Origin of the sequence: Bacillus infantis (assembly GCF_050107595.1) — a bacterium.
Classification (GTDB): Bacteria; Bacillota; Bacilli; order Bacillales; family Cytobacillaceae; genus Bacillus_AB; species Bacillus_AB infantis_C.
In genome coordinates this window covers 340494-398164 of the sequence record NZ_JBNILH010000004.1, presented here as the reverse complement: position 1 = coordinate 398164, position 57671 = coordinate 340494, and the positions used below count along the sequence as shown (strand labels likewise).

43 protein-coding genes and 2 riboswitches (2 of these 45 cut by a window edge) are annotated in these 57671 nt (G+C 45.9%); of the genes, 34 read left to right on the top strand and 9 right to left on the bottom strand.

Features of this window, described 5'->3' with window-relative positions; all coding sequences use genetic code 11:
- The 10 genes from ACQCVH_RS11150 to tagH form a co-directional block, all read left to right on the top strand.
- Positions 1-1045: the 3' portion of an S-layer homology domain-containing protein gene (locus ACQCVH_RS11150; protein ID WP_426835730.1), read on the top strand. The gene continues 374 nt to the left of window position 1, outside the view; 1045 of the gene's 1419 nt are visible here — the last part of the coding sequence; its start codon lies off the left edge, out of view; it ends in the stop codon at positions 1043-1045.
- 585 nt (positions 1046-1630) lie between these two features.
- Positions 1631-2896, top strand: coding sequence for a glycosyltransferase family 4 protein (locus ACQCVH_RS11145; protein WP_426835729.1), 1266 nt, complete (start codon positions 1631-1633; stop codon positions 2894-2896).
- 14 nt (positions 2897-2910) lie between these two features.
- The gene (locus ACQCVH_RS11140; protein WP_426835837.1) at positions 2911-4221 is read left to right on the top strand and encodes a glycosyltransferase family 4 protein; all 1311 of its coding nucleotides are present in this window, start codon (positions 2911-2913) and stop codon (positions 4219-4221) included.
- Positions 4197-6221 carry a methyltransferase domain-containing protein gene (locus ACQCVH_RS11135; protein ID WP_426835728.1) on the top strand — a complete coding sequence of 675 codons (2025 nt, stop codon included), beginning with the start codon at positions 4197-4199 and terminating at the stop codon, positions 6219-6221. Before ACQCVH_RS11140 ends, ACQCVH_RS11135 begins: the two co-directional genes overlap by 25 nt.
- Before the next feature lie 14 nt (positions 6222-6235).
- On the top strand, positions 6236-9232 hold the full coding sequence (locus ACQCVH_RS11130; protein WP_426835727.1) for a CgeB family protein: 2997 nt from the start codon (positions 6236-6238) through the stop codon (positions 9230-9232).
- A gap of 6 nt (positions 9233-9238) precedes the next feature.
- A complete protein-coding gene (locus tag ACQCVH_RS11125; RefSeq protein ID WP_426835726.1) occupies positions 9239-11119 on the top strand; it encodes an alginate lyase family protein in 1881 nt (626 codons plus the stop codon).
- On the top strand, positions 11116-12108 hold the full coding sequence (locus ACQCVH_RS11120) for a hypothetical protein (protein ID WP_426835725.1): 993 nt from the start codon (positions 11116-11118) through the stop codon (positions 12106-12108). The genes ACQCVH_RS11125 and ACQCVH_RS11120 overlap by 4 nt, the downstream gene beginning before the upstream one ends.
- Positions 12105-13379, top strand: coding sequence for a nucleotide sugar dehydrogenase (locus ACQCVH_RS11115; protein ID WP_426835724.1), 1275 nt, complete (start codon positions 12105-12107; stop codon positions 13377-13379). Before ACQCVH_RS11120 ends, ACQCVH_RS11115 begins: the two co-directional genes overlap by 4 nt.
- An 85-nt stretch (positions 13380-13464) precedes the next feature.
- Entirely contained in the window at positions 13465-14268 is an 804-nt protein-coding gene (locus ACQCVH_RS11110; RefSeq protein ID WP_426835723.1) for an ABC transporter permease, read from the top strand.
- Between the two features lie 14 nt (positions 14269-14282).
- On the top strand, positions 14283-15083 hold the full coding sequence (gene tagH, locus ACQCVH_RS11105; RefSeq protein ID WP_426835722.1) for a teichoic acids export ABC transporter ATP-binding subunit TagH: 801 nt from the start codon (positions 14283-14285) through the stop codon (positions 15081-15083).
- Positions 15084-15113: 30 nt separating this feature from the next.
- Here the strand turns inward: tagH and ACQCVH_RS11100 are convergent, their stop codons facing one another.
- Positions 15114-16385: a right-handed parallel beta-helix repeat-containing protein gene (locus ACQCVH_RS11100; protein WP_426835721.1), complete on the bottom strand. Its 1272-nt coding sequence runs from the start codon at positions 16383-16385 to the stop codon at positions 15114-15116.
- A 93-nt stretch (positions 16386-16478) separates the two neighbouring features.
- Positions 16479-17738, bottom strand: a complete 1260-nt coding sequence (locus tag ACQCVH_RS11095; RefSeq protein ID WP_426835720.1) for a hypothetical protein — start codon at positions 17736-17738, stop codon at positions 16479-16481.
- A 762-nt stretch (positions 17739-18500) separates the two neighbouring features.
- Between ACQCVH_RS11095 and ACQCVH_RS11090 the strand changes: the two genes are divergently transcribed.
- From ACQCVH_RS11090 to ACQCVH_RS11070, 5 genes are all read left to right on the top strand, one after another.
- Positions 18501-19130: an SGNH/GDSL hydrolase family protein gene (locus ACQCVH_RS11090; RefSeq protein WP_426835719.1), complete on the top strand. Its 630-nt coding sequence runs from the start codon at positions 18501-18503 to the stop codon at positions 19128-19130.
- Positions 19131-19737: 607 nt separating this feature from the next.
- Positions 19738-21000: a cytosine permease gene (codB, locus tag ACQCVH_RS11085; protein WP_426835718.1), complete on the top strand. Its 1263-nt coding sequence runs from the start codon at positions 19738-19740 to the stop codon at positions 20998-21000.
- 3 nt (positions 21001-21003) lie between these two features.
- Positions 21004-22272, top strand: a complete 1269-nt coding sequence (locus ACQCVH_RS11080; protein ID WP_426835836.1) for a cytosine deaminase — start codon at positions 21004-21006, stop codon at positions 22270-22272.
- 325 nt (positions 22273-22597) lie between these two features.
- Positions 22598-23299: a phosphoribosyltransferase gene (locus ACQCVH_RS11075; protein ID WP_426835717.1), complete on the top strand. Its 702-nt coding sequence runs from the start codon at positions 22598-22600 to the stop codon at positions 23297-23299.
- Between the two features lie 297 nt (positions 23300-23596).
- Entirely contained in the window at positions 23597-23863 is a 267-nt protein-coding gene (locus ACQCVH_RS11070; RefSeq protein WP_426835716.1) for a LysM peptidoglycan-binding domain-containing protein, read from the top strand.
- Positions 23864-23914: 51 nt separating this feature from the next.
- On the opposite strand, the gene ACQCVH_RS11065 is transcribed toward ACQCVH_RS11070, so the two are convergent.
- Positions 23915-25126 (bottom strand): M14 family zinc carboxypeptidase, encoded by a 1212-nt coding sequence (locus tag ACQCVH_RS11065; RefSeq protein ID WP_426835715.1) that lies wholly within the window; start codon positions 25124-25126, stop codon positions 23915-23917.
- 323 nt (positions 25127-25449) lie between these two features.
- On the opposite strand from ACQCVH_RS11065, the gene ACQCVH_RS11060 reads away from it, so the two are divergent.
- From ACQCVH_RS11060 to ACQCVH_RS11050, 3 genes are all read left to right on the top strand, one after another.
- A complete protein-coding gene (locus ACQCVH_RS11060; protein WP_148974158.1) occupies positions 25450-25650 on the top strand; it encodes a helix-turn-helix transcriptional regulator in 201 nt (66 codons plus the stop codon).
- A gap of 1 nt (position 25651) precedes the next feature.
- The gene (locus ACQCVH_RS11055; RefSeq protein WP_426835714.1) at positions 25652-25951 is read left to right on the top strand and encodes a hypothetical protein; all 300 of its coding nucleotides are present in this window, start codon (positions 25652-25654) and stop codon (positions 25949-25951) included.
- A gap of 389 nt (positions 25952-26340) precedes the next feature.
- Positions 26341-31908, top strand: a complete 5568-nt coding sequence (locus tag ACQCVH_RS11050) for a pullulanase (protein ID WP_426835713.1) — start codon at positions 26341-26343, stop codon at positions 31906-31908.
- An 88-nt stretch (positions 31909-31996) separates the two neighbouring features.
- On the opposite strand, the gene ACQCVH_RS11045 is transcribed toward ACQCVH_RS11050, so the two are convergent.
- Positions 31997-32143, bottom strand: coding sequence for a hypothetical protein (locus ACQCVH_RS11045; RefSeq protein ID WP_426835712.1), 147 nt, complete (start codon positions 32141-32143; stop codon positions 31997-31999).
- Positions 32144-32396: 253 nt separating this feature from the next.
- On the opposite strand from ACQCVH_RS11045, the gene ACQCVH_RS11040 reads away from it, so the two are divergent.
- The 3 genes from ACQCVH_RS11040 to ACQCVH_RS11030 all read left to right on the top strand — a co-directional run bounded on the left by ACQCVH_RS11040 (position 32397) and on the right by ACQCVH_RS11030 (position 33939).
- Entirely contained in the window at positions 32397-32639 is a 243-nt protein-coding gene (locus tag ACQCVH_RS11040) for a polysaccharide deacetylase family protein (RefSeq protein ID WP_426835711.1), read from the top strand.
- Positions 32640-32934: 295 nt separating this feature from the next.
- A complete protein-coding gene (locus tag ACQCVH_RS11035; protein WP_426835710.1) occupies positions 32935-33174 on the top strand; it encodes a hypothetical protein in 240 nt (79 codons plus the stop codon).
- Positions 33175-33366: 192 nt separating this feature from the next.
- Complete coding sequence (locus ACQCVH_RS11030; RefSeq protein WP_426835709.1) at positions 33367-33939, top strand: 3D domain-containing protein; 573 nt, start codon at positions 33367-33369, stop codon at positions 33937-33939.
- 57 nt (positions 33940-33996) lie between these two features.
- Here the strand turns inward: ACQCVH_RS11030 and ACQCVH_RS11025 are convergent, their stop codons facing one another.
- A complete protein-coding gene (locus ACQCVH_RS11025) occupies positions 33997-34629 on the bottom strand; it encodes a hypothetical protein (RefSeq protein WP_426835707.1) in 633 nt (210 codons plus the stop codon).
- A 566-nt stretch (positions 34630-35195) separates the two neighbouring features.
- Between ACQCVH_RS11025 and ACQCVH_RS11020 the strand changes: the two genes are divergently transcribed.
- Positions 35196-36845: a M4 family metallopeptidase gene (locus tag ACQCVH_RS11020; RefSeq protein WP_426835705.1), complete on the top strand. Its 1650-nt coding sequence runs from the start codon at positions 35196-35198 to the stop codon at positions 36843-36845.
- Positions 36846-36964: 119 nt separating this feature from the next.
- Here the strand turns inward: ACQCVH_RS11020 and ACQCVH_RS11015 are convergent, their stop codons facing one another.
- Positions 36965-37117 (bottom strand): hypothetical protein, encoded by a 153-nt coding sequence (locus ACQCVH_RS11015; protein ID WP_426835704.1) that lies wholly within the window; start codon positions 37115-37117, stop codon positions 36965-36967.
- The gene (locus ACQCVH_RS11010; protein WP_426835702.1) at positions 37114-38352 is read right to left on the bottom strand and encodes a helix-turn-helix domain-containing protein; all 1239 of its coding nucleotides are present in this window, start codon (positions 38350-38352) and stop codon (positions 37114-37116) included. The genes ACQCVH_RS11015 and ACQCVH_RS11010 overlap by 4 nt, the downstream gene beginning before the upstream one ends.
- A 311-nt stretch (positions 38353-38663) precedes the next feature.
- On the opposite strand from ACQCVH_RS11010, the gene ACQCVH_RS11005 reads away from it, so the two are divergent.
- Positions 38664-39944 carry a methyl-accepting chemotaxis protein gene (locus ACQCVH_RS11005; protein WP_426835700.1) on the top strand — a complete coding sequence of 427 codons (1281 nt, stop codon included), beginning with the start codon at positions 38664-38666 and terminating at the stop codon, positions 39942-39944.
- 780 nt (positions 39945-40724) lie between these two features.
- On the opposite strand, the gene ACQCVH_RS11000 is transcribed toward ACQCVH_RS11005, so the two are convergent.
- The gene (locus tag ACQCVH_RS11000; protein WP_426835699.1) at positions 40725-42215 is read right to left on the bottom strand and encodes an alpha/beta fold hydrolase; all 1491 of its coding nucleotides are present in this window, start codon (positions 42213-42215) and stop codon (positions 40725-40727) included.
- A 189-nt stretch (positions 42216-42404) separates the two neighbouring features.
- Positions 42405-42487, top strand: a riboswitch (cyclic di-GMP riboswitch).
- A 99-nt stretch (positions 42488-42586) separates the two neighbouring features.
- Here ACQCVH_RS11000 and ACQCVH_RS10995 point away from each other — a divergent pair.
- Positions 42587-42814, top strand: coding sequence for a hypothetical protein (locus ACQCVH_RS10995; RefSeq protein WP_426835698.1), 228 nt, complete (start codon positions 42587-42589; stop codon positions 42812-42814).
- 42 nt (positions 42815-42856) lie between these two features.
- On the opposite strand, the gene ACQCVH_RS10990 is transcribed toward ACQCVH_RS10995, so the two are convergent.
- Positions 42857-45364, bottom strand: coding sequence for an NEW3 domain-containing protein (locus ACQCVH_RS10990; protein WP_426835697.1), 2508 nt, complete (start codon positions 45362-45364; stop codon positions 42857-42859).
- Between the two features lie 316 nt (positions 45365-45680).
- Here ACQCVH_RS10990 and ACQCVH_RS10985 point away from each other — a divergent pair, with 316 nt between their 5' ends.
- The 10 genes from ACQCVH_RS10985 to nagZ all read left to right on the top strand — a co-directional run.
- On the top strand, positions 45681-46889 hold the full coding sequence (locus ACQCVH_RS10985) for an ROK family transcriptional regulator (protein ID WP_426835696.1): 1209 nt from the start codon (positions 45681-45683) through the stop codon (positions 46887-46889).
- A gap of 18 nt (positions 46890-46907) precedes the next feature.
- Positions 46908-47996: an extracellular solute-binding protein gene (locus tag ACQCVH_RS10980; protein ID WP_426835695.1), complete on the top strand. Its 1089-nt coding sequence runs from the start codon at positions 46908-46910 to the stop codon at positions 47994-47996.
- Positions 47997-48009: 13 nt separating this feature from the next.
- On the top strand, positions 48010-49104 hold the full coding sequence (locus tag ACQCVH_RS10975) for an ABC transporter ATP-binding protein (RefSeq protein ID WP_426835694.1): 1095 nt from the start codon (positions 48010-48012) through the stop codon (positions 49102-49104).
- Complete coding sequence (locus ACQCVH_RS10970; RefSeq protein ID WP_426835693.1) at positions 49101-50792, top strand: ABC transporter permease; 1692 nt, start codon at positions 49101-49103, stop codon at positions 50790-50792. Before ACQCVH_RS10975 ends, ACQCVH_RS10970 begins: the two co-directional genes overlap by 4 nt.
- A 19-nt stretch (positions 50793-50811) precedes the next feature.
- Entirely contained in the window at positions 50812-52305 is a 1494-nt protein-coding gene (argH, locus tag ACQCVH_RS10965; RefSeq protein WP_426835835.1) for an argininosuccinate lyase, read from the top strand.
- Positions 52306-52463: 158 nt separating this feature from the next.
- A riboswitch (cyclic di-GMP riboswitch) is annotated at positions 52464-52550 on the top strand.
- A gap of 16 nt (positions 52551-52566) precedes the next feature.
- Positions 52567-52719 (top strand): anti-repressor SinI family protein, encoded by a 153-nt coding sequence (locus tag ACQCVH_RS10960; RefSeq protein WP_426835692.1) that lies wholly within the window; start codon positions 52567-52569, stop codon positions 52717-52719.
- Between the two features lie 308 nt (positions 52720-53027).
- Entirely contained in the window at positions 53028-53684 is a 657-nt protein-coding gene (locus tag ACQCVH_RS10955) for a 5-bromo-4-chloroindolyl phosphate hydrolysis family protein (RefSeq protein ID WP_426835691.1), read from the top strand.
- The gene (locus tag ACQCVH_RS10950) at positions 53681-54850 is read left to right on the top strand and encodes a toxic anion resistance protein (protein WP_426835690.1); all 1170 of its coding nucleotides are present in this window, start codon (positions 53681-53683) and stop codon (positions 54848-54850) included. The genes ACQCVH_RS10955 and ACQCVH_RS10950 overlap by 4 nt, the downstream gene beginning before the upstream one ends.
- Positions 54851-55166: 316 nt before the next feature.
- Positions 55167-56864 carry a serine hydrolase domain-containing protein gene (locus ACQCVH_RS10945; protein WP_426835689.1) on the top strand — a complete coding sequence of 566 codons (1698 nt, stop codon included), beginning with the start codon at positions 55167-55169 and terminating at the stop codon, positions 56862-56864.
- A gap of 43 nt (positions 56865-56907) precedes the next feature.
- Positions 56908-57671, top strand: the beginning of a protein-coding gene (gene nagZ, locus ACQCVH_RS10940; protein WP_426835834.1) for a beta-N-acetylhexosaminidase. The gene runs 1291 nt beyond the window's last position; only the first 764 of its 2055 coding nucleotides appear in the window; it begins with the start codon at positions 56908-56910; the stop codon falls past the right edge of the window.

Sequence of the window (57671 nt, the reverse complement as noted above, 5' to 3'; positions counted from 1 at the left end):
GCGTGCCCAGATGTCCGCCATCCTAAGACGTGCTTATGAACTGAACCTGACAGAGCGCCCTTATTTCTATGATGTGGAGCCTGGCTATTGGGCTGTGAACGATATAAATGCCGTCGCAAAGGACGGTGTGGCCGGCGGTTATCCGGACGGGACCTTCAAGCCGGGGAATCCGGTGACAAGGGCGCAGTTCTCGGTCTTTCTCTCGAGGGCGGATAATGAAGATTTCAGATTATCAGAGCCTTCACAAAAGGTGGGATTGTCGGGGGAAAAAGTCAAGCTGGATGGATATGAATATCAATTTATCCATTGGTACGACGATATTAAAGACGAAGGCCATATGCTGAGAAAAAATCTTGCAACAGGAGATACCCAGATACTGATTAGCCGTGAAGAAGATATCACATCCATTGATCCATATCTTACAGATGAATATGATGCCAGTGTGGATGGAGATATACACAAAGCCCAGCTGCACATTTATAATGGCAATATTTATTTTATGGTTAAATTAAAGGAATTTTATCTTTCAGGAAAAATACTGGAAACCACTTTATTTAAGATGCCTCTCTCCGGCGGAAAGCCTGTACAGGTCTTTAAGGATCTTAAGCCGTGGGATGGAAAAGATCCATATAAAAAAACCACTGATCCCATCAGGCTGATGAGAAACTATACAATTGTGAATGACCATATTTATTTTATCAAGTCCAGCCAGGACCATTCAGGGATTATCTATGAAGGTGAAACAGATGTAAAAAACCAGAGTACCGAACTGTATCGCAGCAAGCTGGATGGAACTCGTCCGGAAAAACTGACTTCCGTTAAAGCACATCAGTTTTCTTCACTGGAAGCACAGCCGGACTATGAGGCCATCGTCTTTGACAGGCAATATATGTACTACGCTAATAACAGCGGCATCTACAGAATGAATCTAATAACCTTGAAAAGCAGCAGACTATCATCTGTTAATGCTAAAGCCCTTGAGGTAAGAGGCGATGAAGTGCTTGGCACGGATATGAAGGGCGTAGTCCGCCGTTTGAACAAATAGCCTTGTTTATTCCCATCTGTTAACGTGACAGCAAATATGATGAAAATAATAGAATACACTCAAAACTGATGAGCCTGTTCCGAATCAAAAATCGGCAATGGGCTTTTTTTATTTGAAGTTATATTTGAGTTAAGGTATATCCTTCTAAAATACTTTTTTAGCAGCGCGAAGTTCAGCATGGTCAACTGGATGATTGAAACCAAGCCTCGATAATTCCTCAAAAATTCTTATCTTAATCAATGAAAATACGTAGCTGCATTAAGGAAGATAAAGTGCTTACTTGTCTATAATTCCCTGAATTCTTGCTGTCTATCCCGAAAAAAAATAAAAATGCTCAATATATACCATGCTGTAAACCTGAGAGTATGATTTTTGTCCTATTCTTCTCTAATTAATGGGAAACTTCTGATTGTTTTGGTTTTTAATAGTTTTTATGTAGTGATTATAAGGTCTGTTTACTTCCCATTATTTTACATCCATATTTTTCCCTCATCTGAACCAAAAGTTTCTGCCGACTTTTGACGGGTAAAAATAAGTGCATTGTTATGTTAAATCTATATCCATGGCGAAAAAGGAGGGGTGGATTTGAACAGGAAGAAACTCCTGCTGATCTCTCAGAATTTTTATCCGGAGATTGGGAGTGCAGGCAATCGAATGAAGAATGTTTTTCTCCTCCTTAAGGAATCGGGATATGACGTCACAGTTGTGACGGCGGAGCCGACCTATCCGGACAGGCAGCTTTACGAAGATGAAAAGTTTTGGGATGACAAAGAGTTTGAGCATGTCCACGGCTCAGCGATCCATAGAGTTACGGTTCAAAACAGCAGCTACTCCTCTTCCTTTGTTTCGAGGCTGCTGTATTACATAGAAATTGCTTTTAAAATCTTCTTATTTATCCTTCGTGATAAGGGGAAATACGATTTTGTTATGGCTACTTCCCCCCCTATTTTTATTGGGATTGTGGGTCTTGCAGCAAAGCTCCGCTTCCGCTGCAGGATGATTCTTGATATCCGGGATCTTTGGCCGGAGTCGTTAAGGGGAGTCGGGGTATTTAATCAAGGCTGGATTGTCGCCCTGTTCAGATGGATTGAAACGATGCTCTACAGGCATGCTGATCATATTTTAGTTAATAGTATGGGATTCAATCATTATATTACAGCGAGTGGAAAAGTTCCCGAATCAAAAATTTCATTTTTGCCGAATGCCGCCAGGGAATATGAATTTCCGCAGCAGACACCAGCAGCCGCTGAGTTTAAAGTCATCTACTCAGGAAATATCGGTCTCGCCCAGGATGTGGAATTGCTGAAGGGGCTGGCCAGTCGGCTTTATGTTTGCGGCATAAGGCTCAGCATAGCGGGGTACGGAGTGAAGAGAGAAGAATTGGCTGAATTTGTCCGCCGTGAAAAGCTGACAAATGTACAGTTCATCTCTCCGCTCACCAGGGCAGAGTGCCTGAGGGTGAATGCCAGCCATCACGCAGGCTTTGTTTCTTTATCAGATAAGGATGTGTTCGACACCGTGCTTCCCGGGAAGGTCATTGACTACCTGAGCTGCAGGCTCCCGGTCGTGGCAGCTGTATCTGGTTATACGAAGGATTTTATCGAGGATCAAAAGGTAGGCTATGTATCTGAATCCAGGAATATGGATGAAATTGCTGATTATCTGTTAATGCTCGCCAAGCATCCGGCCATGAGAAAGAAGCTTGCTGATAACTGTGAAAGATGCGCAAGAGAAAGCTTTCTTTGGGAAAAAAATATAGAAGTCATCATGCAGATTATCGAATCGGGCCAAACAGAAAAGCAGCAGAAGCTTAAGAATGAATATAAGAAAAGAAAGGTAGGATCAATGTGAAGACTCGCGTCTGTATGTATGTATGGAATCACTTCACCAACGATGCAAGAGTCTTGCGCGAATGCACTGCTTTAGCCGAACATGGCTATCAGGTTGATCTTATCTGTATCCATGATCCGAATCACGAAGGCCTTCCTTTATATGAAAAGAAAGGCGACCTCTTTCAGGTTTTTCGCGTAAGGCGGTATCCTCTATTGCTTGAAATGCTCCAAAGCTTATATACAATTAGCAGGGAAAATAAAGCAAATGGCATCTTGATGGCTATATTTTGGCTTATTTTACTCGTTATGTTTCCTTTTCAGACAGCAATCATTTCGATTCTGTTTTTCTTGCTGTTAAAGACTAGGCTGAAGACGGTCTGGATACGGTCAGCCATTTTTGCAAGGATGGTATTGAAAGGTTTTAGCGGCCGCTATGACATTTATCATAGCAATGACCTCAATACGCTTCCGCAGGGCTGGATCTGCTCCAAGCTCCGTTTAGCGGAAAAAAAGCTGATTTACGATTCGCACGAGGTGCAGACGAGCAGGACCGGCTATGATCATCCTTTTTATAAATACCTGGAGGCCTTCCTGATCTATAAGGCTGACGAAGTGATTGTGGAAAATCACACACGGGCACGTTATTGCCAGAAGGTCTATGGCCTTTATCCCCATATAGTACATAATTACCCCTTTCCTAATAAGCAAAACCTGCGGGAGCCTTTTCCGCTTCAACAGATGCTCGGGCTTTCAAAGGAAGAAAAGATTCTCCTTTATCAAGGCGGAGTCCAGACAGGAAGGGGACTGGATAAGTTAATTGATGCAGTTCCCCTGTTCAAGGAAGGGATTCTGGTTCTGATTGGGGACGGGAAAATTAAGAAATGTCTTCAAGAACAAGTGAAGCAGAAAAACCTGGATGACAGGGTCCGCTTTATCGGCAAAGTGCCCCTGGCCGAACTGCCGTTATATACCCGCCAGGCCTATTTGGGATTCCAGGTGCTGAATAATGTTTGCTTTAATCATTACTCAGCTTCATCCAATAAACTCTTTGAGTATATGATGAGCGGAGTCCCGGTCGTTGCCTGCCGATTCCCTGAGATTAGAAGAGTGGTTGAATCTGAGCGGACCGGCATATGCATTGACTCTCACAGCCCCCGCGAGATTGCCCGTGCTGTCAATCTTCTTCTTGAGGACAGCGGGCTGCATAGTGAATACAGCCAAAACGCATTCAGAGCCAGCAGAAAATATAACTGGGATACAGAAAAGGTTCATTTTCTTAATTTATATAAAAAGACTTGCCATTCTGAGGAGGGATTGCGATGGAGAAAAATCTCGATAAAATAGCTGAAGCCTATCATGGCGATTTAGGGCCGCTGATGGCCCAGAAAACAAGGGACCGGGTGCAGTGGATTATCAAGAACACAGCCGGCGGCAGGATCCTCGATATTGGCTGCAGCCAGGGGCTGATCCCCATCCTGCTTGCCAAGGAAGGAAAACAGGTAACAGGCGTTGATGTATCAGCCGAAGCCATTGCCTATGCAAAAAAGCTCCTTAAACAGGAAAACCCGGCCATTCAAAGGAAAGTCTCTTTTATTAACGAAGATTTCCTCCAGGGCAATTACGAGGGAATGTATGACTGCATCCTCCTGACTGAGGTGCTTGAGCATCTGTATGATTCCCATGCTTTTCTTGAGAAGGCATATTCTCTTTTACAGGCGGAAGGGCAGATCCTTATTACGGTTCCTTTTGGCATCAATGATTACCCTGACCATAAAAGGACACTTTATGTGCTGGAAATCTACAGGGAACTTTATCCTTTCTTCGATATCACAAACGTCCAGTTCCTCGGGAAATGGATTGGATTTACTGGGAAAAAGGCCGACCGCATTAAATCAGGAAGCGAGCTAGTGGTGCCTCTGGAGATTATCGGGCAAATGGAAAAATCATTCTACTCGATTGAGCGTGAGCTTACGAACCAGTCGGTACAGCATAAACAAAAGCTGGCAAGAGCAAGGGAGCATGAGGAACAGCTGAACCATGAGCTTCATTCCCTCAGCAAACGGGAGGAAGCCCTCAGCAGCGAAAACAGGGTGCTTGCGGAAAGGGTCCGAATGCTCAAGCAGCAGGCTGCCTCCCATGAGGCTTGGAAAAGCGAGATGCAGGCCGAGCACAATAGATATATTTTTGCCAAAGACGAGCATATAGCTGATCTGAAGAAGCGGCTGCTTGAAAAAGAAAGGCAGCTGGACCGTTTCAGTTCACAGATTGAAGCCCAGACCCGGCTCATCAGGAACTTGGAGGAAACCATTCAGTCTCCCTTACAGCAGGTCCGCAGCCTGAAGGATGAATTGAACGGACAGCTGGCAGTGATCGCCAAAGAAATTCATAAAAACCGCGAGGAAGGGAACGTCCTTGCAAGGCACCTGACGGATTCACTTCAATCGGCCAGCAGGGGACTCTCGGCAGAGATGAAAAATCAGCTGTCCGCCTTTAAAAGCAGCAAAGACAGCTTTGAGGTCAAAATGAAGAAGAAGCAGAGCGAGTTGACCAAAAAGCTGGACCAGGTGCTTGAAGGGGGAGCTTCCGTAAGAGAGATGATTTCCGGCGTCCTCGGACATCTGGATGAGTCACAAGCAGAGAACCGTGACGGATTCCATTCCATCGGGGAATTCATAGCATCACAGAAGGAAGCTGCTTCCCAATTGGAAAAAGGACTATACAGCTCGGTTGCTGAGGCGGTCACTCTTTGCCTGGAAGAGCAAAAACAGCTGCTTGCGGATGCAGAGCAGGCTGCCAGGGAAGAGGACGGGCTGCTGAAGGAGAAGGAAGAGATGCTGATGCAGAAAGAGGGATTGCTGGCTGAGAAGGATGAACTTCTCGCCCAGAAGGCGAAGGAGATTGCCGAACTGGATGCAGCAGGCCAGTCAGCCGCAAGCAGACTGGAGGAAGAAAAGGCAAAGGCCCTAGAGTATGAACAGAAATATCAAAAGAGTCTGCGGTCACTTGAAGAAAGGTTGATGCAGGCAGCGGAGGAAAAGGCAAGGACTGAAATGGAGCTGCAGCAGGCTGTTAAAGAGTCTGCCAAGCTGAGCAGCGAAATTTCCTTCCTGAAGGAGCGTTATGAGGAGGATCTTGCAAAGGCGAAGGAAGATGTCCTGCTGGGTCTTCAGGAAAGTGAAGCAGCCATTAAGCAGCTGCTAGAAGAAAATGAAAGATACCGCCAGCTTCAGATGAGATACTCGGCAATCAAGAACTCCAAGCTCGGCAAGGTAACTGTCAAGTATTGGGGCTTTAAAAATAAAATGCGATTTAACAGCAAATCAGAAGAAACAATTAAGTTTTAGAAAGGAGCATTCTAATGGACCTGCAGCTGATTGAAAAGAAATTGGCAGAAATCACAGAGCGGAAAAGGAAAATAAATTTTGAGCTGGGCAGCCTGGAGGCTCCGAGTCTCACTGTCCAGGAAGAAACAGAAACGAAAAGCGACTGGTGGTTCCGGGCGCAGCCGCCTGCAAAGACAGAACTGTTCCCGGGGGGCTTGCATGCTGAGATTCCCCCTTCTCAGCATCTGTATTTATCGTACCGGGAAACGAATGTGGTTTTTTCAAAACCGCCTGAGCTTTATGGCGTAGAGGCCGGGGAGAAGCAGCTGTTCCGTTTTTCAGGTGAAGCCTCAGGGACGCTTACCGCTGACTTGTATATTATCGGGTATCATAGCGGCAAAAAAGTGTGGATGAAGAAAGTTCCTCTTGGCAAAGAGAAGGAAATCAGCCTGAAAAAGGGTGAAAGCATCCGGATCGCTCTGAAGCTGAAGGGAAGCGGGAGCCTGGATGTCAAAGAGCTCAGCCGGAATGATGAGGAGCTTCCAATAGCTGCAGGCGGAGGAAAAGAGTCTGCCAGCGATCAGTTTATCAGTTTCCCAGCCAGCAGCTTAAGTGACAGAATGCACTACAGCGGGAAAGAAATGTATGCAGCAGCCGTGGACCAGAAATATATGAAAAGGCTGGATGAAGAGCTGGCATTGGAGCTGCCAAATGGAAGGTATGCAACGCTGTCCCTTGGGTCGGAGGCCCTTCCAGCTGAAATGGCGGATGGAGGCAGGGGCAGCTTAACCGTCAATGCAGACAGCTTCTATGAAGTATACTTTCAGGCAAAGTCCTCCGGAAGGCTTGAAAAAGAACTGCTCATCATCGGATATAATGACGGACGCCCCGTTGATGTGAAATGCATCGGAGAGCATAAGCTGGAAAAAATCCAGTTCGCAGCAAGTGTAAAGGAAGTGCGCTTTTTCCTCCGGGTAAAAGGCACAGGGATTTTGTCAGGTGCTTCCGTCCACTTTGAGGAAAAGCCGAAAATTCCTCTGGCAGTGACAGAAGCAGAGCTGCAGGAGAACAGCTGGTTTGCACCGACTCCATCGCAATCAGAATTCATGATGAAGGACGGGAAGCTCGCCTTGCTGTCTGAACTTGATAACAGCCAAACCAAATATGTCTCCTACAATATTGAAAACATCAGCTTTAAGGTTGTGCCGAAGGAGAGCGCCTTTGCGATCGAAGAAGGCTCCTACTATGAAATCGACATTACAGCAGAAAAAACTGGGAGCGGATTTGCTGTCCCGATACTAGTTACATATACAGAGGAAGAGAAAAAGGAAATCATTCCGCTAGTTCTCAATGAAAGGAACATCATCCGGTTTAAAAAAGGAATTACAAAGTGCAGGATTGCCTTTAAGCTGTCAGGTCCCAATGAAGTAGTGTTTGAACGGTTTGCTATTAGGCAATTCCGTGAAGAACAGACAGGCGGGGAAATGGTTTGGACCAGCCCCAAAGAGGTTGAAAGGCTTGGCCTCGTCCCCAAAAGGGATCTGAAGCAGGTGAAGCTGGCAGTCATCTTTGATGAATTTACAACAGAGTGCTTCGCACACGAATGTGAATTGATCTCCTTTACTCCGGATAACTGGAAGCAGGTACTCACTGCCAATATGCCGGACCTTCTCATGGTTGAATCCGCATGGAGAGGAAACGCGGGAGCATGGACGAAAAAGGTGCAATATACTGGCGAAGAAGCCGTACAGGACTTAAAGGAGCTGCTCTGCTGGTGCAATGAACAGCATATACCAACCGTCTTTTGGAATAAAGAAGATCCTGTCCACTTTAATCATTTTGTCCGGACGGCAGAGCTGTTTGACTATATCTTCACAACAGATGCCAACAGTGTCCAGTCCTATAAGGATGCCTGCGGCCATGACCGGGTCGGAAGCCTTCCATTTGCGGCCCAGCCCAAGATTCATAATCCGCTGACTATCGGGCCGAGAGAGAAAGCGGCCAGCTTTGCCGGATCCTATTATGCCAAGCATGTCGAAAGGTCGGAAAGCATGCTCCGCATTTTTAATCAGGCGATTCCATTCGGTCTCGCCATCTATGACAGAAACTATGAAAAGGTCCAGCAGGGACTATTGAAAAATAATCGCTTTCCCGAACATTTGCAGCCATATGTGAAAGGATCGCTGAAATATTATGAAATCGATAAGTCCTATAAAGGCTACAGGGTGATGATCAATGTCAATACCGTTCAGCACTCTCCTACCATGTTTGCGAGAAGGGTATACGAAGGCCTCGCTTCCGGGACGCCGATTGTCAGCAATCATTCTGATGGAGTAAAGAGGATGTTCGGGGACCTGATCTGCGTATCTGAGGATGAAGAAGAAATTGCAGAGGCCTTCAGAGTGCTCTTCGAGGATGAAGCAGAATACAGGCGGATTGCGAAAGCAGGCATCAACCGGGTGCTGTCAGAGCATACCTATCTCGACCGCCTGGAGAGGATCTGCGGGATTTTAAATCTTCCTTTTGCCAGAAAGAATCTCGGTATCCTTGTTTATGCGAAGGCTAAGGATGAATATGAAGCTGCACGGGCAGTGGAGAACTTCCAGCGCCAGAAATGGGAGAATAAGCGCTTATGCCTGCTAATGGAAAACGGGATTCCGTCATTCTTGATAGAGGATTCCTCGATCAGCGTGTGGAATGAAGAAGAATATTTCAGCAGGTTTCAGAACCTCCTGATGGAACAGAATTATGACTATGCCGCCTTTTTCAAGCCGGAGGAGGACTATAGTGAAGATTTTCTGTTAAATCTTGCGCTTGCTTCCCGCTATGCACCGTGGGAGGTTATCGGAGAACATGGGCAGGAGGGGCTGTATTACGGCCAGGTTCCTTCCATTCAGGCGGCAAGGGGGATATTTAAGAAGGAGCTTTTTTCAGCTCTTTCATCCAGAGAAGCACTGGAGTATATCGAACATAATAAAACAAAACTGTTCTCAGCAAGAGGCGCCAGATTGATGGGCGTTCCTCAATCTTAATGGGAGGTGGTCAGACTGCAGAAAGCTGTCCCGGTCAGATTTATATCAAAAATCAATTCTAAAGAACTGCTTGAAAGGCATTGTGAAGGCTATTTCAAGAATATCTGGTTTACGAGTGCCAGATTCGGCGAGGTTTCTGCGGACTATAAAGAGGTCTGGTCCTTTCCCGGACCTGAACGCTCCTGGCGGTTCCAGCATCATTCCTTAGCTTCTGTTTCCCATCTGTGTGACGGATATGAGGAGCTTGGGGACGAGAAGTATTTAAAGAAAGCGGAAGAGCTGATCATTAACTGGCATCAGGTGAACTATCCTGAATCGCCTTCTGAGATGGGCTGGCATGATCATTCAACCGCGTACAGGCTGGCAAACATCTGCCGCTTCTTCTGCATCTGGAGGTCTGGACCGCTTTACCATAAGGAAATGGAAGAAGAGCTGGAGAAGATAGCGGCGGTGCATGCCGAAACACTTATGGAAGAAAGCTTCTATATGCCAAACCATAATCATGGACTTGAGCAGGATATGGCTCTGTATACGGCAGCTGTTACGTTTTCGGAAATCGAGGGAAGCAGCCGCTGGAGGGAACAGTCGCTTGAGCGCTTTTGGAATCAGGTCAATTATCTATTTGCAGCGGATGGAAGCTTTCTTGAGCATTCCCCGCAGTATGTCTATTCCCTCCTTAAAACACTGTTCAGATTCCTGGGCTACCTGAAGCTGACAGGTTACGGGGAATCCGGCATACTGGAGGAACGGCTGCACAATGCTTTCAGATTCCTGGTCTATATAAGCCGGCCGGACTGGAGGATCCCTTCTATAGGGGACAGCGAAAATGCACAGGTTTCACGACATGTACTGCAAGGCTGGAGCGCACAGACAAGACAGCTGATGCAAGAGCTTGAAGCTTCAGAAAAAGAAGGGACTCCCCCTCTTCCTGCCGATGCAGCCTTCTTTCAGGGAGGGTTTGCGGCTTTCAGGAATAAATGGGCGTGGGATGAAGAGGCGGTGCAGCTGATCGCATACAGCGGTTTCCATTCGAGAGTCCATAAGCATCATGATGATCTGTCATTTGTCCTTTTTGCCCGGGGAAGAGAACTGCTGACTGAAGGCGGGAAATATACCTATCATTATCAGTCGGAGGAACGGCAATATGTTGTATCTCCTCCCGCCCATAATAGTGTGATGGCAGATGGGCAGGAAGCAGGGATACCCAGCTTCAACAGAGGCAAAAGCGGACTCCTCTCAGCTGTGCTGACAAAGAATATTGCCTATGCATCAGGAATGCATGCTTTATATAAAAATATCAATCACAGGAGACTTTTTCTCTATCTGAAACCGGATGTCATTTTGGTTTTCGATCGCCTGAAAGGCTTTAAAGATCATACCTTTGAAACGCATTTTAATTTTCACAGCGAGCTTGAATGCCGAAAGGACAATGAGCATTTTATCGGCAGCCTTGAAGGTGAAGAAGCGATTGGCATCAGGCAAATCCATTCGAGCACCGGTGCTTATGAAGCCGGGACTGCTTCAGGTGAAACCAATCCATTGAAAGGATGGATTTCGCCGGATTACGGAAAGATGGTCCCTAATACGCTGCTGACCTTTAAGACAGAAGGAATGGCAGCGGACAATGTGTACGAAATCACATTGGGAGTCCCTCTGAAAAGCAGAGAAGCTCCTGAGGTGAAATGGGAGGGGGACCTGATTTTTGTCCGCTGGAGGAAATATAAAATTGAGATCCAGCTGACAGATTTTTATGAACATGTATTTATCAATGATAAATACTACCGCTCCAAAAAACATTTGAACACCCGGCTGATGGAGGCTGCCACTGAACATGAGGCAGAGCATATCCAGGCAGCAAGAAGAACTCGAGAGGGGACACCGGTATGATGGATAAAAATATCTTTGATTTTGCCCCGCACGAAGAAACAGGTGTGCAGGAGGAGATCCGGTTTGTGCTCAAGGACTTCCGCAAAGGCGAGTTTGCTCTTCTAAAGGTAATAGGGCCAGGAGAGAGGCTGGAGCTCTCAAGGGAAGAGCTTGGCGGACACTTGAATTATAAATATAAATATCAGACAAGGTCTGAAGGGAAATGGGCGGACATCACTAAATACCAGTACCTGCCGATGGAAACTGTATCAGAAGAGGGCCTGAAATATATTTACTTACACGAAGAGAACTCTCCCTTCCTGATCGTCGTATTCCAGGCAATGGCCAAGACTCCTGGATATAACTATATTAAAACCCTTGATGAGTTTCCGGTTTCAAAGCTGTTCATAAAAGACGACTATGGGCCGGAGCCGACAGGCGCCACCTATTACCTGGGGGAGGCAAAGAACCTGACAATTGCCCACAAAGTCCAGGATCTTATCGAGCGGATTCGTATCCATAATGGGCTGGATAAGGATAGGGTTATCTGTGCAGGGTCAAGCAAGGGCGGCTATGCATCTATTTTCCACTCCTTTCTTGGGGGATACGGCTTTGCTGTCGCAGGCGGCCCGCAAATCTACCTAGGGGATTATTTGGGGAAAAATCTCAAAAACCTGGAATCGGTCAGTACACCGGTCTTTCAATATATTACCGGCAGTTTGTCAGAGGAAGATAAAAGCTGGGCGAATGAGCTGATGACAGGCATGATAGCTGAGAAGCTTGCAGCCGGCAGTCCCCTTCCCCGGGTCATGATTCATGTCGGGAAAGGTGAACCCCATTATGAAGCCCATGTGAAGCCGTTTTCCGAGTTCCTGGCAGCAGAGAGCTATGAACATCTGGAACTTGATCTGGGAAACTATGATACACATAAGGAACTGGCCGTGCATTTCCCAATTTTTCTTCAGCAAAAGATTAGACAAATTATGAGAACAGGAGTGGTGTTATTATGAAAATCTGTACAATTGGACTGGGTTATATCGGACTGCCGACATCCATCATGTTTGCCAAGCATGGAGCGGAGGTCACAGGCGTTGATGTCAAAGCAGAGGTTGTTGAATTGCTTAATTCAGGAACCATACATATTGAAGAGCCAGGTCTGCAGGAGGCACTCAGCGAAGTTGTTTCAAAAGGGAATTTCAAAGCATCCCTTGCTCCAGAACCTGCTGATGCATTTATCATCTCCGTTCCTACGCCTAATAACAATGATGAATACAAATCCTGTGATTTATCATATGTACTAAGTGCTGTAAGCTCGGTTATCCCTTATTTGAAGCAGGGCAATGTCGTAATCGTCGAATCAACGATTGCGCCAAGAAGCATGGACGACCATGTTCTCCCGCTCATTGAACAGGCCGGATTTACTGCAGGAAAGGACATTTTCCTTGTGCACTGCCCTGAACGGGTGCTTCCTGGCCAGATTCTTCATGAACTAATTTATAATAACCGCATTGTCGGCGGGATTACACCAGAATGCACCGAGGCAGGCGCCATGGTTTACAGCACCTTCGTAAAAGGGGAAATCATCAAGACGACGGCAAAAACAGCTGAAATGTCCAAGCTGATGGAAAATACATTCCGTGATGTGAATATTGCATTGGCAAATGAGCTGACCAAGGTATGCAATGATCTTGAAATTAACGCGCTGGATGTTATTGAAATGGCGAACAAGCATCCGCGTGTAAACCTGCATACACCTGGCCCCGGTGTGGGTGGCCACTGCCTGGCGGTCGATCCGTATTTCATCGTTTCCAAATCGCCGGATAAGGCCAAGATCATTGAACTGTCACGCTCAGTCAACACATCCATGCCCCATTATGTGGTGGAAAATATAAATCGCCTGATGGAAGGCGCCAACGGAAATACAATTACCCTGCTCGGACTCACCTACAAAGGAAATGTCGATGACATCAGGGAGAGTCCTGCAATGGAAATCAGGGAGCTTCTTCTGCAGCAGGGAAAATATGAAATCCGTTCCCATGATCCGCATGTAGAACTTGATTGGGTGACAAAGGACTTCGAGGAGGCTGTTATGAATTCAAGCCTGGCTGTCATATTGACAGACCATAATGAATTCAAAGAATTAGACTTCGGAAAAATGGCCAAGATGACAGACAAGAGAATCTTTGATACGAAGAAGATTGTCCAAAACCTGTCAGACGAAATCGAATATATCCATTTCGGGAACTTATTCCATTATAATAAAGAAAAAATCTTGGTATAACCATACAGCAGGATGGCACAGTAATGGGCCGTCCTCTGTTTCCTTATAGAGGAAAGGTAATTCAGGAGAATTGAGGGCGTTAATAGTGAAAGCCGTTTTTCAGATTATGAAAGAACAGGCCTTGCATCTTCATTTAATATTCAGGCTTGCCCTATTTGAAATAAAAAGCACCTATCAGCTTCATTATCTCGGTATTTTCTGGCAGATTTTGAATCCAGCTGCGCGAATATTTGTGTACTGGCTGGTGTTTGGGCTCGGGATCAGGGGAGGGGAGCCGGTTGGAGAGATTCCATTTTTCATCTGGCTGATTCTCGGACTGATTCCATGGCTGTTTATAAGTCCAGCGATCATACAGGGCTCAAATAGTATTTTTGCCAAGATCAGCCTTGTTTCCAAAATGAAATTCCCGATTAGTGTCATGCCATCAGTTGCAATCATATCAAACAGCTTTAATTTTCTCATTCTGCTTGCCCTATTAATGGTGCTGCTTATTGTGTACGGAATCAATCCGGGGATCTATCTGCTCCAGCTCCCTTATTATTTGGCTGCGCTATACTTGTTTTTATTTTCCGTGACCCTGCTTTTCTCAACAATCTCTGCAGTATTCAGGGATTTTCAGAGCGTGCTTCAATCGCTGATGAGAATGATGGTGTATGTGCTCCCGATCCTGTGGGACGTCAGCAGCCTTGCGTCGCCCTGGCTGGAAATATTAAAGCTGAATCCTCTTTTCTATCTGATCCAAGGGTTCAGAAGTACGTTATTAGGCGGCGCCTGGTTTTATGAAGATATAACATACACAATCTATTTCTGGGCAATTACATTGGTCATTCTTTTGATTGGGTCTATGCTTCATATGAAATTCAGGAACAGGTTCATTGATTATTTATAGACGGGGAGGGCAGTATGAAGAAGCCAAAGGTCATATTTCGAAACGTAGCAAAGGAATATAAGCTTTTCAAAGCCAATTCAGAAAAGCTGAAGGATCTGTTTCTCTGGAGTAAAAAAAACAGGAGCTTCCTGGCGCTGAATGATGTCTCCTTTGAAGTGTATGAAGGGGAAACCATTGGTGTCATCGGAATCAATGGATCCGGAAAATCAACCCTGTCCAACCTCCTGGCGCAAGTAACCTCGCCGACAGCAGGAAGCATTGAGCTCAATGGGGAAACGAGCCTGATTGCCATATCGGCAGGGCTCAATAATCAGCTTACCGGCTTGGAGAATATCGAGCTGAAGGGGCTTATGCTGGGCATGAGCAGGCGGGAGATCGCCGAATTGACCCCTGCAATCTGCGAGTTTGCCGATATTGGGGAATTTATCGACCAGCCTGTCAAAAAATATTCAAGCGGAATGAAATCCCGCTTAGGCTTTGCCATCTCGGTGCATACCAACCCTGACATCCTTGTCGTGGATGAAGCTCTTTCGGTCGGGGATGAAACATTCTATAAGAAATGCCTGGCAAAGATAGACGACTTCAGGGCGGGCGGCAGGACGATCTTTTTTATCAGCCACTCGCTTTCACAGATCAGCTCTTTGTCTGACCGTGTTTTATGGCTGCATTTTGGCGAGGTTAAGGAGTTCGGCGGGACGAAGGAAACGGTTAAAAAGTATAAGGAGTTCATCTCCTGGTACAATGGGCTTGAAGAAGCTGAGAAAAAGAATTATCGAAATGAAATGCTTAAAGGCCAGAAGCAAAGCATAATGTAAAAAGGAGGGGAAATCCCCTCCTTTTTGCTGTTATTGTTCAAAAATACGTGATGGGCCAGTATTCTCATCTTCTGTGATATGGCCGTCAAATTCCGTCCCTTTTAATATGAAGTAATCGAGTTCATTGCCATCCTTGTCCGCATAATGATTTCCTTCAAGCTTAACTTTGCCGCCATACGTGATATGAAAGAAAGCGCGCGTATTGCCGGTACCGCTGTTATTTAAGAAGGAAATATGGTTTCCGCGGCTGACAAAATGATAATCAAAATTCTCCACAGTATTATTTTCGAAGGTTATATACTCTGCTGTTGAATGGGTGCCAAAGCCGCTGTTGCCGGCTGCCAGCGTTCCTTTATCAGGCCCGTATGCCGTACTGTTTTCGACCCTTCCGAACCTGGATGGTATGTCGCCGGAGAAGTCAACGCCCCGCCTCACCTTTTCAAAGGTGGAGTTCCTGACGGTGGTCCCGCGGCCGCCATAATCCTGGAAACCATATCCCGTCGGCACAGACTCATCCGTATGCAGGCTGAAAAATGATTTTTCCAGAGTGGCATTTATGTTCTTGATTAACTTGAGCCCTGTTTCCTGGGCTTTGCTGACATTGATATTCTTGAAGGTGGAGTCCACGGCTGGATCTATGATAATTGCCGTATTTTTAACAGGCTCTGTGTAGGAAAAGCGGACATTTTCCACATGGATTGTCTTTGGAGAATACAGATTGACTATCACCTTTTCTCCTTCACTGACAGCATAGCTGTCATCCGTTTTGGAGGATAGATAGATGGTATCCCCTGAAACCTTTTCCACGGTATGCAGTTCGCCTTTTGTCAGGCTGTTCCGGTTATCCCAATGCCAAAGCACATTTGACTTCAATTCAATTATATCGCCGGGCTGAGCTTTTTTTGCTTCGTTGGCTTTAACTGCCTTCGTTCCTTTTTTCACATCCTCAGTAAGATAGAGGGAGGATCGGGCCTTATTGCGAAAGTAAAAAACGCTTTCCTCATTTGATTGCTGGATGATGTTTGCTTTTTTTGAGCCGGATATAAGCTTTATGCTCCGGTCGGCCGTTAATGTCTGATCAATATAATAGGTGGCGCCTTCCTTTAATTTGACGGTTTCTGCACCGCTGTCCAAAGCCTTTTGGATTGCTGCAGTATCAAGCCGGCGGTCAAACCCGTCTCCCCCGAATTCTTCAGGTGTGGAAAAGGATGCAGGAGGCTCCCGAAGCAAAAGGACAGCCAAAGTCAGGACGAGCAAGGCCAAGGATAGGAGTTTTATCTTTTTCACGGCTGGATTCTTCAATATGTCTCCTCCTTTGTCTGGGCTGGCGTTTAACTCTAGTATATAGCATATGAAGAAAAAATCCCCGGACTTTACGGTCCAGGGATGTGGGATTTATCTTATATAAGTTAGATTAGGGCCTTTATTGTTATAATGTTTGATATTGCCATTGAAAGAGCTGCTTCTTAAGATAAAGTAATCTAATTTACTTTTGTTAGTACTGGTATACCTGTTATCGGCAAGGGTTATATGATCTCCGTAATTGGTATGCAGAAATGCTTTTGAAACGCCTGTTCCGCTATTCTTGATAAACGAAATATAATCACCGCGGCTGACAAATTGGTAGTCAAAATTCTGGACCACATTATTTCTAAATTCAATGTATTCCGCGGTCGAATGTGTACCAAAACCGCTGTTGCCTGACGCAAGGGACCCTTTTTTTGGACCGATGGCTTTGCTGTACTGAACTAATCCATACCTCGATGGAATATCGCCTGAAAAATCAACTCCCCTTCTAACTTCCTGGAAAGTGGAACTTAATATTTTCGTATTTATTCCGCCGTAGTCCTGTATTCCGTATCCAGTATTGATGTCTTTTGTTGTTCCCAATCTAATGGAGGCCTTCTCAACTCTTGCATTTACATTCTTTATAAGCTTCAGCCCGGTCAGCTTTGAGTTTTGAATGGAAATTTGTTTGAAGCTGGAATTTACACTTGGATCTATTATAAGCGCAGTCGTCTCAACTGCTTTTGGATATTTAAAGTCTATATTCTCCAAAACAATCCTGTTCGGGGAATATGTACGCACTTCTGCTTTTTCGCCTTTGCCTATATTGTATAAATCATTTGTTTTCGTATTTAAATAGATATTATTTCCGGAAACACTTTTAACCGTGTGGATTTCTCCCTTGGTCAAAGTGGATCTGTTATCCCACTTCCAAAGCTTGTCGGACTTAAGCTCAACTATATCTCCTGCCTTAACTCCTTTTATGTCAGAGGCAGTTATGAATGTTGAACCCTTTGTGATACTCCTTGAAGCCGAAGCAGTGGTTTTTGCCTTGTTCCTGAAGTATAAAATCCCTTCTTTAGAGGATTTTTGGATAATGGCTGCTTTTTTAGGTCCTGAAGTAATCTTGATGCTTTTGTTTACCGAGAGCCTTTCATCGATATAATAAGAGGCTCCTTCTTTAAGGTAGATTATATCTGCACCGCTGTTAATCGCCTTTTTTAAAGCCGCAGTATCAGGGTGTTCATCAAATCCATCCGCACCGAATTGTTCCGGTGTGACGGTGGTTACAGCAGCAGAGGTATGGGCAGGAAGCATTGAGATAGACAGCAGAATGGGGATGAGAGGTAAAGTCAGCTTTTTATACATTGTTTCTTCCTTTCTTATAAAACTATTGTCCTGAGTCAAAAGAGAGCCGGACAAGCAAGACTAAAGGTTTGTGGGTGATAATAAACCCAAAAGGCTAATAATCACCAGCTCTTTCTGGTTATATCGGCAGGGGTCGAAAGATGTTTAAAGGGAAAATGTGGAAAGGTGCAGAGGTAATCCTGGAGATAAGTACTGGTTTTCTGGTCCTGTGTACGGCAGGGGAAAGAAGGAAATGTTTATGTTACTAGTTAGGTATGAGTATTATCAGTCGCTGATAGGTTAGGGCGTTAAGTAGTGCTATATATCGGGCTTGGTGCAAGTTTTGGTAATGAATGTAATTTTCTGGTTTGGTTAGAGAGGTTGGTAGAATAAATGGCCGAGTTGGTAGAAAAATTCGAGATTTGGTAGAATAACCAAAAGAGTTGGTAGAATAAAAGCTAAAGTCGGTAGAATCGCACTGGATACAGATAAAATCCTATCTCAATCAATGAGAAATGCCCCTCCAGCACTTGATAGAGGGGCATTTTTTATGCTTTTTCAACCTTCAATACTCATCGGCTTAACAAATTTACCTGTTTACACAGCTTTTTGCTCGGGCGGCAGTCCAATTCTCATCCATAAGATGACTTCGTCTTCTCTCTCATTTTTCCCAGACATACAGCGGAACCATACGTCATGCAGCCTGCAACCTTATCTCACCAGCAGGAATCCCCGGGGAGATTAGCTAATATAAAAAGTATCAAATAAAAGCAGGTGAAGCATATGGCAGCAAAAAAAATCTTATTTATCGGCGACAGCATCACAGATCACGGCAGAAGAGAGGATCCTGAGCAGATTGGATTCGGTTATGTAAGGAATCTGCGTGACTATTATATAACGTCTTTTCCTGAAAAGAAGTTAGAGTTTATCAACAGAGGTGTGAGCGGCAACCGCGTGACTGACCTTGCCGACCGCTGGAAGGCGGATGTCATTGATATTCAGCCGGATCTTGTTTCCATTTCGATTGGCATAAATGATGTATGGAGGCAGCTGGACAGTCCAGGGATCGTGCAGATAGAGCCTGGGCGATTTAAAGAAGTTTATGAGGACTTGCTGACAGAAGTGAAAGAGAAGACGAAAGCTGAAATTGTGCTTATGGAGCCGACTGTTATTGAGGAGGATGTCCAGTCGGAAGGCAATAGGCTGCTTGTCCCGTATGTTGAGGCAGTGCATGAAATGGCTGAGCAGTTCAATGCAGCGGTTGTTACGGAGCATAAGGCATTTATCCGGTATCTGAAGTCGGGAGGTAAACTTAAGCTGACGACAGATGGGGTGCATATGACATCGGCTGGGGATATGCTGATGGCCCGGACCTGGGTTATGGGAGCAGGTTCTTTGTCTGTTTTTAACTGATATTGATTTGGTTCTGGGGGCATTTTTGCGGTGTAAGGGCGTGTAGTTTTCCAATAAATGTATTTTATGTAGAATGACGCTGTTTTTATGTAGAATAACTGTAAAAATAGGTAGAATAATTAAGAATTTATGTAGAAAAATAGAATATTTATGTAGAATCTTATATGATTGCAGCTTGACTGTCCCTTTTACATACTGTAGAAGGGTATTTTTCATGCTATGCCATACTCAAATACGGTCCAGCTGGACATTCTCTTCCGATTCAACCTCCTTCTGCAAGGCTGGCATCCAATTTTCCGAGAAAAACCCACAAAATCGTAAAACCTCACCTTTTCCCGCCACCCCCCTCATTGACATCCCCCTATTTTTCTGCAATAATAATAACCAATTAAATACTGGTACCTTTAATTCAGTCCCGTGAGGCTGGCAAGGACAGCGGAAATTATGAGAATCATTGGGTGAGGTGTATCCTGCCCGCTGGTTTTTCATGTGGAAAAAGGCTTCTTGTCGGAAACGGCGAGAAGCCTTTTTTCGTTCCAGCTTCTTATCATCGAAGTCTCCTTTGGTACCAGTTTCAACATTATTGAAACTTATAGGAGGAATGGAAATGAGTAAAGCAGATTTGGATTTTTCACTGAGTGCGGTTCCGCAGAAGCACCGCAGCGGCTTTTGGAGAATGCTTGTGGTGATGCTGGGACTGACGTTTTTCTCGGCAAGCATGTGGTCAGGGGGGACTCTTGGTTCAGGGCTGACTTTTATGCAATTTATCGGCATTGTGCTGGCAGGGAACCTGATTCTTGGCGCTTATACAGGGGCGCTCGCTTATATCGCGGCAAAGACGGGTTTATCGACACATCTGCTGACGCGCTATGCGTTCGGTGAAAAGGGTTCTTATCTTTCTTCATTCTTACTGGCAGCGACCCAGGTCGGCTGGTTCGGCGTGGGTGTGGCGATGTTTGCTCTTCCTGTCCAGAAGGTGACAGGGCTTGATGCGTATCTGCTGATTGCGATTGCCGGCATCCTGATGACGGCGACAGCGTTTTTTGGAATGAAGGCTTTGGCGATCTTAAGTTTTATCGCGGTCCCTCTCATCACAATTCTTGGCAGCTTTTCAGTATTCAAGGCAACAGAAACGGTTGGCGGGTTAGATGGCCTAATGCAGTATCAGCCAACAGAAGCAATCGGGCTTGCTGCGGCATTGACGATCTGTGTGGGTTCTTTTATCAGTGCTGGAACGCTTACGCCTGATTTTGCCCGCTTTGCTCATACAAAGCGCTCAGCAGTCATTACGACTGTAATTGCCTTCTTTATCGGAAATTCACTCATGTTCATCTTCGGAGCGATCGGTGCTATCGCAACTGGCCAATCGGATATTTCAGAAGTGATGTTCATTCAAAAGTTAATTCTCCCGGCCATCCTGGTGCTCGGACTTAATATCTGGACAACCAATGACAATGCGCTGTATGCATCCGGCCTCGGCTTCTCAAGCATCACAAAAATTGCAAAAAGCAAGGTTGTCATTTTTAACGGAATCGTCGGTACAATCCTCGCGATGTGGCTTTACAATAACTTTGTCGGATGGCTGACCATCCTTGGGGCAGCTCTGCCGCCTGTTGGAGCCATCATTCTGGCGGACTATTTTATCATCAACAGAGGCAAGTACAAGAAGTTTGAGCAAATGACATTCAAAGCTGTCAACTGGCCGGCCATGATTGCCTGGGGTGCGGGTGTGGCTGCTGCGAATTTCATCCCGGGAATTCCTCCGGTCAATGCACTGCTTGGGGCGGCGATCACATTCATCGTCATCTCCAAGCTTGCAGCTCTCACGGCAAACACAGGCACAATAACAGAAATGGAAAAGGTGAGCTAAATGATGTTAATCAAAAATGCGAAGCTAAGAAGCCAGGATGGGCTATGGAATATAATAGTAAGAGACGAAAAGATTGCGGAATTGTCGCAGGGAGATGTAACAGATTGGGAAGGCGAGGAGCTGGATATAAAAGGGGGGCTCGTTACAGCACCTTTCATCGAACCACATATCCACCTTGATACAACACTGACAGCAGGCGAGCCTGAATGGAATCAGAGCGGCACACTGTTCGAGGGGATCCAGAGATGGGCTCAGCGTAAGGAGACTTTGACACATGAGGATGTAAAGGCGCGGGCTAAAAAAGCGCTCAAATGGCAGATCGCACAGGGAATTCAGCATGTCCGCACACATGTGGATGTGACGGATCCAACCTTGACTGCGCTGAAGGCGCTTTTAGAAGTAAAAGAAGAAATGGCTTCACATGTTGATCTGCAGCTGGTCGCTTTTCCGCAGGAGGGAATTCTTTCTTATCCAAGCGGGGCAGAACTGATGGAAGAAGCGCTGAAAATGGGTGCAGACGTGGTCGGCGGCATCCCGCACTTTGAGTTTACGAGAGAATATGGCGTATCTTCTATGAAAATTGCATTCGACCTTGCGGAAAAATATGACCGTCTTGTAGACATTCACTGCGACGAAATCGATGATGAGCAGTCACGGTTTGTAGAAGTAGTGGCAGCGGAAGCATATGAGCGGGGGTTCGGCAGCAAGGTGACGGCCAGCCATACGACGGCGATGGGCTCCTATAATGATGCTTATGCCTACAAGCTCTTCAGGCTGCTGAAGATGTCGGGAATAAACTTTGTGGCTAACCCCCTTGTGAATATCCATCTTCAGGGCCGTTTTGATACGTATCCAAAGCGGAGGGGCATCACAAGAGTGAAGGAGCTTCTTGAAGCGGGAATGAATGTGAGCTTCGGCCATGATGATATCTTTGATCCTTGGTACCCGCTTGGTACAGGCAATATGCTTCAGGTTCTCCACATGGGCATCCACGTATCCCAGCTCATGGGTTATGAAGAAATTGTCCGTTCCTTCGATCTGATTACAGATAACAGCGCCAAGACGCTTCATATCGAAGACAGCTACGGGATAGAAGCTGGAAAACCGGCCAGCTTCATTGTCCTTGACGCTGAAAATGAATACGAAGCCATCCGCAAACAGGCAGCCGTCCTTTACTCTATTAGGAACGGCAAGATCATCGCGCAGACAAGCCCAAGGCAGACTTCTATTCTGCTTGGGGAGCAAAGAGAAAGTATAGATTATAGCAAATAGCTAAAAGAAAAAGGGCAGCAAGCAGCTGTCCTTTTTTTGGTGACACTTATTTGGTGCCAGGTAGCACAAAAAGACACTTCCCCATAAGTGTCCACGGAAGGTACCAGGTAGCATAAAAGGACACTTTCCCCATATGTGTCCACGGAAGGTACCAGGTAGCATAAAAAGACACTTTCCCCATATGTGTCCACGAACTATACCTGGTACCCAATTCTGGCACCCAATCTTTGGCACTTAATCTTGCCATTTACCCCTCCTCTTTCTTTGTACTATAATGACACAGGTAGTAGTTTTATATAAGTTTTGTTGCAAAGAGGTAGAATAGATGAAAAATATATATCTAGATTATAATCAGATCTCCCTTTCACTTGATTCTCTTGCGGAAGAGATTAAGAGGGAGGGCTTTGATGCGCTTGTGATTATTTTGCGGGGCGGCTCTTTTCCTGGCTTTCACCTGGCTTTCCTCACAGGGCTGCCATATTATTTTTTGACATATGACCGCATCAGCGAGTCTGCCGATTGGAAAGGGGCGGCTCCGAGCCTGAAGAAGGTGCTGCTTGTAGAGGACTTTGCCGGGATGGGTAAAACACTGATCAGCAGCAGAGAATTTTTGACCAATCAAGGAATGGATGTCAGAACACTGGTCATCTGTAAGGACCCCAAGTCCGCTTCAGTGCCGGATTATTTTTGCTTTGAAACAAGGGAAAACAATGTCCGTTTCATTTTGCCATGGGAAAGGTTCAGGCTCAATCCGGCGGAAAGCAGGGTTTCAAGAGCGGAAAATATCGCCGATCATCAATTTGAGAGGACCCTTTGGGATGAAACTCTCTTTTCCTTTGTCCGCGAAGGCGATGGGATTGCGGCAGGGCATATCGATAAAGGGGAGATGGCGATTTCACTCGGCTTTACCCATGTGGTGACGGTGAATGTGGAAGAGGCCATTCTAATATCCTCACAATACCCTGAGCTTAGGGTAGCATGGTGGGACGGAGAGAGAAGATTTATGATACAGTCTAAAGCGGTATAAGGAATGAGGCACAGGTACTTGTTCCTCTTTTTTGCTGAAAGATACTATCATCTTTGGATTTTCCCAAGCAGGAATTGCAATAAAGAACATTAGATTAACTCCTGTTGCGAGTAGATTACGCAATAGAGAACCTGGCATTTCTTGAATTAGACCAGTCAACAAATAAACACTCCATAAGGCCTAAGTTATAGCGACAAGATTTTTGTGAGTTTTCCCAAGGTCAACCCCATTGTTGCAGCTGTCAATATTTGATAGTTTTAAGAGGAAGAACCAGAAACTATTTTAGGAGGAGACACTATGAAAAAACTTGGGAAAATCGTATTAGCGTCTGCTATGTCTTTAGGAATCCTGGGCGGAGTCGGAACCTTTGGAACATCTACTGCGGAAGCTGCCCCTCCAGGCTGCTTCGGCCCGGTCTATTATTATGTGAAATCTGGGGATACACTCTCGGAAATTGCCGCTAAATATGGGGTTACAACATCCTACCTGGCATCACTGAACAATATCTCAGATCCGAATAAAATCTATGTGGGTCAGCGTTTAATGACATATAACTGCAATTAATACAATTAAAGCCTCCATCCTGTTGAATAGGATGGAGGCTTCTTTTATCCTTTACAGCCCTGGCTCATAAGCGGTATTCGGGATTTTTTCATAATCATCCGCATCCAGGTTTTCCACGGATCCGTCTGCAACTCCTTTAATAATGGCATTCAATCCGGTTTCGACTGCTTTGACAAGCTGACCTTTTTTCTTTTGGCCAAGTGTATGTGACTGGCCTCTTACCTCAAACAGAACAGTGCCGCTGCCGTTAAGAGCAAAGCTTCCCAATGCAGTTCCTGGAAGGTCAAGGTTCCGCTGATAGAGGGTGATGTTATTAAATGGCGAGTTTCCGATCGACTGCAGTGCGTTATAAGCTGCTAGATTCAGCTGCTTAGAGAACTCAACATTATATTGATCTGCATATTCTGCATATTTTGCTCCTGCCGGAGTGTTTGGATCAGGCACAAACTCGCCTGACAAGGACATAGTGACGATGTCATCCGTTCCCTCTACAAAGTATTGCCCCTGATGGTGAAGGTCAACAAAGACATCAACCTTTCCAAACTCGGCCATTAATCCTTTATACACATCCCTGACGGTTTGGGATTCCGGTGTTATGTACCAGCCTGGCTGGCTTGACCTGCCTGGGAAATCCTCGGCTCGGGGGACGTAATCCAGATTAGGGTTGAAGTCGCGGTTTACATCAAACCCGGGCTGTCCGGTGTAATTCCGCTCCTGGATTGTGCCAGACGCATAATAATTCCAGGCCGGCCTCACTGCAGCTGCAAGCTGAGGGAAGTCCTGCACAGCTTCCGACCAGGACATATCGTTTCCGCGTCGGTCAAGCTCTGAAGCGTCCGGATTCATTTTTGGCAGAACAACCAAAGTGACACTTTCGCGGATTTCCCTGGCTTCCGGTGAATTGCTGGATCCGAGATACTGAAGGATTTTTAACAGTGCCTCTGTGCCAGTCTTTTCATTGCCGTGAATCTCGCTTTCAATCAGTATCACTTTATCCCCCGTACCGACCCTTGCCTGATAGATGTCCCGCCCCTGATTGGATTGGCCGACAACCGATAACGATACTTTACCCTGGCTGCTCTTTTTAATCTGCTGGAGCCTGTTCACCATTTCCGCATAGTCAGTAAATCCAGCCACAGAGCTGGCCTCATACTGACCCGCTTTGCTATTGTCAGGAGATTTGGCCGCAATGGCTGTGCCTCCAACCCCCGCACATAAAACAACTGCTGTGCTTAATCCTGCAATCCATTTGTTTTTCTTCATCCTGCCACTCTCCTTTGTTTTTCTTACAAAGACTATTCTAAATCGACAAGCCGCTAACATCTTGTCGAAATAGGAACTGTGCCCGGGTCTAGTTTTGTAGGAATGAAATGAAGGTTGTCGAAAATTTCGCATTCCGAAATAATTGAATAGTTCGTCCTATCGGGTGTATGAAGGGGCTATGCCCAATGTCCCTCGTTTTCAGAGTAAGTATGACTATGAATCTATATATGTAATCAATTTCTTACTTTTTGTAAAAAATACTTTACACAATGTAAGAAATATTTTACAATTTACTCAATGGCTTACCTAAAGGGCGGATGAAAATGCTTGATAATAAAATCTCTGTGTACAGAGCGGAAAAGAAAATGACGCAGCAGGAGCTGGCAGATGCAGTTGGGGTCAGCCGGCAGACAATCCTTTCCATTGAAAAAAACAGATACAATCCCTCTCTGATTTTGGCCATTAAGATTGCAAAGGTAGTAGACAAACCAATCATGGACGTTTTTGATTACAAGGAGGAATAAGATGTTTTCAATGCTCAATGCTTCGATTGTCGTACTTGTTGTCTGTGTCATTTTGTCGGAGGCCTATAAGGCCAGGTTTGAGAAAGACAGTGAATCCAAGGATGAGAGGGGACAGGTGATCCAGCTGAAGGTCATGTCTCTTTCCTATAAGCTCCTGACCGCCGGTGTCATGCTGGGATTCTTTCTCTCCGCCATCACAAAAATCATGCACCATGATTATTTTATCTTTTATATACTGCTGATCTTCCTGCTGCAAAGCGTCGTATCTGCAGCATACTTATTTCAATTGAGAAGACAGTAGAAGGGATGAGGGTAAGCCCCCTTGTTCCTTTTTTAATTGCGCTAATGGGCCAAGGGGTCTGACCCCCTGGCCCAATTGATCAATGCCAGCGGACCTGAACCCCCGGCCACTCCATATTATAGGACTTTGTTCCGTTGTAAGGGAATGCCGGTTATTGTAAAATTTGCTTATCTAACCTGCAAGCGCTTGCACAAATGTTTCTTCGCTGGTACCAACATCATTCTTTCTTCAGCATCCTTTTAAAGTAATATCGTCTCTATCCAACTCTGCAACTTTGTGCAAACGCTTTCGCATTTCAGCCCGTCAGCTTGCAGGATTAAACAGACAGAAAGGAGGCTCCCCCGAAAAGAACCTATCCTATTAACCAACCAAAAGGAGGAAACCAATTCATGCAAAAAAACCGACGCCAGCTATCCATCTTCCTGTCGGCCATCATGCTATTGAGCCTGTGGCTGCCATTTATGCCAGCACGAGCGGCAGCTGCAGCAGAAACAGAAGCATCCGACACCCCTGAAGCAGCAGAAACCTCTGACCGGCAGGTCCGTTTTACTTATATCCGCGATGACAAGACATATGACGGCTGGAATATCTGGGCCTGGAACACAGGCGTGAAGGATGACCAGATCAATTTTGAGTCCTATGAAAACGGCACGGCGACCGTCAATATTGCTGTTGCCCCAGAGACAAAGCAGTTCGGCTTTGTGCTCCGCAGCACTGAGGATTGGAATACAGCCCAAAAGGAATTTGGTGACCGCTTCATTCCTGTGAACAAAAATGACAGTTTGACAAAAGCATACATTACAAGTGGTGTGGAAAAAATCCGGATTGTCCCGGACGGTTCAGCGCCTGTCATCAATAAAGGCAATGCCACTTTCTATTATCGCGATAAAGAGCTTTTTGCCAATGACAGTATGGATTCTATTGAAAAAGTAGAACTCAAGTTCAACGGTGAAACAAAAGAGATGGTGTATGAGCCGGAAAACGAGCGATTCGTGCTTACATACGAGAATATTCCGAACGGAAGGCATGAATACTCATTTCTTGTGACGAAAGACGGTGAGACAACAGAGGTCATCGATCCTTATAACACCAAGGATGGTGTCTCTGCCATCAACTTTCAGCAGTCTGACTTGACTGTATCTGCTTCAACCAGGCCAGCGGCCATCGACTACAGCCAAAATGCAGTCCTGAGTGTGGATATAGCAGGCCTGACTGACGAGGTGAAAATCACTAAAATTCTTGCTGATACTTCCTCTTTGGGCGGTACTGATCAGCTGGAAATCGACCCTTCACTCGGCAAAGTCACCATTGCTGCAGATGACAGCACAACCGCCGGTGTGAAAAAAATCCCCATTACTGCAGTAGATTCTTATGGCAATGAATATAGCGGGAATGCCGAGATTGAAATTAAAACACGGCAATCTGCCGGCGAAGCTGATTTCGACTGGGATGAATCTGTCATCTACTTTATGCTGACTGACCGTTTCTTTGATGGCAATTCCTCCAATAATGATCCATACGGACTGGACTATAAAGATTCCCGCGGCGCCTATCAGGGCGGGGATTTTAAAGGGGTAACAGATAAGCTGGACTACCTTGATGAGCTAGGCGTCAATACGATCTGGATTTCTCCGGTCGTGGAAAATATCCAATATGATGTCCGCAGCGGTGAGGCTGATGGTGAACCGTATTATGCCTACCATGGCTACTGGGCGGAAAATTTCAGCAAGCTGAATCCTCATTTCGGGACGATGGAGGATTTCCATACATTAATTGACGAAGCCCATGAGCGCGGCATTAAAATCATGGTGGATGTCGTATTGAACCATACTGGATATGGACTTAAAGTGCTGGATGCTGACAAAGAAAACCCTCCGCCAGGCTACCCGGATGATGAAGACCGCAGCCGCTTCAAGGATATCGTCCGCCAGGGCAATGTGGGCACCGATGAAGTGGTTGGCGAGCTGTCCAGCCTGCCTGATATCAAAACAGAAGATCCTGCTGTCCGCAAGCAGATCATCGACTGGCAGACAGACTGGATTGAAAAAGCAACCACTGCAAACGGCAACACAATTGACTACTTCCGTGTAGATACGGTCAAGCATGTGGAGGATGCCACCTGGATGAGCTTCAAAAATGCGCTCACCGAAAAAATGCCGGCATTCAAAATGATCGGGGAAGCATGGGGAGCAAGCGCAGATAATGACCTTGGCTATCTTGAGTCCGGGATGATGGATTCCCTCCTTGACTTTGGCTTCAAAGAAACAGCCCGCAATTTTGTGAACGGCAAGCTGAAGGCTGCCAATGATGCCCTTGCTGCCCGAAATGCAAAAGTAGATAATACGGCAACTCTTGGCCAGTTTTTAAGCAGCCATGACGAGGATGGTTTCCTGCATTCACTTGGCGGTGATAAGGGCAAAATGAAGGTGGCTGCCTCCCTGCAGGCAACTGCAAAAGGCCAGCCTGTCATCTATTATGGTGAGGAGCTTGGCCAGACAGGCGCCAACAACTACCCGCAGTATGATAACCGCTACGATTTTGCATGGGATAAAGTTGATGGTAATGATATGCTCGAGCATTATAAAAAGATTCTTAACTTCAGGAAAGACCATTCCAAGGTTTTTGCCAAAGGTGACCGTACGGTGATTGGCGGCTCTGACAAGGAGCAATTCCTGCTGTTTGCCCGCAGCTATGGGGAACAGACCGTTTATGCCGGCCTGAACACAGCGGATAAGGCAAAAACCATCAAACTGGCGGTTGATTCAAAAACAGCCACAGTAACAGATCATTATTCTAATCAAAACTATCAAACTGCTGAATCGGGAGAAGTTATTTTGACAATCCCGGCCAACTCAGACGGCGGCACTGTCCTGCTGACCGTGGATAATGGCAGCATCACAGGGGCATCGCTTCAAAGCGGGGACGGCGGCGGGGAACCTGAAATAGAGCCGATTCCTGAGAACTCTGTCCGCATCCACTATAACCGCGGTGACGGAAGCTATGAAAATTATGGGGCATGGCTTTGGAATGATGTAGCTTCCCCATCAGCCAACTGGCCGGTCGGCAGCACGATGTTCGAGAAAAAAGACAGCTATGGTGCCTATATTGATGTACCGCTTGCCGAAGGAGCTAAAAATATCGGCTTCCTCATCATGGATGTATCCAAAGGGGATGCAGGCAAGGACGGCGGCGATAAGAGCTTCACCATTTCCTCTCCGGAGATGAATGAAATCTGGATAGAGCAGGGTTCTGATGAGGTGTATACCTATGAACCTGTAAATCTGCCGGACAACACCGTCCGCATCCATTATAACCGTGAAAACGGAGACTATGACGATTTCGGTCTCTGGCACTGGGGCGATTCAGCAGCTCCTTCTGATAATTGGCCTGCTGGCGCGGCTGATTTTATCGGGACAGACCGCTATGGAGCGTACGCTGACATCGAACTGAAGGAAGATGGCAAGGAACTGGGCTTCCTTATTGTGAACGAAAAGACGCAGGAAAAAGATGCAGGGGATAAGACCTTCAACCTGCTGGATAAATATAATCAGCTATGGATCAAGCAGGGAGACGATGTTGTCTATATTTCTCCATATGGAGAGGTGGCATCAGGGATGACCACTGCAGAAGTCATATCAGAAGATACGATTCTATTAAACTTTACAATGACAGAAGGATTGACTGCAGACGGATTGAAAGCCGGCTTGTCCATCAAGGATAAGGATGGAAAAGAAATATCCGTCACCCGTGCAGAGATCACAGGTGAAAAAACGGCTGAAGTTAAAGCAGCATTCGAACTTGAGAAGCTTCCTCTATCTATATCCTATTCCGGCCGCACGGTTTCTGCTTCATCAGGCTGGCGTATGCTTGATAAACTGTACAGCTATGATGGCGATGACCTTGGGGCCACCTACAAAAAAGGCGGTGCTGTGCTGAAGCTGTGGGCGCCGACAGCTAGCAAGGTTACGGCCAATTTTTATGATAAAAAAGATGCTGCCAAGCTGATCGGCAGTATAGATCTCAAGGTTGGAGAAAAAGGCGTCTGGTCAAAAGAAATCAAGCCGTCGGACCTTCGGCTGAAGGACTTGAAAGGCTATTACTACCAATATGAAGTGACCAATAACGGCGTAACCAAAAAGGTGCTTGATCCTTATGCGAAGTCGATGGCTGCTTTTACCGTCAACACGAAAGGAGAGGCCGGTCCGGACGGAGATGATGTCGGAAAAGCGGCGATCATCGATCTGAAGGGGACAGACCCGAAACATTTTGATCATGCAAAAATCAAAGGATATGAAAAGCGCGAGGATGCCATCATCTATGAGGTCCATGTCCGCGACTTCACTTCCGATCCTTCCATTAAAGGCGATTTGGATGCGAGATGGGGCTCTTATAAAGCATTCATCGACAAGCTTGACTATATTAAGTCGACTGGTGTGACTCACGTTCAGCTCCTGCCTGTCATGGCCTGGTATTTTGGCGATGAGACGAAAATGGGCGAGAGGGAAATGGAATATTCAGCAGGAGGAAATGAGTATAACTGGGGCTATGATCCGCACAGCTATTTCTCTCCTGACGGGGCTTACTCGGAAAATCCTGAAGACGCTGAGCTGCGGGTGAAGGAGCTGAAGGAATTAATTGACGCGATCCACGATGCCGGAATGGGTGTTGTGCTGGACGTTGTTTATACCCACATGGCAAAAGCAAGCACGCTAAACGATATAGTGCCAAATTATTATGCTTTCCAGGATGCCAAAGGCAATTTCCTTGGAGGGTTCGGCAATAATCTTGCGACAAGCCATGCGATGGCTGAGAAGCTGATGGTTGATTCTGTGAAATACTGGTTTGATGAATACAAGATTGATGGCATGCGTTTCGATATGATGGGGGATGCAACTTATCCGTCCATTCAGAATGCTTATGATGCAGCTGCCGAAATCAACCCGGATGCCCTGTTCATCGGCGAAGGGTGGCGGACATTTGCAGGTCATCTAGCTGACCCGGCACTTGAAGGAATGGGAGCAGATCAGGATTGGATGGATAAAACCGATGATGTCGGTGTGTTCTCTGATGAAATCCGCAATGAGCTGAAATCCGGATTTGGATCTGAAGGAGAGCCAAGATTCATCACAGGCGGAGCAAGAGACCTGCGTGTTATTTTCAATAATATTAAAGGCCAGCCGTCCAATACCGCAGATGATGATCCAGGCGATATGGTCCAGTATATTGCAGCGCACGATAATCTGCCGCTGTACGATGTGATCGCCCAGTCTATTAAAAAAGACCCGGCCATCCCGGAAAATAATCTGGAAATCCATAAGCGGATCCGCCTCGGCAACTCGCTTATCCTGACCTCGCAGGGAACAGCCTTCCTGCACGCAGGCCAGGAATACGGACGCACAAAGCAATGGCTCGGCGAAGGTGTGCCTGAGCAGAAATACCATGAGCTGACCGATGAAAACGGGGATCCATTTGGCTACTTTATCCATGATTCCTATGATTCTTCTGATGCGATCAACAAATTCGACTGGCAGAAAGCCACAAACAGCAAAAAATACAAGGTAAATAACGTCACAAGGGAATACACAGAAGGACTGATAAAGCTGAGAAGATCAACAAATGCCTTCCGCCTCGGCGATAAAGAGCTCGCAGACAAAAATGTCTCGCTGCTGAGATTCCCGGAAATGAAGGATCAGGACCTGCTGATTGCTTATAAAAATGTTTCCACAGACAAAACAGGCAGCTATTATGTCTTTGTCAACGCTGACAGCAAAGCCCGCAGCCTGACGCTCGGGAACCTGGATCTGTCGAAAGGCAAGGTGCTTGCAGATAATGACGAAGCGGGCACAAAGCCGGTCAAGAAAAAATCAGGATTCTCCCTAAAGAAAGACAAACTGACCATCGAACCTTTAACAACCATTATCATTAAAGTGGATGAAAAGAAAAAGGGAAGAAAATAAAAAACAGGGGGACAGTGAATCTGTCTCCCTGTTTTCATGAAAAAACACCCATCAGGGTGCTGAAGGATCTCTTCATTTGTATAAGTTTTTACCTGGTAACCAGCCCGCGCCTCTTCTTCAAAGGAATGCTGTAGCATTCATCACAAACTCCATCATTATCAACAAACTCCGAGTAGTCAGCAATTTCAGATTTGCATGCAGAGCAAATCCATTTTTCTGTGGCAGCCTGCTCCATATGATCATCTCCTTTTATTGTCAATATTCGATAGGATGTGCTTTTTTCCTGCCTACGTGATAAATCATTTGATTTAAATTTAGAATTTTTTTGTCTTATCATTGAGCCTGGGGAAATCCAGTATCTCAGCCTGCGTGAACTGAAAAAAGGGTGTGAAATATTCGATTATCAGAGCCACACCTACAGCCTCCATAAAAGAGAGAAAAACCGCTTTAACCAGGAAGCCTCCTACCTTTTAACAAAAGAGACAAAAGTGATAGAAAAGGATATGCTGACAAGTATTATGCAGCTGGACGGCAATAAGCAGGCTTTTGCCTACCCTTATGGGGAATATTCTCCGGCAACGGTAAATTCCATCGTCAAGCTTGGCTTCCGCATGGCATTTACTGTTGAGAAAAAGGCAGCAGAAAGGGGCGATCGCGTTTATGAAATTCCAAGGCTGCCGGTCGTGGCAGAAACGAGTATGGAGGAGTTTATTGAGTATGTGAAACCGTAGAAGAATAAAAGGGAGGCCATGGGGAAAAGGCCTCCTTCTAATGGCCAATTGAATAAGATATCTCTTAAAATATAATTATTTCCCTATTGAACAAGTCTCCGATTCAATGTAATATATTTTTCTCTATTGATTTCCAGAGCTGGCGGGCTGACGATAGCGTTGTATTTTAGCTGAATACTCATACTTCACAGCAGCATGAGTAATCGTTTTCTCTGTAATCATATTCGTGGCAGAAGTTTTACCCCCTTTGTCAAAGGGTAACTCACTAGTGTATTTTTTTCGGGGAGGTAATTAAATGAGAGCATTAACATTGGCTGAGGTGACATTGTTTGCCTGGACCCTGTTTCTGATCATCACATCGGCAGCGACGTTTATCACTGAAGGGCTGTATGCCTGGGTATTTCAGCTTGTGGAGGGAAGGGGAGCTCTGCTGACCTTTCTGCTGATACTGATTCTATTGATTGACTCCTGGAGAATTAAAAAAAGAAGGAATCTGCTGCAAAAAGGAAAGCTGAAGCCGGGTCAGCTATTTTAATTACATAGATTGCCTTTAAAGATGGATGAATCCGCCTTTTGATGTTTCTATTAACATTTTTTCTATGAAAATTATATTACAAAACGATGAAATATATCTGCTTTTTGTAACAAAATTAGCACTAAGATGAAATCCTCCTGTTAACTTCCACTGTTAAGATGTACCTAGAAAGAAGTTAAAGGAGAATACGTCTTGAAGAAAATACTATTATACGTAAGTACAGCAGCATTTCTATTATTTGGATTCTCAAACGCCACTTTCGCCGCAGGGACTACATATGCAGTAAAAAAGGGAGATACCCTTTACGGCATTTCAAAGAAACATAATATAACTGTCAGCCAGATAAAGTCATGGAATAAATTAAAGTCAAATACTATTAAACCAAAGCAGGTATTAAAGATAGCAGCACCAGGAACGAAGGCGCCAGCAGTCAAGTCTGTCAAAGCGAAGGCCGCTGCCAAGGCTCCAGCCTATAAAGAGATCAAAGTGAGAGCAACAGCCTATACTGCCAGCTGCAAGGGCTGCAGCGGCATTACCTATACCGGGCTGAACCTGAAGAAGAATCCAAGCATCAAAGCGATTTCAGTCGACCCGAAAGTCATTCCGCTGGGATCAAAGGTATATGTGCCAGGCTATGGCATGGCCATCGCCGCTGATAAAGGATCTTCGGTCAAAGGGAATAAAATCGATGTTTTCATCCCCAACAAAAGCCGCGCGCTTCAATGGGGCAATAAAACCATCACTGTCAAAGTTTACGCTAAATAAGGAAGAAGCTGGCACAAGCGCCAAGGAGGCATACTCAATCGAGTATGCCTCTTTATATTACCAGGAAACCGTGATTTCATCATTTTCATTTTTTATGGAATAGGCGGTATACTGTTCGAATTTTACGCTTATCTCTGCTCCGGTTTCAGCGGAGAAAAGGATGTTTTCCTGCAGCTTTTTGTATTCCTCAAAGCCTGACGCAAAGAGCTCTGCCAGCAAATTGGCATGTGCGGCAGATGCTGAGCATGTTCCTGTGCTCATGTATACGATAGGTTTGCCGTCTTTTGCAATGACAAATGAGTCCGTTCCAGCCAAGCCGTAAAGCTTCGCCCCATATTTCCTGGCGGGCTTGATCAATCGTGAGAATTTGCTGTTGTCCATTACATTATCATAGAGTCTATCGCCAATTTTTATGGTATCTTTTTGGATTGTATTTGTATCGGCATTGGTTTCAGGCATATCTTCCTCTTCGGACTTTTCAACGGTCTGTGTTTTTTCGCTTTTTTCCTTTATTGCGGACTTTTCATCTTCCACTGCTGTCTTGGCATCTAGAGATTGATCACTCTTTTCCGCCGTTCCTGGCATTTCTTCATCAGCTATTGCCTTTTCGGGAGCTCCCTCAATATAAAATGCACCAGATGCGGCAAAAAATAAGGCCAGGATAAGAGACGCGGCTGTTTTCTTTTTCATTTAAAACTCCTCCTTTATATTCCTTTGCTTCTTTAGACGAAGGAGCGATCAAAAAGGTTGATGGATTTCTGAAAAATATTTCAAATATTACAAGAACATCTCCATTTGTATAATTGGCAATAACAGGTTATTTTACATTTATTTTACACATTGCAGTTGCCATCGTCCTGCTCCTATCCACCTGAGAGCAGGGTTTAGGGTTTTACTGGGATGCTGCTGCTTATGGGGAAATATTTTGATTGAAAGAAACAGCAATAAATAAAGGTATTCTATAAAATAGTTCGGGAGAAGTGGAAATAAGGAGAGTAGTATCCTGGAATGTGAGAGTTGAATCTCCTTTTCAGGGAAAGAAGTGCTTAAAAGCCGTGCAGGTTGCAGTATTGGAATGAATTTTCCATTGGGAAATTTTTTTTGGGAATCTTTCAAAAAACGCAGAAAAGAATAAAAAAGCTTAGGTAGGTATTTTGAATGATTGTTAGTCAGCCGGCAGCTGGCTAGAATTATCCATAACACGTGTAGCAATGGATTAGCTGGTCCTAAATAATAGCTGAAAAGGGGATAATTCTATGCCAAAAAAGTTAACAGCAATCGTACTCGGTACTTCCTTAGCCTTCAGTGCCGCATTTCCGGCAGCCACTGCCTACGGTCTGTCTCCTTCAGAAAAAATGCAGAACCAGATGGAGCTTAAGCAAAAGCAGGCCGAAAAAGGCAAGCATGACCCTAAGTTTATAACAGGAAAGCTCTCAAAAAAGAAGATTAAAAATCAAAATGATGTAACGCAATTCATCCAGGAAAATAAAGATCTTTTCAAGGTGGATCCTGCCAAGGAGCTGACATTGCTCGAGACGCAGACAGATGATCTTGGGATGGTGCATTATAAATTCTCTCAGGCTATCAATGGAGTGCCGGTAGAGGGAGCGGTCTTCCGGGTGCACACGGATAAAAATGATGACGTAACGGCAGCGACCGGACAATTATATGAAGATGCTTCCGAAAAGGTGACAGACACAAAGCCTTCAATCAGCAAAAAAGAAGCGGTTGACCTTGCCTGGAAAAATATTAATCTGACAGAAGAGGATACAAAAGGCAGCGATCAGGCTGTGCCTGCTGACCTTGAGAAAGCCGGCAAAAAGAGTGAAGTGAAAAACACACATGTGAAAAATGACCTTGTCATCCATGAAAAGGACGGAGTGTACACTCTCGCTTATAAAGTCCAGCTGCAGTTCATCGAGCCGTATGGGGCTAACTGGCAGATCTTCGTCGACGCGAAGAATGGCAATATTGTCGAGGCCTATAATGCTGTGGCGGATGCGGCTGCAACTGGGACAGGCACAGGCGTGACAGGCGGCTCCAAAACATTGAATACTTATTCTTCAGGTGGAACTTATTACTTATATGATGTCACAAAGCCAATGAATGGAGTCATTGAGACCTTTACTGCCAATAACGGATCTTCCCTGCCAGGCTCGCGTTCCGCCGACAGCGATAATGCATGGACTGCGGCCAATCAAAGAGCGGATGTGGATGCGCACTATTATGCAGGAAAAGTCTATGATTATTATAAAAACACGCATAACCGCAACAGCTTCGATAATAACGGAGCAACCATCCGATCAACGGTTCATTACGGATCACGGTATAACAATGCGTTCTGGAACGGCTCACAGATGGTGTATGGAGACGGTGATGGCTCCCAATTTACATCTCTCTCTGGAGCCCTGGACGTAGTGGCCCATGAAATCACCCACGCGGTCACTGAAAGGACAGCCAACCTTCAGTACCAGTATCAGTCTGGAGCACTGAACGAGTCCTTCTCCGATGTGTTTGGATATTTCCTTGATCCGGGCGACTTCCTGATGGGTGAGGATGTGTACACACCTGGACGTTCCGGCGATGCCCTCCGCAGCATGTCCAACCCGACATTGTACGGACAGCCTGAGCATATGAACCAGTATGTGAACACAAGCTCCGACAATGGCGGTGTCCATATCAACAGCGGTATTCCGAATAAAGCTGCATACTATACGATCAGCAGCATTGGCAAGGCTCAGGCCGAAAAAATTTATTATCGCGCCCTGACTGTTTATCTGACGCCGACAAGCAATTTCAGCTATGCACGCGCAGCGCTCCTGCAGTCTGCCGCAGATTTATATGGAAGCGGAAGCTCTGCTTATAGTGCGGTGAGAACTGCCTGGGACAATGTAGGAGTCTATTAAAGCCAATTTTTGAGGCGTGGCAATGGCCGCTTATAAACAGAAAAGAGCTGCTTCCAGTGTGAAGCAGCTCTTTTCCTGTGACTTGAGGGGTATGCAAGGGGAAAATAGTGAAGGAGGTATCAGCTGTCTTCCTTCAAAGGAGGCTGGATGGGACGGTCATCAGGATTTTCAGATGCAGCAAAGGAGCTTTTGGCGTCCGGGGGAGCGGCATCACTGTAATGAACCAGGAAACCAAAAGCGGCAATCAGCAGAAACAGATATTTTTTCTTCATTGTAATTCCTCCCTGTACTTTGAGATATATTGGATGGCCTTTTCATACTTGCCATTTTGAATCAGATGCCTTGCAAGCACCTCATAGAATTCCTGCAGCTCATTCTCGTGCTCATCGGTCTTTTCAAGAAAAGGCAGAAGCCTTTCCTGCAAAAACACCAAAGCCTTGCTTTCATCCGTGAAACTGGTGAGATAATAATGCGACATCAGTTCATACTTTCTGGAGCCGGCTTTCTGTGCAAGCAGTTTCAGTTTTTCAAAATGCTTTCTGCTGTCATTGTCGCCGAACTTATAAAGAGTCTCGGCATAAGAATACAGACTGACCAAATAGTAGGACGACTCAATCGGATGAAGATCCAGGCTTTTTTTGTAATACAATGAGGCCTTCTTCAGGTCATTCGTCCTTCTGTACAGATAGCCCATATTATGGTAGATCTGCGGCAGCAGGGCTGCTTCAATCTGCAGTGCCTCAATGTTCCGGAGCAGATGCCTGAAGCACTCGGCTGCTTCATGATAAATGCCGGAATGGGTATAATTGATCCCCAGCAGCATTAGGGTATGGAGAATCCGCTTGAAATTGAACTGATCCGAAAAGTGCCCCAGTGCTTTCTTTCCATAGTGGACGGCTGCCCCTGACTCTTCCTTCATGCTTTTGACAAGTCCGTAATGGTAAAACAAATCGCCGGCCCCAATGGCGCTTTGCTTCACTTTATCCTCAATCAGGGTGCTGAGGATATTGTCTGCTTTTTCCAGCTGACCTGTCTGTATTAAAGATAACGCATTGAAGTAGCTGTATAAATAGGTTTCATGTTGGGAAAAATTCTTTTTTATTTTGCTTAGATGCTCTCTTTGGGCCGCTGCCCCTTTTATATCGCCGATGAAGATAAGATAGCGGTATTTCCAGAGAGAATAGTAGTTTATGTACGGAGTAAAGGTGATCAGCTCTTCTGCTTTATACAGGGTTTGGAAAGCTTCTTCCGCCTGTTCCTTCTGATAGTAGATAAGCTTGGTGATAAGATCCTCGATCATGGCCTCGATCTTTTCCTGTTTATCTTCTGCCTGCTGTAATGTGATGCCAAGCTTGTTCAGCAGCAAGTCTATCGTGCCATCATGGGCTTCTTTTGAGTTGTTTTCTATTTTGCTAAGGTGGGAGATGGAGCAGACACCGTGGGCCAATTCCCTCTGGGTCATCCCTTTTTTTGTCCGGTAATACTGTATAAGCGCTCCGATTCTCATGCTTTTACCTCCTACTTTTCCCGTAGGAATAGTATACCAGCAAAGGGGATTAAGTGTAAGAATATTCTATTAATCAAACGTTTGAATGAAAAGCAGGGGGTAGGCACTAAGAAGGCTAGTGAGGCTTTGGGACTATCATACAACAGCAGGTAAAAAGTTACAATTATGAAAAGTTGGGAAAATTTTTTTGGTACAGGTGCCTGGTACCTGAGTAAAGTTCACTTAATTTTTTTCTCGTTGACTAAATTTTTCCACTCCTATTCCGATATACTTATTAAGGATTATATTTTATAACGGAATAGGGGAGAAAAATGGGGCAGAAAAAGAATGATATTGTAAAGAAAATAATGATTTATATGGTTAATGTCATTATACAGGCTGTCATTTCGGGTGTAATAATTATTGGTGTTTATTCTCTTATATTCAACAAGTCCTTCCTGTCTGCAGAGACCTTGGTCCTTCAGCTTCTCATCATTGTCGGATTTGTTCTTTCAGGCTTCATCAATTTCACTTCCTACGCAAAACCATTTAACGAAATTCAGAGGTTTGTTGAACGGGTAAGCCAGGGGGACTTATCACGGCCGGCCGACATTAAGCTGCTGGGTCCGCTGAAGAGCATTTTCCCGCCCCTGGAGCATATGAGAAGCGGGCTGCAGGAGCTGCTTGCCGGAGTCAAGCAAACCGGGGGAACCGTTTCACAGTCTTCCAGCGTACTGGAACAGAAAATCATTGCAACAAATGCTAGTTTACAAGAAATAAAGGCTCAAATCAGTGATTTCCAAAAAACAGTGGATCTTCAGCTGCAATCCACTAAGGAAGTAGCAGTAACGATGGATGAAATGGCTGTCGGTGTAGGAAACACAGCAGAAACCTCAAGCCTGGTCAATCAGGCTTCATCTGAAACGGCAAACCTTGCTACTTCAGGCAAGCAGCAGGTGCTTGATGCTGCAGAGAAAATGAATGGCATCGACCAATCTTTCAATCAGCTGGAGCATGCTATAAATGGTTTCATTGAAGGTTCTAAAAAAATTGCAGTCATTATTAAGGATATATCCGATATTGCCGGGCAAACCAACCTGCTGGCGCTGAATGCCAGCATTGAAGCAGCACGTGCAGGTGAGCATGGAAAGGGCTTTGCTGTTGTCGCCCAGGAAGTAGGCAACCTGGCAAGCCAGACAAACCAGTCAGCCTCCAATATTTCTGAAATCATACAGCAAATCCAAACTGATGCAGATGCAACATCTGCTGCCATGACAAAGACAAACCAGGATGTAAGCAGCGGAAAGTATTCAATAGATGCGGTGGTTCAATCTTTTGAGAATATTTTAGGTTCTGTTGATAATACAAATGGGAGAATTCAGGAAATTTCTGCTGTGAGCGAGCAGATGGCAGCGGGAAGTGAGGAAGTGGCAGCCAGCATCGAGGATCTTTCAAGCCAGTTCCAGGTGGTTACTGAGCGATTAATGGAACTTATCTCAAACATTGATCAGCAGACTGAAGATATGGACATAGTGAAGGTTGAGTCTGTGGATCTTAATAAAGCTGCTGTAAACCTGGATGGCCTGCTGGGGAAATTTAAAGTAGAAGAATAAAAGAAAGACAGTGGCTTGATAAAAACATGTGGAAAAACTAAAAATCACAGCCAAAATAACATACCTTTTCGCAGCGTAATGGTACGGGACTTAACTAACTATAAAAGCCTGGGGTATCCCAGGCTTTCAACTTTTAAGAATGTTGTTCTTATTCAATTCACACAGTCAATTTCTGGGTAGTTGAACATGCGATTTCCTGTTCAACTGTTGCATTCTTAAACAATAAACTAGGTTCGCTGGTAATTGAGTTTACAGGGGGAAAAATTCCCCTTATTTTTCAAATAGTACTGAAAACAGCTTCATTAGAGGGAGAAATTCCTCTTACTGGACTCGATAATGTGAAAATAGATCGTTTTTCTTTTCATAAACATAGAAGGAAAAACTCCTCTTATTTTTCCTGAAAATCATTTTATCTGCATCTAACAGTAAAATCTCCCCTTATTTCTATACTGTTTACTTACTCTTCAGCTTCCCTTCTGTAATAACTGCTACAAGCTATTCTTGCCATAAAGTTTTCTTGGAGCAGATTAAGTTCACATTCCAAACAGAGTAAAATAGCACCCTAAATTGCACGAGGACATCCATTGTCAACGTGTTATTTGGGGTGCTGATTGCTATGCTATTTTAATGTTGCTGTTTTATGTGCAGAAAGGTATGCGACTCATATGACATTTACAGTGTTTCTCCACGAAAACTGAACTACTTTTCTTTTTATTAAGGAAATGATAGCAGGTGAGCCCTGTGGATTTTCTTGTGTTTCTTTGTACCTTATCAACGATACTAGACTGTGTTATATTGTGCTGTGAAGCCAATTTTCTCATACAATTCCTTTATTTCCTGGTGGATTTTTGAGTCGTCAGAAGTGATTTTCAATATCAGTTCCATATCTGTCAAAGCTTCTGTTATTTCTCTAAGATGCAAATGCTGCTTATATGTCTTGTTTAATAGCCTCAGCAAATTCAGGTTAAGTGAATTTCTGTATTCTGCAGCCCACTTTGCCTTGAATTGCGGCAGAAACTTGACGGGTACCTGCTTTATCACCTTCTCCTTTAATTGCACAGTCCTCTTCCATTCATTGCTTTCGAGTGCATCTTTCATCTGTGAGTCGAGCTGAAGGGAATCGAGCTCTATTTTGGCATCGATAGAAACATAGTTATTCTCGATTTTAATCACATCAGATAAGCTGCTGCCTTGAAAAATCTTGCGCAGGTGGGTAAGACTGACGCGGAGCTGATTCTGCGAGTTGGACTGCGGAAGTTCTGGCCAGAACACGTCTGCCAGCATCTCCCTTGAAGCGGAGCCAAACAGGCATAGATATGTTAACAGTTCTTTGGCTTTTCTCTGGTTCCATTTGCCTTTTATTTCTTTTTGGTCTGCCAGTACTTTAAATTCATCAATGATTTTTAACTCCAGTTTCTTCTCTGGAAAAAGCGGGCCTGGAAGCGGACTTTTGTCAATAAACCTTATCAATTCTGTAAGGAAAGGATTTACATTTCCTGACTGCGGAATTGCAGGACCGGGCAGTCCTGATAAAAATGATACGCATTTTTCTGCTGTTAAGGCAGGCTGATCCAGCTGGATGAGGTGTGAGGCACCAGGGATTAAAAACCTCTGTTTTCTGTTTGCTATTTCACCGCCCAAAAATACTAAAGAAGGCGGTGATATATCGTCATATTCTGCGGCTAAAAGCAGAACCGGGACCGCGATCTTGTTAAAAAGCGTATATGACTTAGTTTTTGAAAGCATATCATGCAATTCAAGATATGAAAGAAAGTCCAATTTTCCTAAAGAGTTTTTTATCAGTGTACAGCTTTCTTCATCCATATTGCTGATCAGTTTCGGGATCATTTGGTCTGCCAGGTTTGATGCAGTATGATAAACTGATTGATAATATTCGGCTGGATACAAGATGCTGGTAGTGAAAACAATAAAAGAGCGGAGGCTGGAAGGATATCTTTCTGCCCATCGGATTCCGAGGTGGACACCCATTCCCTGCCCGGCAAAATGAAACCCGGATAAACCTTCAGCATCTGCTATTGATTCGAAATCTTCTAAAAGTGACTCCCATGAAGCGGTTCCTTCTATTTTCTTGCTTGAGCCATGGCCAGTGAAATCAAAAGTCAGTATGTGAAAATCATCTATGAGGTGGGGAATAATACGGTTCCAAATGCTGCTATCCATTCCTAAACCGTGGGCAAAAACTAAAGTTTCTGCCTCCGCCTTAGTAGAATGCTGCATATGGTAGTTTACCCCTCTGCTGGAAATTGTCATGAAATCCTCCGATTGATCCTTAAAGAGACGGAAATTTTTTCTAGAGTATTCTTAATATCGGTATAAATGAAAATGAATTAATAAGGTATGGGCAATTTGGTTCACTTTTTGCAAGAAATTAGAAAAAACTCATCATATGTAAAAATAAATTGAAAATACAGGAGAAAAGTAATATGATAATAGTATGAAAATTGAAAAAGGCAAACTTATTGAAAAGTAGGGACGCAAAGCCGCGAGTCTAAGGCGCAAGCTATGATCGTCGGGCTGCCAAGGTGATAACGTGGAATAGCTTTGAATCTTATTCTTAGTACTTTCAGAGCTAATCGGCCGAACCTTTTGGCGCAGTTACTGCAAGGAAAGGAAGAGAAAATATGAGTTTTTTTGGTACAGCGGAGTTTTTTGAGGAGCAGCTGAGAAAGGCTGCAGAAAGCGGAAAAAATCTATCAGCGAGCATATCACAGCTTGAGCATGAGCTGAATTTTAATTTTATCTGTACAGACAGCCTCCGTAAGGAATGCCTGGCCAACCTGATGGCTGCAGGCAGGAAGGTCGATCACCAGCTGTTATCATATAGCGAAAAACATGCTGCAGTTGTGTAGCAATAAAAGAGAGTGAAGGAATTATTCCTTCACTCTCTTTTGTTATTCCTGCTGATCAGCTCCATAACTGATCAGATTGGCGAAGATTCTATACCCTCCAGGCACCTGGCCCTGGATTTGGCGGTAAAAGACAAGACTTGAATACAAATAGGTGCCTTTGCCATGCTTAACCATCAGGATGCCCCCATCAAATGGTTCTTCGTCCGGATCGGCCATGCGGACAAAGGTCTCATACTGATCATCCCATTTCATCGGAAAATACAGTCCCCGTTCCTGCACCCAGCCTTCCCAGTCGGCATCGGTAATTTTGTTTGGATAGTTGAACAGCGGAGATTCCGGCTGCAGCATTTCAACCTTGGCGTCCTCATCGGTCACCCGCCACTCAATGGAAGGATTTCCAATCGTTAATGGGAAAGGAGCGGTGGCTTCAGTATCCCATCCGTCATTTGGCTTGTGATACTGAACCACGAGATGTCCGCCATTCTCTACATACTTATGAAGCTTTTCATTATTGGCCTTTAAATCTTCACGCGACAGATACGCACGGATGCCGACAACAATCGTGTCATACTGGCTCAAGTCACCTGATGTCAGCTCAGCCTCTGTCAGCTGGGTGATATCAAAGCCGGCATTGGTTAAATACTCGGCCACTTTATCAAAGCCGCTGTCGATGTAGCCTACCTTCAGGCCTTCCGGTTTGAGAAGCTCAAAGGCAACGCCATTCACTTTGGCATCATACTGGTAATAGAAGTTTCCAATATGGTCATAGCTGATTTCCTGAATAGTTGAGGAGAATTCCCTGCCTCCTGTTTTGGCTGCAGCTTGAATGGAGAAGTCCCCGGCCTTGATATTTAAAGGAGGAGACAAAGTGAATTGTACGGCTTTTTCCTCTGACTGCCTTGAGAAGCTGACCTTCGCATCTTTTGGGGTTACGGACCAGCCCTCAGGCACCTTTAAAGCTACAGAGGCATCAGCTTTTCCAGGACGGTAATTTTTCACTTTAACCTCTACTGGTATTTCTTTTTGAACGTCGGCTGTATTGACGATAATGTCCTCAGGGGATAATGTCAGAGCAATATCCGGGAGAACCGCAGCAGTTTCCTCAAGTCCTTTTACCTGTTCAACATCAGAGCCTTTGCTTTTATAAGAAATCGAGGCTGTGATGCTGTCCTCCTGATAGGCATGGTAATAATCGGCATCCTTTGGCACTTCAGCCTTGAAGCTGAATGTGGTTGCGGCCCCGGGAGCAAGGCTGGCTGCTTTTCCGCTGCCTTCAGACTTCCAGCCTCTAGGCAGGTTAAGCACAACGGAGGCTTTTTCCAGGGCTGCAGCTCCTTTGTTCCGAAGGGTAACCTTCACATTAAATTTCTGTCCCTTTACTAGGATAGAAGGATCTGCAGAAATGTCTGCTTCCAGTCCGGAAGCTTCAAAGCTGAGATCCTGCAGCTGTTCTTCCTTCACTTGAAGCTTATGCAGAAGATCTGCCCTCAGGCTGCTGTCCAATTTGGCTTTTCCGGTTTTCTTCTCCAGGCTGCGGACTGTTTTTAAAGCCTTTTGTGTTTTTGAGAAGACACGTTCTGCATCCGGATAGGAGGCAATGATGCTATCAAGCTCTTTCTGCAGCTGAGCATAATGCACTTGAAGTGCTTTTTCCTTTTTAGGAAGCTGGGCTGCCCACTCCTTGAAATCATATGGAACACCTGCAAAAAGATCGGAGCTGCCGCCTGTATCAACCGCGGATTCCAGCAGCTCAAGATTTGTCTGCCTTGGGGCTGCCGGGATATCATTGCCCATTCCCTGGCTTTTATGCATATAGCGGGACTCCTCGCCGAGCTGAGGATAGGTCATAGCATAGACAGGGTCGTACATGCCGATTTCAATGGAAGCATCGGCAGTTTCCTTTGATTCGGCAGGGAGATAAAGCTTCTTGACCTGCCAGACATGAAGCCCTTCTTCTTTAAGCTGCTTTGGATAAATCTTAGGGTCCGCTGCATCCTTGAAGGCCCTTTCGCTTAAAAATTCCATGGCCCTGTGATGGCCATGCTGTGTATGGTCATTCCTAAAGGATGGCATGAGGATATCAGGCTGGTAAGTACGAATAAAGCGGATTAATCTTTCATATGTCAGGTCTTCGCCCCATTTTTCAAGTGTTTCCTCCGGAGTTTTGGAGAAGCCGAAATCATAGATGGGGTCTGAGGTGGTTTGACTGAGATGATAGGCCTTCACGCCGGTAATCTTGGCCGCTTCAATCATTTCCCGTGACCGGATGATCCCGAGTGCATTTCCAAGCTCATTTCCGATCTCATTCTGCCCGCCTTCCCCGCGATTGGCGATCAGGCTGGAAGTCTTTACTCCAAGCCCGCGTGACAGATAAGCGAGAAAGTCGCTTCGCTCATCATCAGGGTGGGCCCCGGTGTTCAAAAATGAAACGGTTGTTTCCAGCGGTTTTACAGCGCTCCATAAATCCTTATCATGTTTGGCTGCGGTCTCTGAAGCAGAACCGGCTATTGGCGCGAGTGATAAAACGAGCAATAAAGACAGCAAACTCATCAAACATTTCCTCAATTTCCTGCAACCCCTTTCATTTTGTTGTTAATGAATGTGGAAAAACAGTTCCTCCTCCCCTCATAGATCGCCAGGTTAGTAAATCCACCTAACTAACTGTAGACAACATAACCTTAGATAATGAATATCATATTCGCCTCACGAAGTAAATATCTGCATATTCAGAAAATTACTTTCGAACTAGTAAAATTATAAATATTTAAAAAATTTAGAATTAATTATTGAAAACGCTTCCTTGTTGATTTATAGTTTATGTTAATTAGTTAAATTTACTAACTAAAAAAATTAAGGCCGTGATTTAATGAAGGTAAATGGAACAGCGATGCACATGAAACAAACCAATAAGAAAAACGTCCTGCGCTGCATCCAGGAAAGTTCTCCTATTTCAAGGGCAGAAATCGCTGCGAAGCTGCAATTAAGCAAGCCGACTGTATCGCTCTTAGTCGATGAACTGCTGCAGGAGAACTGGATCGAAGAAAAAGGAATCGGCGAAGCATCCTCACAAGGGGGGAGGCGCCCGATCCAGCTGTTTTTCAACGAGAAAGCAGCTTATGTAATCGGGACTGATATTGGCGGTACGAAGGTGAAAACCGTCATATGTGATTTAAGCGGAAATATCATTAATACAAGCAGCATTAAAACAGCCCACTATTTGGAAAGCGGTCTTTTAAAGCAAGTTGCCAAGGAAGTAGAGTGCCTGCTGCAAAAAAGCGGCATCAGACAGGATCAGGTCCTGGGCCTTGGAGCCGGAGTGCCGGGAATTACCGATACAGAAACCGGCGTTGTGTTTGAAGCCCCAAGCCTCAACTGGGTCCGCTATCCTTTTGTGACAGAAGCGAAGCGGTATTTTCCCTTCCCCATTTACGTGGACAATGATGTCAATGCGGCGGCGGTTGGGGAGCAATGGCTCGGCAATGCCAGGAATAAGAAGAATGTCCTTTTCATGGCAGTCGGCACTGGAATCGGAAGCGGCATTATCATCAATAACCAGCTTTACAGAGGAGCATCCGGTGCTGCAGGAGAAATGGGCTATATGGTAACAGATAAAAATGATATGAAAAATGAATTCAAGCCAATCTTTCACCGTTACGGCTATCTGGAAAGCGTGGCAGGCGGCGTGTCGATTGGCAAAAGGCTGACCGAGGTGGTGCGGAAAAGTCCTGATCATCCGCTTCATCAACAGGCAAAGGAATCAGAGCTATCAGGCGAAACGGCTTTTGCCCTTGCTAAAAAGGGCGATGAAACAGCCAAAGCGGTTGTGGATGAGGCAATTGAACATTTGGCCTACGGGGTAGTGAATGCAGCCAGCCTGCTGAACCCGGAAGCCATCATTTTGGGAGGTGGTGTGCTGAAATCAGCAGATTATATTTTGCCCAGGGTGCGTGAAATAGTGAATCAGTATCTGCCCAGCTCAGTGGAGCTGAAAACAGCCCATTTGGGCGAAAGTGCCGGTGTCCTTGGAGCCGTTTCACTATTTTTGCGGGAGCATGACAGTGTAATCAGTTATTAAAAAAGAGGGGGAAATGCAATGCAAAACAAGAAAAAGGTATCCATAATTACGGCTCTGACTCTTTCAGCGAGCCTGCTGATGTCCGCCTGCAGCGGATCGGAGCAGGGATCCAGCTCAGAAAAGCCTTCCGGGGAGGGCAAGGACCTTGAAGAAAAAATTGTTGTCTATTCTCCGCATGGGAAGGACATCCTTTCGAAATTCGAGACACAATTTGAAGAGAAATATGGGATTGATATGGAATGGCTGGATATGGGCTCCCAGGAAATCCTTGACCGGGTGCGTTCTGAGAAAAATAATCCTCAGGCAGATGTCTGGTGGGGTGCGCCTTCAGTAAACTTCGACCAGGCAAAGGATGAGGGGCTGCTGGCGCCTTATGAGCCGTCCTATGCAGCCAGCCTTGATGAAGGCTTCCATGATCCAGACTGGAATTGGTCAGGCACAAGCCAGACGCCGGAGGTCATCATGTACAACAGCAAGGAGCTGTCTGCCGATGAAGCGCCAAAAGACTGGGATGAGCTTCTCGATCCCAAGTGGAAGGACGAAATCATCATCCGCTATCCGCTTGCCTCAGGAACGATGAGGACCATTTTTTCTGCTATGATCTACCGTGATTTCAAGGATTCAGGCGATACAGCTGCCGGCTATGAGTGGCTTGAGAAGCTGGATGCGAATACGAAGGAGTACGCAGCCAATCCGGAAATGATGTACAACAAGGTGGCAAAAGGGGAAGGCTCCCTGTCTGTCTGGGCAATGCCGGATGTGGTCATGCTGAAGGAAAATAAAAATTATCCATTTGAATTTGTGGTGCCGGAAAGCGGTACGCCGGTTCTGACTGAAGGGATTGCTGTCGTAAACGATGCGCCGCATCCGAAGGCAGCTGAGGCATTCTATGAATTCGTCAATACACCTGAAGCTGCCAAGATCCTGGCAGAGGAATTCTACCGGATCCCGACCCGGAATGATATTGAAGGACTGCCTGAGTGGATTACAGAAACAGAGATTAAGAGCATGGACATAGACTGGAAGGTATTCCAGGAGCAAAGTGATGCCTGGATGAAGCATTGGGATGAAAACATCAAGAGCGGAGAGAAAGAAATTAAAGAATAAGGAAGTGTAAGGTATGGCGTCAATAAACATAGATAAAGTCCAAAAAGCCTTTGGAAAGGTAGTCGCAGTCGATCATCTTGACCTCGAAATACAGGATGGTGAATTCTTTACCTTCCTCGGCCCGAGCGGATGCGGGAAAACGACGACATTGCGCATGATTGCCGGATTTTATTATCCGACTAAGGGTGTCATCCGTTTTGGCGATAAAGATATGACGCGTGTACCTCCTGAAAAAAGAAATACGGGCATGGTTTTTCAAAACTATGCCCTTTTCCCTCATATGACAGTGTTTGAAAATGTTGCTTTCGGTCTTCGGGTGCGAAAGATGTCTTCTTCTGAGGTGAAGAAGCGTGTCCAGGAGGTTCTGCAGAAGGTTCGGCTGGAAAAGTATGCGGAGCGTCAAGTGAGCCAGCTGAGCGGAGGCCAGCAGCAGCGCGTTGCCCTTGCCCGGGCCCTTGTCATTGAACCGGAGATCCTGCTATTGGATGAACCGCTGAGCAATCTCGATGCCAAGCTCCGGGATGAGATGAGAAGCGAGATCCTCAGGTTGCAGAAGGAATACAATATTACAACCATCTATGTCACGCATGACCAGGCGGAAGCTCTGTCCATGAGCGACAGGATCGCCGTTTTCAATTTTGGCGTATGCCATCAGGTAGGGACACCTGCAGAAATTTATAATGAACCGGCCAATGACTTTGTCGCCAGCTTCATTGGGGAGATCAACCTGCTTCCTGCTGCAGTAGACAAAGCAGAAGAAAATACCGTCCATATTACCATTGGAGACAGCAAAAAATTAGAAGCCGCCAATACCAGGTTTAACTATGACCCTGCATACAGCGGGGAAGTCGCCTTATCTGTCCGGCCTGAAGCCATCCGCATCCATGACACGCCTTCTGAAGGCGTGAATATTTTGAGGGGGAGCATCAAAGAGGCCGAGTTCCTGGGTTCGGTCATCCATCTCACAATTGAAGCAGAAGGGTTCCTGCTGACTGCCAATGTCCTTAATAACCGTTTGTCAGCAAGCTATCAGCCTGGAAAGGAAGTATGGATGGAGCTTCCGGCAGAACAAATCAGAATCATTCCTAAAGCCGGTGATGCATTATGATCAAAAACCGTGACACCAGATTTACAATTCTGCTTCTCATACCGGTTCTGCTTGTCCTGATTGCCTATGTATTATATCCGTCATTAAGAACCTTGATGGAAAGCCTTCAGCTGAACGGATCTTTTACTTTTGCAAACTATGAGGATTTCTTTACACAGGAGTCCAAAACGAATTTGGAAGCCTTATGGAATTCTGTTTATATATCTCTTTTGAGCGTGCTGGTCAGTGCTCTGATCGGTATTCCGCTGGCTTTCATTTTTAACCGGTACGATTTTCCCGGAAGAAGCTTTTTCTCGACAGCGGCCATCATGCCTATCGTGCTGCCATCCCTTGTCGGTGTTATGGCGTTCATGTTTTTGTACGGGGAATCAGGGCTTGTGCCCAATGCCATAAAGGACCTTCTCGGGTTGAAGGATGTGCCTTTTAAAATAGGAGGGGTTTCCGGCATCCTCATCGTTCATGCATATACGATGTATGTTTACTTTTATATGACCGTCTCTTCAGCCATCAGCAAAATCGATCCTTCCCTTGAAGAGGCAGCCTATAATCTGGGGGCAAGCCGGTTCAAAGTGTTCTGGAAGGTCACCTTTCCGCTGCTCACGCCAGCCATCGTAGCGGCGTCGCTGCTTGTATTCATGATTTCCATGGCATCCTTCAGTGCACCATTCCTCCTGGCAGGGGGCTTCCGGGTGCTGAGTCTGCAAATCTATTTTTCTAAAATAAATGGCGATATGGAAGTGGCTGCTACACAATCTGTCATTTTATCGATTGTTTCAATCTCCTTCCTCTTATTCATGCGCTGGTACCAGAACAGAAAGGATTACCGGATGGCATCAAAAGGGATCGGGGCCCACAGAAGTGAAGTAAAGAACCCGGTCATGAAGTGGCTGCTTGTCGCGGCTGGCATCATCGGCGTTATTATCTTGCTGCTGCCCCATTTCACAATCCTGCTGCTGTCGCTCGTGCCGGACGGGACGTGGACATGGCAGACCTATCCTTCTGTATTCAATTTTGAAAATTACCGCCTTCTGTTCCAGGATCCGAATATTTTCAAGCCGCTGCAAAACAGCTTGCTTTTGTCGGTGATTGCAACAGCAGGAAATCTTGTGTTTGGCGTTCTGACATCGTATGTCCTTGTCAAAAGGAAGTTCTATGGGAAAAACTTCGTCGATATCCTGGTGATGATCCCATGGGCGCTTCCGGCAACTGTCATCGGGATGAATCTGGTGTTTGCGTTTAATGAACCAAATATCTTTTCCTTCGGCAATATCCTCGTCGGAACGTTCTGGATTCTGCCGCTGGCTTATTTTATCAGGCATATTCCGCTCGTTGTCCGCTCGACCAATGCGGTATTGGAGCAGCTGGATGATTCCATTGAGGAGGCATCGCGGAGCCTTGGCGCGAAATGGTTCTATACCTTCCGCAAGGTCATTCTGCCAATCATCATGCCGGGAGTGCTTGCCGGTACATTACTAGCCTTTGTAGAGTCGGTAGGGGAATTTCCGACCTCGGTGCTGTTATATACCCTTTCCAACCGCCCGATTTCCATTGAAATCATGAACCAGCTGCGGATGTTCAACATGGGGCAGGCCGCTGCCTACGGGATGATCCAGATTGCCCTGATCGCCGTGGTGCTGTTCATTTCCAATAAATTCTTTGGAGTGAAGGCAGAACAATCATTGTCTTAAAAAAATTGGAGTTGAAATGATGAATAAGCTTGAAGCGTTTATCCAGAATGAAGGAACCTCTTTTCCGGGCAAAACGTATATCGAAGAACTGCTGATGCCGGTATTCAATGACCAGCGGGACTATTTGTTCCAGGTGATGTTCGACATCCACCGTGCCCATGTCATCATGATGGCCGAGCAGGGGATTATTGAAAAAGGAGAAGCGGAAGTAATGCTGGCGGGGATCAACCTGGTGGCAGAGACGACCGATATCGGGACCCTTATATATGAACCGCAATTTGAGGACCTGTTTTTTATGATGGAGGCGAAAATAGGAGAAGAGATCGGCCCTGAGCTCGCCGGCAAGATCCATATCGGCAGAAGCCGCAATGATATGGGGATTGCCATGTACCGGCTGGTTCTTCGCAAGCATTTCATCCAGCTGCTGGGCAGTGCTTACCAGCTGAGTGATGCTCTGCTTGACCAGGCAGAGGAGCACAAGGAAACTTATATGACCGCCTACACGCATACTCAGCCGGCCCAGCCGACGACCCTTGGGCATTATCTGCTGGCTGTCTATGATGTGCTGCAGCGGGATATCAGCCGGCTCTGGTCTGCCTATGAAATGGTGAACCGTTCTGCCCTTGGGGCTGCAGCCTTAACTACGACCGGCTTTCCTATCTCCCGGAAGCGGACCTGTGAGCTCTTAGGGTTCGATGGTATAATCGAAAACTCCTATGACTGCATCGGCGGGGCAGACTATCTGCTGGAAACAGCATCTGCCCTGATGACCTGCATGGTCAACACGGGAAGATGGATACAGGACTTCCTGCAGCATGTGACCAGGGAGTTCGGCACCTTTTATGTGGCCGATCCTTATGTCCAGTGCAGCAGCATTATGCCGCAGAAGAGGAATCCGGTCAGCATCGAGCACTCCCGCTCGATCGCGAGCAGTGCATATGGAGATGCCCTGGCTGCGATGAATATGGTTCACAACACTCCGTTCGGCGACATCGTTGATACAGAAGACGACCTTCAGCCTCATCTGTACCGCGCCTTTGGCAATGCTAACAGGGTCATGAAGCTGATGCACGCAGTCATCCGCACGCTCAAGGTCAACAAAGACCATGCAGAGGAAATGGCGAACCGGTCTTGCATCACCATTACTGAACTGGCTGACACTTTATCAAGGGATTACAGCATCTCCTTCCGTAAGGCCCACTCTATTGCCAGCTATATCAGCAAAAGGACCGTAAAGGAAGGCAAAGAGCTGTATGAATGGAAAATCGGCGAAATCAATGAAATGATCTCCGGCTTTGTGCAGGTGGCCCTGAAAGAAGAAGAATGGAAGAAAATCATCTCGCCGGAATACTTCGTTAAAATCCGGAGCATCCAGGGCGGGCCCAGTCCTGTGGAAGTCCAGCGAATGCTGGAAAAACGGAAAGAAAGCCTTGATCAGCAAACCAAAAACTATCAGGAACTCAAAAACAAACTCGAAAACAAGAGGAAACAACTCCTTGCGTTCAAGTTTTAAGAATTAGTGACAGGCTCTTAAACAGCCGGAAGGCAGACGGGAAGTTAAAGGTTCCTTCTGCAGAAGTTCGACAATTTTCGGCGGGTGCCTGTCATTAATTGTTGTTTGAAAAAGGTTTAGCCTCATCCAGCATACGGGTAGAAATACCCAGCTATACATTTCGTGAAATGCAAACTTATTGAAAAATAAGGGCGCAAAGCCTCGGGTCTAAGGTTCTGCAGGGCTATGACGGCCGGGCTGCCGCATTAGGAGACAGTTGAGATGGGGTTGCCGGAAAAGGTTGATAGGGATTGGCTTGAATTGATCTTAGAAGCAAAGAGCAGCGGGATTTCATTAGAGGAAATCCATAGCTTCATCAATGGCACTCACCTTTATTGGAGCTCAGCAGAGAATGAAGAACAGGGAGATAATTAACAAGGGACAGCGGTTGACTATACATAATATAACTGCAGTGTTGAATCTTTTGATTTAACACTATTTTTATGCACAAAAACTTTTCGACGAAAATCATCATTTTTCAGGAAATGGGTGTCACCATCTAAGCCTCTAGCCCTACCCCTTTTTACAGTCCTGGTCTATGGAAAAGAGGAGTTTTATCGTGTATTGTTGAATTAAATAAGATAATCTTACTTTTTCTGTCAGTGCAGGGGATTGGGTGAAACCTATTCTTTCTTCATCCGTATGTACAGTAAAGCAGGATTTTATGTCAGGAGTCGATATAAATGAACCGGATTGTTTCGTTTCTTATAGGCACAGTACTGGCTGTCCCGTTTGCCGGGTCGGTCTGGACGGTCAGCTATTTCGGATTTGACCAGACGTTTTTCTTGTCGGGACTGATAGCAGGCGGGGCGGCCGCGCTGGTGTATCTTTCCGCATTCCAGATCGGGCATGTCCGTTTCCTCAGGAAGCACGGGCTGTCGCGAAGGGAATACAAGTATATCAAGACAAACCTTGCAGAAGGGAAAAAGAAAATTTCCCGCCTGCACAAATCATTATTTGCGATTCGCCATCTTCCTTCTTTGAAGCAGCGGATTGAGCTGATGAGGATCACAAGGAAGATATACAGGCTGACGAAGAAAGAGCCGAAGCGCTTTTACCAGGCGGAGCGGTTTTATTTTTCCCATCTTGATTCTCTGGTGGAAATGACCGAGAAATATGTTTTCCTATCCACCCAGCCGAAGAAGAACCTTGAAATCGACCAGTCGCTGCTGGAAACCCGAAGGACCATCAATGAACTCTCGCAGACGGTGGAAAAGGATTTGTACGAAGTGATTTCCGATGATATTGATAACCTTAACTTTGAAATAGACGTGGCGAAAAACTCGATCAAAACATGGAAGGAAAACCGATTACCTGAAGAAAGCAGGAGGCTGAAATGAGCGAACAAAACCCATCATTAACGAAAAAGACGAGCAGTCTTATGGATGATATCCTTGCCGATCCGTTTGGCGACATGAATGGCGGACCTGCCCTGGAGCTCGCGAAGGAAGATAAACCGGTGAAGCTTATAGACGTGATTCCGGAAGAAAACCGGGCGCGCGCCTATCAGATCGCCGAGCAGATCGATCCGCGCAACCACCAGGCCATGATTGCGTATGGGACCCAGGCGCAGACAAAGCTGCTCACCTTCTCGCACAGCATGCTTGAGCATGTCCAAAAGAAGGATATCGGCGAGGTCGGTGATATCATCAATGACCTGATGAAGCGCCTCAATGACATGAATCCGGATGAACTAAAGCAGGGCAAGCAGTCGCTGTTTTCCCGCATGTTCGGAAAAATATCCGATTCTGTCCAGGAGATCCTCTCCAAATATCAAAAAACAGGGGCCCAGATTGACCGGATCAGCGTAAAGCTGGACCGCAGCAAAAATGTCCTTTTATCCGATATCCATATGCTGGAGAAATTATATGATACGAACAAGGAATATTTCCACGCTCTCAATGTCTATATTGCAGCAGGGGAGATCAAGCTTGAGGAGCTCCATGAGCAGACAATTCCGCAGATGAGGAAGGAAGCGGAGGCATCTGGCGACCAGATGAAGTTCCAGGAAGTCAATGATATGCTTCAGTTTGCGGACAGGCTGGACAAGAGGCTGTACGATCTGAAGCTGAGCCGGGAAATTACGATCCAATCCGCTCCGCAGATTCGCCTGATTCAAAACACCAACCAGGCCCTTGTTGAAAAAATCCAGGCATCCATCAACACCGCCATCCCGCTGTGGAAAAACCAGGTGGCAATTGCCCTGACTCTTATCCGCCAGCGCCATGCGGTTGAAGCCCAGAAGCAGGTCTCAAAAACAACAAACGAGCTGCTCTTGAAAAACGCGGAAATGCTGAAAACCAATACCATTGAAACCGCCAAGGAAAATGAGCGCGGCCTCGTGGATATTGAAACGCTCAAGAAAACCCAGGAAAACCTTATTTCCACCCTGGAAGAAACACTCCGAATCCAGGAGGAAGGCCGCAATAAGCGGCGCCAGGCAGAAAGTGACCTGGCTTCCATGGAAAATGAACTGCGCCAGAAGCTGCTTGAAATAAAAGGCTAGAATATTAGAAGCTATCACGTCCCTGATAAACAGGGGCGTGTTTTTTTTGACATAGTGCAGCAGGTAAGGTGTCCTGCTTTATTAAGAGCCGCACCGGCGCTCTTTAACCTGCAATTTTGTCGAACAAATCCTCCCATCTGTCCGGGACGATAGTCACTGTTCTGGCGTTGGATCAGCCTTGATTAGGTCCTCTTTGGTATAGACATCTATACACATATTTCGTTAATCTAAAGATGTAATTATTAGAATTTTTAAACTAAAGGAGGAGGGCAGAAGAAAATCCGTTCTGTTCAGAGATGATAAAAGGAGGAATAAGATGAAGAATAAGTCTGTGAAAGTGACATTGGCTGCCATCCTGAGCCTCAGCGCTTTGGCTCCTGCAGTTATGGCAAGCGACAATCCTGAAGCAAAAGAAAAAGCGGGGGATCCGGAAATGAGTTCTTCAAAGTTTATGCCTCCTGTTCCATTTCCATGGAATCATCCAGGGAAGTCATCACCGGTGCTTCACCCGGCATCTGCCAGGGGAGCAGGCATGGTGGAGGGTCCGCTCAATGAAATCGATGGAATCATGGAAGAGATGATTGATTCCAGGGTGATGCCAGGTGCAGTGGCCCTTGTGGCCCGGCGCGGCCATATCGTTAAGCATGAAGCATATGGCATGGCTTATCAGTATAAGGATGACGGAATGACTGAAGCGGATCAGCCTATTTCCATGGCGAAGGACACCATCTTTGACCTTGCTTCCATCAGCAAAATCTTTACAACGACAGCCGCCATGCAGCTCTATGAAAAAGGACTCTTCGATCTTGATGATCCGGTGGCCGATTATCTGCCGGAGTTTGCAGCCGGCGGCAAGGAAGCGGTGACCATCAGGCAGCTGATGACCCATACCTCCGGATTCACGGCCTGGATCCCTCTTTATTCACAGGGAAACAGCCGCGAAGACCGTATCTCAATCGCCCTGCAATATCCGCTTGCCAATGAGCCGGGGAGCACCTATACATACAGCGACCTCAACATGATCGCCCTCGGAGCCCTTATTGAAAAACTATCAGGCAAGCGTCTGGACGAATATGTTAAAGAGCATATTACCAGGCCTCTCGGAATGAAGGATACCATGTATAACCCGCCTGAAAGTCTGAAGGACAGGATAGCTGCCACTGAGTATCAGCCTGCCCTTGGGCGCGGCCTAGTCTGGGGCGAGGTTCATGATGAAAACGCCTGGTCGCTTGATGGCGTCGCCGGGCATGCAGGGGTATTCTCAACAGCAGGAGACCTGGCGAAGTTTGCCCATATGTACGTAAACGAAGGCACATATGGGGGCAAGAGAATCCTGAAAAAAGAAACAGTCAGGACGCTGACGGAAAATCAGATTCCCCAGTTTCCCGGCGATGACCACGGCCTCGGCTGGGAGCTGAATCAGGGATGGCTCGGTGATGCGCTGACAGATAAGGATTCACTGAGCCACACAGGATACACAGGTACATCGGTTGTCATCTCCCAGAAAAATTACACCATTGCCATCCTGCTGACCAACCGGGTCCATCCGACAAGGAATACCGTTTCAACAAATGGAGCAAGAAGGGCATTTGCAAGGCAGGTGGCAGACAGCATTCCGGTCAGCATCCCCGGCAAAAAGCCCGCGTGGTTCTCTGGCTACGGAGATAACACAGAAAAAAGCCTGACAGCTGAAGTCGATCTGCACTCGCCGGCGGTTCTCTCTTTTGAAACCTGGCACCGGATTGAAGAAAACAGTGATTATGGCTATCTGGAAATCTCGGCAGACGGCACAAATTGGGCTGAAGTCAAGTCCTTTACCGGAAACACCGAGAGCTGGAGTACGGTTAAAGCCGAGCTTCCTGCAGATACTAAGCTCATTCGCTTCCGTTATAAAACCGATGCCACTGTCAACGGAAGAGGCTGGTATCTGGATGATTTTAAAATCTCTCCTGAGAAAGGAAAAGACATAAAGCCTGAGTTTGCTAGTGAAGACTGGCAAAAGCGCAGCTATTAAATGTTGAGGAGGAATAGCTTTGAAAAAGCTCAAAACGATTGCAATGACTTTTCTGGTCTTTATCCTTGGATTCTCCGCCTGGCTGCAGCCTGCAGCGGCGGCAGACAATAATAAGGTGAAGGATCTCGTCCTCCTGCAGAACCTGCCGGAATCCGAGGTGCAATTCAACGGAAAAACATTGCAGCTTAAAGCACTGCATGTTTATAAGGATGGCCATTTTCTAGGAGTCTCCAAGAATCTTGACTGGAACTCCTCCAATAAAACGGTCGCCAGGGTATCTGATGACGGAGCTGTGACTCTGTCAGGAAAGAACGGCCGTACCTTCATTACCGTAACAGATGGAAAAAATAAAGACCGCATCGCCATCGATGCGAAGAATCGCAAATCCGGCTTCCAGGCAGAAATCCGGAAGGAAAAATCAAAGCGCTATCAGCTGATTGACGGGGCTGTCAAAGCAATGAAGCTCGAGGAAAAAGTCGGGCAGATGCTCATGCCGGACTTCCGGACTTGGAAAGGCCAGAATGTAACAGAAATCCAGCCGGAAATTGAAGCACTCGTGAAAAAATACCATCTCGGCGGCGTCATTCTTTTCCGCGAAAATGTCGTGACAACCGAGCAGACAACAAAGCTGGTTTCACAATACCAGGAAGCATCAGAAAAATACGGGCTCCTGATGACGATTGACCAGGAGGGCGGCATTGTCACCCGCCTCCAGTCTGGAACTGATATGCCGGGCAATATGGCTCTTGGTGCCACCCGTTCTACGGAAACCGCGGAAAAGGTGGGGAAAGCCATCGGTGAAGAGCT

What these genes read in the sequence shown, in the direction of transcription:
- ACQCVH_RS10950 (WP_426835690.1), top strand. Translation starts at nt 53,681, where the DNA reads ATGAGCGAACAAAACCCATCATTAACGAAAAAGACGAGCAGTCTTATG.
- ACQCVH_RS10990 (WP_426835697.1), bottom strand. Translation starts at nt 45,364, where the DNA reads ATGAGTTTGCTGTCTTTATTGCTCGTTTTATCACTCGCGCCAATAGCC.
- codB (WP_426835718.1), top strand. Translation starts at nt 19,738, where the DNA reads ATGAGTAAAGCAGATTTGGATTTTTCACTGAGTGCGGTTCCGCAGAAG.
- ACQCVH_RS11015 (WP_426835704.1), bottom strand. Translation starts at nt 37,117, where the DNA reads ATGAAGAAAAAATATCTGTTTCTGCTGATTGCCGCTTTTGGTTTCCTG.
- ACQCVH_RS10980 (WP_426835695.1), top strand. Translation starts at nt 46,908, where the DNA reads ATGCAAAACAAGAAAAAGGTATCCATAATTACGGCTCTGACTCTTTCA.
- ACQCVH_RS11095 (WP_426835720.1), bottom strand. Translation starts at nt 17,738, where the DNA reads ATGTATAAAAAGCTGACTTTACCTCTCATCCCCATTCTGCTGTCTATC.
- ACQCVH_RS11075 (WP_426835717.1), top strand. Translation starts at nt 22,598, where the DNA reads ATGAAAAATATATATCTAGATTATAATCAGATCTCCCTTTCACTTGAT.
- ACQCVH_RS10970 (WP_426835693.1), top strand. Translation starts at nt 49,101, where the DNA reads ATGATCAAAAACCGTGACACCAGATTTACAATTCTGCTTCTCATACCG.
- ACQCVH_RS10985 (WP_426835696.1), top strand. Translation starts at nt 45,681, where the DNA reads ATGAAGGTAAATGGAACAGCGATGCACATGAAACAAACCAATAAGAAA.
- ACQCVH_RS11115 (WP_426835724.1), top strand. Translation starts at nt 12,105, where the DNA reads ATGAAAATCTGTACAATTGGACTGGGTTATATCGGACTGCCGACATCC.
- ACQCVH_RS11065 (WP_426835715.1), bottom strand. Translation starts at nt 25,126, where the DNA reads ATGAAGAAAAACAAATGGATTGCAGGATTAAGCACAGCAGTTGTTTTA.
- ACQCVH_RS11020 (WP_426835705.1), top strand. Translation starts at nt 35,196, where the DNA reads ATGCCAAAAAAGTTAACAGCAATCGTACTCGGTACTTCCTTAGCCTTC.
- ACQCVH_RS11080 (WP_426835836.1), top strand. Translation starts at nt 21,004, where the DNA reads ATGTTAATCAAAAATGCGAAGCTAAGAAGCCAGGATGGGCTATGGAAT.
- ACQCVH_RS11090 (WP_426835719.1), top strand. Translation starts at nt 18,501, where the DNA reads ATGGCAGCAAAAAAAATCTTATTTATCGGCGACAGCATCACAGATCAC.
- ACQCVH_RS11135 (WP_426835728.1), top strand. Translation starts at nt 4,197, where the DNA reads ATGGAGAAAAATCTCGATAAAATAGCTGAAGCCTATCATGGCGATTTA.
- ACQCVH_RS10995 (WP_426835698.1), top strand. Translation starts at nt 42,587, where the DNA reads ATGAGTTTTTTTGGTACAGCGGAGTTTTTTGAGGAGCAGCTGAGAAAG.
- ACQCVH_RS11035 (WP_426835710.1), top strand. Translation starts at nt 32,935, where the DNA reads ATGAGAGCATTAACATTGGCTGAGGTGACATTGTTTGCCTGGACCCTG.
- ACQCVH_RS11055 (WP_426835714.1), top strand. Translation starts at nt 25,652, where the DNA reads ATGTTTTCAATGCTCAATGCTTCGATTGTCGTACTTGTTGTCTGTGTC.
- ACQCVH_RS10975 (WP_426835694.1), top strand. Translation starts at nt 48,010, where the DNA reads ATGGCGTCAATAAACATAGATAAAGTCCAAAAAGCCTTTGGAAAGGTA.
- ACQCVH_RS11050 (WP_426835713.1), top strand. Translation starts at nt 26,341, where the DNA reads ATGCAAAAAAACCGACGCCAGCTATCCATCTTCCTGTCGGCCATCATG.
- ACQCVH_RS11060 (WP_148974158.1), top strand. Translation starts at nt 25,450, where the DNA reads ATGCTTGATAATAAAATCTCTGTGTACAGAGCGGAAAAGAAAATGACG.
- argH (WP_426835835.1), top strand. Translation starts at nt 50,812, where the DNA reads ATGAATAAGCTTGAAGCGTTTATCCAGAATGAAGGAACCTCTTTTCCG.
- ACQCVH_RS11120 (WP_426835725.1), top strand. Translation starts at nt 11,116, where the DNA reads ATGATGGATAAAAATATCTTTGATTTTGCCCCGCACGAAGAAACAGGT.
- ACQCVH_RS11025 (WP_426835707.1), bottom strand. Translation starts at nt 34,629, where the DNA reads ATGAAAAAGAAAACAGCCGCGTCTCTTATCCTGGCCTTATTTTTTGCC.
- ACQCVH_RS11130 (WP_426835727.1), top strand. Translation starts at nt 6,236, where the DNA reads ATGGACCTGCAGCTGATTGAAAAGAAATTGGCAGAAATCACAGAGCGG.
- ACQCVH_RS11045 (WP_426835712.1), bottom strand. Translation starts at nt 32,143, where the DNA reads ATGGAGCAGGCTGCCACAGAAAAATGGATTTGCTCTGCATGCAAATCT.
- ACQCVH_RS10955 (WP_426835691.1), top strand. Translation starts at nt 53,028, where the DNA reads ATGAACCGGATTGTTTCGTTTCTTATAGGCACAGTACTGGCTGTCCCG.
- ACQCVH_RS10960 (WP_426835692.1), top strand. Translation starts at nt 52,567, where the DNA reads ATGGGGTTGCCGGAAAAGGTTGATAGGGATTGGCTTGAATTGATCTTA.
- ACQCVH_RS11140 (WP_426835837.1), top strand. Translation starts at nt 2,911, where the DNA reads ATGTATGTATGGAATCACTTCACCAACGATGCAAGAGTCTTGCGCGAA.
- ACQCVH_RS11005 (WP_426835700.1), top strand. Translation starts at nt 38,664, where the DNA reads ATGGGGCAGAAAAAGAATGATATTGTAAAGAAAATAATGATTTATATG.
- ACQCVH_RS11010 (WP_426835702.1), bottom strand. Translation starts at nt 38,352, where the DNA reads ATGAGAATCGGAGCGCTTATACAGTATTACCGGACAAAAAAAGGGATG.
- ACQCVH_RS10945 (WP_426835689.1), top strand. Translation starts at nt 55,167, where the DNA reads ATGAAGAATAAGTCTGTGAAAGTGACATTGGCTGCCATCCTGAGCCTC.
- ACQCVH_RS11000 (WP_426835699.1), bottom strand. Translation starts at nt 42,215, where the DNA reads ATGACAATTTCCAGCAGAGGGGTAAACTACCATATGCAGCATTCTACT.
- tagH (WP_426835722.1), top strand. Translation starts at nt 14,283, where the DNA reads ATGAAGAAGCCAAAGGTCATATTTCGAAACGTAGCAAAGGAATATAAG.
- ACQCVH_RS11070 (WP_426835716.1), top strand. Translation starts at nt 23,597, where the DNA reads ATGAAAAAACTTGGGAAAATCGTATTAGCGTCTGCTATGTCTTTAGGA.